Annotated in this window: 51 protein-coding genes, 1 pseudogene and 2 other annotated features (1 of these 54 cut by a window edge); of the genes and pseudogenes, 44 read left to right on the top strand and 8 right to left on the bottom strand. The window is 43.3% G+C overall.

Going from position 1 to position 57,671, the window contains the following annotated elements; genetic code table 11:
• The 10 genes from ACIQYG_RS01875 to yihA all read left to right on the top strand — a co-directional run.
• Positions 1–1,121, top strand: partial view of a 2-isopropylmalate synthase gene (locus ACIQYG_RS01875; protein WP_402835237.1) — the 3' portion only. Its footprint begins 415 nt before the window's first position; the window shows 1,121 of its 1,536 coding nt (coding positions 416–1,536); its start codon lies off the left edge, out of view; its stop codon occupies positions 1,119–1,121.
• Positions 1,122–1,136: 15 nt separating this feature from the next.
• The gene (gene leuB, locus ACIQYG_RS01870; protein WP_402835236.1) at positions 1,137–2,249 is read left to right on the top strand and encodes a 3-isopropylmalate dehydrogenase; all 1,113 of its coding nucleotides are present in this window, start codon (positions 1,137–1,139) and stop codon (positions 2,247–2,249) included.
• A gap of 70 nt (positions 2,250–2,319) precedes the next feature.
• A complete protein-coding gene (leuC, locus tag ACIQYG_RS01865; RefSeq protein WP_402835235.1) occupies positions 2,320–3,729 on the top strand; it encodes a 3-isopropylmalate dehydratase large subunit in 1,410 nt (469 codons plus the stop codon).
• Between the two features lie 28 nt (positions 3,730–3,757).
• Positions 3,758–4,357, top strand: coding sequence for a 3-isopropylmalate dehydratase small subunit (gene leuD / locus ACIQYG_RS01860; RefSeq protein ID WP_098370052.1), 600 nt, complete (start codon positions 3,758–3,760; stop codon positions 4,355–4,357).
• A 165-nt stretch (positions 4,358–4,522) separates the two neighbouring features.
• On the top strand, positions 4,523–5,557 hold the full coding sequence (locus ACIQYG_RS01855; protein ID WP_402835234.1) for a tetratricopeptide repeat protein: 1,035 nt from the start codon (positions 4,523–4,525) through the stop codon (positions 5,555–5,557).
• Positions 5,558–5,740: 183 nt separating this feature from the next.
• A complete protein-coding gene (gene tig, locus ACIQYG_RS01850) occupies positions 5,741–7,033 on the top strand; it encodes a trigger factor (RefSeq protein ID WP_034308928.1) in 1,293 nt (430 codons plus the stop codon).
• A 430-nt stretch (positions 7,034–7,463) separates the two neighbouring features.
• Entirely contained in the window at positions 7,464–8,732 is a 1,269-nt protein-coding gene (gene clpX, locus ACIQYG_RS01845; RefSeq protein WP_402835233.1) for an ATP-dependent protease ATP-binding subunit ClpX, read from the top strand.
• Positions 8,733–8,914: 182 nt separating this feature from the next.
• Positions 8,915–10,585, top strand: a complete 1,671-nt coding sequence (lonB, locus tag ACIQYG_RS01840; protein ID WP_402835232.1) for an ATP-dependent protease LonB — start codon at positions 8,915–8,917, stop codon at positions 10,583–10,585.
• A gap of 254 nt (positions 10,586–10,839) precedes the next feature.
• Positions 10,840–13,161, top strand: coding sequence for an endopeptidase La (gene lon / locus ACIQYG_RS01835; RefSeq protein ID WP_402835231.1), 2,322 nt, complete (start codon positions 10,840–10,842; stop codon positions 13,159–13,161).
• Complete coding sequence (yihA, locus tag ACIQYG_RS01830; protein ID WP_034308918.1) at positions 13,158–13,739, top strand: ribosome biogenesis GTP-binding protein YihA/YsxC; 582 nt, start codon at positions 13,158–13,160, stop codon at positions 13,737–13,739. Before lon ends, yihA begins: the two co-directional genes overlap by 4 nt.
• A 54-nt stretch (positions 13,740–13,793) precedes the next feature.
• Here yihA and ACIQYG_RS01825 read toward each other — a convergent pair whose 3' ends face one another.
• Entirely contained in the window at positions 13,794–14,276 is a 483-nt protein-coding gene (locus ACIQYG_RS01825) for a LiaI-LiaF-like domain-containing protein (protein ID WP_402835230.1), read from the bottom strand.
• 252 nt (positions 14,277–14,528) lie between these two features.
• On the opposite strand from ACIQYG_RS01825, the gene hemA reads away from it, so the two are divergent.
• From hemA to ysxE, 8 genes are all read left to right on the top strand, one after another.
• Positions 14,529–15,875: a glutamyl-tRNA reductase gene (hemA, locus tag ACIQYG_RS01820; protein WP_402835229.1), complete on the top strand. Its 1,347-nt coding sequence runs from the start codon at positions 14,529–14,531 to the stop codon at positions 15,873–15,875.
• 10 nt (positions 15,876–15,885) lie between these two features.
• A complete protein-coding gene (locus tag ACIQYG_RS01815) occupies positions 15,886–16,716 on the top strand; it encodes a cytochrome C assembly family protein (protein ID WP_048688893.1) in 831 nt (276 codons plus the stop codon).
• Between the two features lie 9 nt (positions 16,717–16,725).
• On the top strand, positions 16,726–17,658 hold the full coding sequence (gene hemC / locus ACIQYG_RS01810; protein WP_377391705.1) for a hydroxymethylbilane synthase: 933 nt from the start codon (positions 16,726–16,728) through the stop codon (positions 17,656–17,658).
• On the top strand, positions 17,658–18,455 hold the full coding sequence (locus ACIQYG_RS01805) for a uroporphyrinogen-III synthase (RefSeq protein WP_402835228.1): 798 nt from the start codon (positions 17,658–17,660) through the stop codon (positions 18,453–18,455). The genes hemC and ACIQYG_RS01805 overlap by 1 nt, the downstream gene beginning before the upstream one ends.
• Complete coding sequence (hemB, locus tag ACIQYG_RS01800; RefSeq protein WP_402835227.1) at positions 18,452–19,444, top strand: porphobilinogen synthase; 993 nt, start codon at positions 18,452–18,454, stop codon at positions 19,442–19,444. The genes ACIQYG_RS01805 and hemB overlap by 4 nt, the downstream gene beginning before the upstream one ends.
• A 38-nt stretch (positions 19,445–19,482) precedes the next feature.
• A complete protein-coding gene (gene hemL / locus ACIQYG_RS01795; protein ID WP_402835226.1) occupies positions 19,483–20,772 on the top strand; it encodes a glutamate-1-semialdehyde 2,1-aminomutase in 1,290 nt (429 codons plus the stop codon).
• 443 nt (positions 20,773–21,215) lie between these two features.
• Positions 21,216–22,628, top strand: coding sequence for a LysM peptidoglycan-binding domain-containing protein (locus tag ACIQYG_RS01790; RefSeq protein ID WP_402835225.1), 1,413 nt, complete (start codon positions 21,216–21,218; stop codon positions 22,626–22,628).
• Between the two features lie 95 nt (positions 22,629–22,723).
• Positions 22,724–23,794 carry a spore coat protein YsxE gene (ysxE, locus tag ACIQYG_RS01785; RefSeq protein ID WP_402835224.1) on the top strand — a complete coding sequence of 357 codons (1,071 nt, stop codon included), beginning with the start codon at positions 22,724–22,726 and terminating at the stop codon, positions 23,792–23,794.
• 56 nt (positions 23,795–23,850) lie between these two features.
• On the opposite strand, the gene ACIQYG_RS01780 is transcribed toward ysxE, so the two are convergent.
• The gene (locus tag ACIQYG_RS01780; RefSeq protein ID WP_377391689.1) at positions 23,851–24,042 is read right to left on the bottom strand and encodes a hypothetical protein; all 192 of its coding nucleotides are present in this window, start codon (positions 24,040–24,042) and stop codon (positions 23,851–23,853) included.
• 226 nt (positions 24,043–24,268) lie between these two features.
• Positions 24,269–24,497: a binding site (T-box leader), on the top strand.
• A gap of 43 nt (positions 24,498–24,540) precedes the next feature.
• On the opposite strand from ACIQYG_RS01780, the gene ACIQYG_RS01775 reads away from it, so the two are divergent.
• Positions 24,541–27,192, top strand: coding sequence for a valine--tRNA ligase (locus ACIQYG_RS01775; RefSeq protein ID WP_402835223.1), 2,652 nt, complete (start codon positions 24,541–24,543; stop codon positions 27,190–27,192).
• Positions 27,193–27,244: 52 nt separating this feature from the next.
• Here ACIQYG_RS01775 and ACIQYG_RS01770 read toward each other — a convergent pair whose 3' ends face one another.
• Together ACIQYG_RS01770 and ACIQYG_RS01765 are read right to left on the bottom strand one after the other, a co-directional pair.
• Positions 27,245–28,108, bottom strand: a complete 864-nt coding sequence (locus ACIQYG_RS01770; RefSeq protein WP_402835222.1) for an ATP-grasp domain-containing protein — start codon at positions 28,106–28,108, stop codon at positions 27,245–27,247.
• Entirely contained in the window at positions 28,077–29,018 is a 942-nt protein-coding gene (locus ACIQYG_RS01765; protein ID WP_402835221.1) for an ATP-grasp domain-containing protein, read from the bottom strand. The genes ACIQYG_RS01770 and ACIQYG_RS01765 overlap by 32 nt, the downstream gene beginning before the upstream one ends.
• Positions 29,019–29,116: 98 nt before the next feature.
• Here ACIQYG_RS01765 and ACIQYG_RS01760 point away from each other — a divergent pair, with 98 nt between their 5' ends.
• The 10 genes from ACIQYG_RS01760 (at position 29,117) to minD (ending at position 38,565) form a co-directional block, all read left to right on the top strand.
• Entirely contained in the window at positions 29,117–30,406 is a 1,290-nt protein-coding gene (locus ACIQYG_RS01760) for a bifunctional folylpolyglutamate synthase/dihydrofolate synthase (protein ID WP_402835220.1), read from the top strand.
• Positions 30,407–30,755: 349 nt separating this feature from the next.
• On the top strand, positions 30,756–31,508 hold the full coding sequence (locus ACIQYG_RS01755) for a prepilin peptidase (RefSeq protein ID WP_402835219.1): 753 nt from the start codon (positions 30,756–30,758) through the stop codon (positions 31,506–31,508).
• Positions 31,509–31,815: 307 nt separating this feature from the next.
• Positions 31,816–32,790, top strand: coding sequence for a hypothetical protein (locus ACIQYG_RS01750; RefSeq protein WP_402835218.1), 975 nt, complete (start codon positions 31,816–31,818; stop codon positions 32,788–32,790).
• Positions 32,791–32,981: 191 nt separating this feature from the next.
• Positions 32,982–33,551 (top strand): Maf family protein, encoded by a 570-nt coding sequence (locus ACIQYG_RS01745; RefSeq protein WP_402835217.1) that lies wholly within the window; start codon positions 32,982–32,984, stop codon positions 33,549–33,551.
• A 59-nt stretch (positions 33,552–33,610) separates the two neighbouring features.
• Positions 33,611–34,285 (top strand): RadC family protein, encoded by a 675-nt coding sequence (radC, locus tag ACIQYG_RS01740; protein WP_402835485.1) that lies wholly within the window; start codon positions 33,611–33,613, stop codon positions 34,283–34,285.
• A gap of 148 nt (positions 34,286–34,433) precedes the next feature.
• Entirely contained in the window at positions 34,434–35,453 is a 1,020-nt protein-coding gene (locus tag ACIQYG_RS01735; RefSeq protein WP_402835216.1) for a rod shape-determining protein, read from the top strand.
• Positions 35,454–35,571: 118 nt separating this feature from the next.
• The gene (gene mreC, locus ACIQYG_RS01730; protein ID WP_034308869.1) at positions 35,572–36,444 is read left to right on the top strand and encodes a rod shape-determining protein MreC; all 873 of its coding nucleotides are present in this window, start codon (positions 35,572–35,574) and stop codon (positions 36,442–36,444) included.
• Complete coding sequence (gene mreD, locus ACIQYG_RS01725; RefSeq protein WP_402835215.1) at positions 36,441–36,959, top strand: rod shape-determining protein MreD; 519 nt, start codon at positions 36,441–36,443, stop codon at positions 36,957–36,959. The genes mreC and mreD overlap by 4 nt, the downstream gene beginning before the upstream one ends.
• A gap of 116 nt (positions 36,960–37,075) precedes the next feature.
• Positions 37,076–37,759: a septum site-determining protein MinC gene (minC, locus tag ACIQYG_RS01720; RefSeq protein ID WP_063232834.1), complete on the top strand. Its 684-nt coding sequence runs from the start codon at positions 37,076–37,078 to the stop codon at positions 37,757–37,759.
• A 2-nt stretch (positions 37,760–37,761) separates the two neighbouring features.
• A complete protein-coding gene (minD, locus tag ACIQYG_RS01715) occupies positions 37,762–38,565 on the top strand; it encodes a septum site-determining protein MinD (RefSeq protein ID WP_402835214.1) in 804 nt (267 codons plus the stop codon).
• A gap of 126 nt (positions 38,566–38,691) precedes the next feature.
• Here the strand turns inward: minD and ACIQYG_RS01710 are convergent, their stop codons facing one another.
• Entirely contained in the window at positions 38,692–39,135 is a 444-nt protein-coding gene (locus ACIQYG_RS01710) for a S1 domain-containing RNA-binding protein (protein WP_034308861.1), read from the bottom strand.
• A gap of 256 nt (positions 39,136–39,391) precedes the next feature.
• On the opposite strand from ACIQYG_RS01710, the gene ACIQYG_RS01705 reads away from it, so the two are divergent.
• From ACIQYG_RS01705 to ACIQYG_RS01655, 11 genes are all read left to right on the top strand, one after another.
• Positions 39,392–40,141, top strand: coding sequence for a peptidoglycan DD-metalloendopeptidase family protein (locus ACIQYG_RS01705; protein ID WP_402835213.1), 750 nt, complete (start codon positions 39,392–39,394; stop codon positions 40,139–40,141).
• Positions 40,134–41,000 (top strand): M50 family metallopeptidase, encoded by an 867-nt coding sequence (locus ACIQYG_RS01700; protein ID WP_402835212.1) that lies wholly within the window; start codon positions 40,134–40,136, stop codon positions 40,998–41,000. Before ACIQYG_RS01705 ends, ACIQYG_RS01700 begins: the two co-directional genes overlap by 8 nt.
• A gap of 42 nt (positions 41,001–41,042) precedes the next feature.
• The gene (locus ACIQYG_RS01695) at positions 41,043–42,515 is read left to right on the top strand and encodes an Rne/Rng family ribonuclease (protein WP_402835484.1); all 1,473 of its coding nucleotides are present in this window, start codon (positions 41,043–41,045) and stop codon (positions 42,513–42,515) included.
• Between the two features lie 75 nt (positions 42,516–42,590).
• Positions 42,591–42,674 (top strand) — a sequence feature (ribosomal protein L21 leader region).
• A 13-nt stretch (positions 42,675–42,687) separates the two neighbouring features.
• Positions 42,688–42,996, top strand: coding sequence for a 50S ribosomal protein L21 (rplU, locus tag ACIQYG_RS01690; RefSeq protein WP_034308849.1), 309 nt, complete (start codon positions 42,688–42,690; stop codon positions 42,994–42,996).
• A gap of 13 nt (positions 42,997–43,009) precedes the next feature.
• The gene (locus ACIQYG_RS01685) at positions 43,010–43,342 is read left to right on the top strand and encodes a ribosomal-processing cysteine protease Prp (protein ID WP_402835211.1); all 333 of its coding nucleotides are present in this window, start codon (positions 43,010–43,012) and stop codon (positions 43,340–43,342) included.
• A gap of 12 nt (positions 43,343–43,354) precedes the next feature.
• Positions 43,355–43,645, top strand: coding sequence for a 50S ribosomal protein L27 (gene rpmA / locus ACIQYG_RS01680; RefSeq protein WP_048688955.1), 291 nt, complete (start codon positions 43,355–43,357; stop codon positions 43,643–43,645).
• Between the two features lie 538 nt (positions 43,646–44,183).
• Complete coding sequence (locus ACIQYG_RS01675; RefSeq protein ID WP_402835210.1) at positions 44,184–44,723, top strand: Spo0B domain-containing protein; 540 nt, start codon at positions 44,184–44,186, stop codon at positions 44,721–44,723.
• A gap of 48 nt (positions 44,724–44,771) precedes the next feature.
• Entirely contained in the window at positions 44,772–46,061 is a 1,290-nt protein-coding gene (gene obgE, locus ACIQYG_RS01670) for a GTPase ObgE (protein ID WP_402835209.1), read from the top strand.
• Positions 46,062–46,101: 40 nt separating this feature from the next.
• On the top strand, positions 46,102–46,551 hold the full coding sequence (locus tag ACIQYG_RS01665; protein ID WP_402835208.1) for an ACT domain-containing protein: 450 nt from the start codon (positions 46,102–46,104) through the stop codon (positions 46,549–46,551).
• Positions 46,552–47,148: 597 nt separating this feature from the next.
• Positions 47,149–48,024 carry a prephenate dehydratase gene (gene pheA / locus ACIQYG_RS01660; protein WP_402835207.1) on the top strand — a complete coding sequence of 292 codons (876 nt, stop codon included), beginning with the start codon at positions 47,149–47,151 and terminating at the stop codon, positions 48,022–48,024.
• Positions 48,025–48,293: 269 nt separating this feature from the next.
• Positions 48,294–48,992, top strand: coding sequence for a DUF6944 family repetitive protein (locus tag ACIQYG_RS01655; protein WP_402835206.1), 699 nt, complete (start codon positions 48,294–48,296; stop codon positions 48,990–48,992).
• 54 nt (positions 48,993–49,046) lie between these two features.
• Here the strand turns inward: ACIQYG_RS01655 and ACIQYG_RS01650 are convergent, their stop codons facing one another.
• On the bottom strand, positions 49,047–49,577 hold the full coding sequence (locus ACIQYG_RS01650; RefSeq protein ID WP_101222780.1) for a transcription repressor NadR: 531 nt from the start codon (positions 49,575–49,577) through the stop codon (positions 49,047–49,049).
• Positions 49,578–49,626: 49 nt separating this feature from the next.
• Positions 49,627–50,754 (bottom strand): IscS subfamily cysteine desulfurase, encoded by a 1,128-nt coding sequence (locus ACIQYG_RS01645; protein WP_402835205.1) that lies wholly within the window; start codon positions 50,752–50,754, stop codon positions 49,627–49,629.
• 103 nt (positions 50,755–50,857) lie between these two features.
• Between ACIQYG_RS01645 and nadB the strand changes: the two genes are divergently transcribed.
• From nadB to nadA, 3 genes are read left to right on the top strand one after another with little or no spacing between them, the layout of a single operon-like run.
• Positions 50,858–52,438 carry an L-aspartate oxidase gene (nadB, locus tag ACIQYG_RS01640; RefSeq protein WP_402835204.1) on the top strand — a complete coding sequence of 527 codons (1,581 nt, stop codon included), beginning with the start codon at positions 50,858–50,860 and terminating at the stop codon, positions 52,436–52,438.
• Entirely contained in the window at positions 52,419–53,270 is an 852-nt protein-coding gene (gene nadC / locus ACIQYG_RS01635; protein WP_402835203.1) for a carboxylating nicotinate-nucleotide diphosphorylase, read from the top strand. The genes nadB and nadC overlap by 20 nt, the downstream gene beginning before the upstream one ends.
• Positions 53,267–54,373, top strand: a complete 1,107-nt coding sequence (gene nadA, locus ACIQYG_RS01630) for a quinolinate synthase NadA (protein WP_402835202.1) — start codon at positions 53,267–53,269, stop codon at positions 54,371–54,373. The genes nadC and nadA overlap by 4 nt, the downstream gene beginning before the upstream one ends.
• A 393-nt stretch (positions 54,374–54,766) precedes the next feature.
• Here nadA and ypfJ read toward each other — a convergent pair whose 3' ends face one another.
• Positions 54,767–55,612, bottom strand: a complete 846-nt coding sequence (gene ypfJ / locus ACIQYG_RS01625; protein ID WP_402835201.1) for a KPN_02809 family neutral zinc metallopeptidase — start codon at positions 55,610–55,612, stop codon at positions 54,767–54,769.
• Positions 55,613–55,991: 379 nt separating this feature from the next.
• Between ypfJ and safA the strand changes: the two are divergent.
• Positions 55,992–56,139: pseudogene (gene safA / locus ACIQYG_RS01620) on the top strand (SafA/ExsA family spore coat assembly protein); the annotation flags it as partial.
• Positions 56,140–57,671: the final 1,532 nt, after the last annotated feature.

The raw sequence follows: 57,671 nt of genomic DNA, 5'->3' as shown, positions 1-57,671 counted from the left end.
CAGAAGATGCAAGCCGTACAGAACTTGACTATTTGGCTGAAATCGTTGAAGCGGTCATTCAAGCTGGTGCCAAGGTCATTAACATCCCGGATACTGTAGGGTATGCAGCTCCAATCGAGTACGGAAACATTTTCAGATACCTTCGTGAGCATGTTCCTTCTATTGATAAAGTTAGTTTATCCGCACACTGCCATGACGATCTTGGAATGGCGACGGCCAATTCATTGGCTGCCATCGAAGGCGGGGCTACGCAAGTCGAAGGCACAATCAACGGAATTGGTGAACGTGCCGGAAACGTGGCACTTGAAGAAGTGGCCATGGCACTCTACATCCGCAAAGATTTCTATCAAGCGGAAACGGGTCTCGTATTGAATGAAATTAAAAGGACCAGTGATTTGGTCAGCCGCCTTACGGGAATGCAAGTTCCTGCTAATAAAGCCATTATTGGTGCCAATGCATACGCACATGAATCCGGCATTCACCAGGATGGCGTGTTAAAAGAAAAAACGACATATGAAATCATATCACCTGAACTCGTCGGGGTTTCGTCCAATTCACTCGTTTTAGGAAAGCATTCAGGACGCCATGCTTTCAAAGAAAGATTACAAGAGTTGAATTTTACGGTAACGGATGAGGAAATGAACTCATTATTCGTCCAATTCAAGGAATTGGCCGATAATAAAAAGACCATGACGGATGAAGATATCGTTGCGCTGGTGCTTGAAGAGAAAGCGACGGATATCAGTTTCTATGACATGATTTCCTTACAGATTTCCCATGGTACCCATCAGACGGCGACTGCGACGGTCACACTGAAAAAAGGCGATAATGAAGAGATCCAGGAAGCGGCTACTGGTGCAGGAAGTGTAGAAGCCCTATATAACACGCTTGAAAGATGTTTGGGCAGCGAGATCAACTTGCTGGACTATCGTATTCAATCGGTGGGTGGCGGAATGGATGCCCTCGCTCAGGTTTTTGTGAAAATTGATTATAACGGTGTGGAAACAAGCGGCAGGGGTCTTGATCAGGACGTCTTGGAAGCATCCGCCAAAGCGTATTTGAACGCTGTGAACCGTGTGATCATCATGAAGGAACTGGAAGAAAAAGCAGTATTACAATAGGAAGGGGAGATTTCGATGAAAAGGAATATTGCGGTGCTTCAAGGAGATGGCATCGGGAAAGAAGTAACAAGAGGCGCTGTAGAAATCCTCGAAGCCGTTGCCCAAAGATATGGACACGATTTTGAATTTCAATATGGTGAGATTGGCGGAGGTGCCATCGATAGCACAGGTTCACCCCTGCCGGATGAAACAGTGGAGATTTGTAAAAACAGCGATGCGGTATTATTGGGGGCCGTTGGAGGACCTAAGTGGGATGACCAGCCTGCGCACCTAAGACCGGAACGAGGTTTGTTGAAAATCCGAAAAGATTTGAATCTTTATGCTAACATCCGTCCAATCAGCTATTATTCCAGCTTGTCGGAATCTTCTCCTCTTAAAAAGGAATTCATTGAAGATGTGGATTTCGTGATTGTCAGGGAACTAACTGGCGGCCTTTATTTCGGAAAGCCAAGTGAGCGCGTTGAAAAAGAAGGGAAAGAGGCGGTCGTCGATACACTTTTCTATCAGAAAAGCGAAATGAAGCGCATCATCGAACTTGCTTTTTCATTAGCATCGGATCGCAAGAAAAAAGTAACATCCGTGGATAAAGCGAATGTTCTTGAATCCAGCAGGATGTGGCGTGAGACGGCTGAAGAAATTGCCAAGGACTATCCGGATGTAATCCTTGAACATATGCTTGTCGATAATGCAGCCATGCAATTGATCAAAAACCCGAAACAATTTGATATTATCGTGACGGAGAATATGTTCGGTGATATTTTAAGCGATGAAGCGTCGGTATTGACTGGCTCGCTTGGAATGCTTCCTTCCGCCTCCATATCAACAAATGGGCCTAATCTATATGAACCGATTCATGGCTCTGCCCCGGATATTGCGGGCAAAAACCTGGCAAATCCGATTGGGACGATTTTATCAGCGGCTTCCTTGCTGCGTCTATCCTTTGGTTTGGAAGATGAGGCGAAAGCAGTTGAGCAGGCGGTGGAAACGGTCCTTGAATATGGCTTGAGAACAGGCGATATCGCAAATGGCCAACCAACCATTACGTCTACCTCAGAGATGATTGCAGAAATAAAAGCAAATCTTTTAGACCAGGAAGCCATTTCCAACATCATGGGAGCTTACGCATAAACTTCTTTCACGGCCTAACATTAGGCCGTGTTTTTTAAAAAAATACAAGATTGATCGAGGTGGGATAGTGATGGGAAAGTCGATAATAGAGAAAATATGGGATCGCCATATTGTAAATGAAGAAGAGAATAAACCGGATTTAATTTATATAGACCTTCAATATATTCATGAAGTGACCTCTCCGCAAGCATTTGAAGGATTGAGATTAAAAGGACGCAAAGTCAGGAGACCCGATCGTACTTTCGCGACAATGGATCATAATGTGCCAACGGTTAATCGCTATTTCATCGAGGATGATATTGCAAGGAAACAACTAGAAGCGCTTGAGCAAAACTGTAAGGAGTTCGGTATCCGCCTTGCTGATTTAGACAGCCCGGATCAAGGTATCGTTCACGTTATCGGGCCGGAATTAGGGCTTACACAGCCAGGGATGACGATTGTCTGCGGAGACAGTCATACGTCTACACATGGTGCGTTTGGCTCGATAGCATTTGGAATCGGTACGAGTGAGGTCGAGCATGTTTTGGCCACACAAACCCTATGGCAAACAAAACCCAAAACATTAAAGCTTGAGGTTAATGGCAAGCTTGGTCATGGCGTGATGGCGAAAGATGTCATATTATATGTGATTTCTAAATTCGGCGTCGATTTCGGAACTGGACATATCATTGAGTATTGCGGGGAAGTTTTCCGGGATATGTCAATGGAAGAAAGAATGACGGTTTGCAATATGTCGATCGAAGGCGGGGCAAGAGCCGGTCTGGTAGCTCCTGATGAAACAACGTTCTCTTACTTGAAAGGTCGTAAATATTTGCCGAAAGGAGAAGAGTTCGAGCGATGTGTTCAGGACTGGAAGTCACTTTCCAGCGATGAGGATGCTGTATATGACCAAGAAATCATTCTCGATGGCAGCCTGATTTCACCAATGGTCAGCTGGGGGACGAATCCTGGAATGGCTAGTGGCGTGGACGGAAAAGTACCTACCTTCGCAGAGGAAATCATGGATCCTAAGGAACTGAATCGAGCCATTGAGTATATGGGTCTTGAGGAAGGCATGCCGATCACGGAAATTCCCGTACAACATGTATTCATAGGATCGTGTACCAATTCACGCATTGAGGACTTACGGCAAGCCGCAGAAATGATCGAAGGCCAAACTGTTCAAAAAGGGGTTCGGGCGATGGTCGTACCCGGTTCACAAAGCGTTAAAAGGCAAGCGGAAGATGAAGGGTTGGATGAGATTTTCAAATCTGCGGGCTTTGAATGGCGCGAATCGGGCTGCAGCATGTGCCTGAGCATGAACCCTGACGTGGTTCCGGCCGGCGAGCATTGTGCCTCCACAAGCAATCGGAACTTTGAAGGCAGGCAAGGAGCTGGAGCAAGAACACACCTGGTTAGTCCGGCTATGGCTGCCGCGGCCGCCATTCATGGGAAATTTGTCGATATCAGGAATTTGAAAAGAACTGAACAAGTCCAATAAGAATACGAATTAACCGGAGGTGCAGAGTATGGAACCCATTACTATATATAAAGGAAGAGCGGCGGCACTTGACCGTAAAAACGTGGATACGGACCAAATCATTCCAAAGCAATTTTTAAAAAGGATTGAGCGAAGCGGATTTGGCGAATTTTTATTCTATAACTGGCGTTTTGATGAAAATGGAAAGGAACGTCCTGATTTTGAATTGAATCAGCCCCATAATCAAAACACGTCCATATTAATAGCAGGTGAAAATTTTGGCTGCGGTTCATCACGTGAGCATGCCCCTTGGTCATTGAAAGACTACGGATTCGATATCATCATCGCTCCGTCTTATGCTGATATCTTTAAAAGTAATTGCATGAAAAATGGCATGGTCCCCATCGCTTTGACCCAGACTGAAGTAAACTATTTAATGGAGAGGGTGTCGGCACCTGATTATGAGTTGACGATCGACCTTCCCAATCAGACATTGAAAGATGGTCAAGGGTTTGAAACGAGCTTTGAAATTCATCCATATTGGAAGGAAATGCTCATCAAAGGCTGGGATGAAATTTCGATAACGCTTCAATATGATAAAGAGATTTCAGCCTATGAATCTCAAAAAAAGGCTGTATCGAGTATTTAATAGAAAAAAGTCATTTCCCGTTTTCCTTTCTTATTTGAAAGGATGCGGGATTTTTTTTATCGGAAAAAGAAGGAAAGACGTGCATCCGCCATATAAATTTTTGTGTTTCCAGCTATTACATGCTAAACTGTTTCTCAAAAAGCGAACGGTGAGGCGGAAAATAGGATGGATGATGAAAACAACCAAAAGAAGGCCGGAGAAACAAAGATTATCGCCTTTCCAAATCTCGGTGAAAGGCTGATTGTAAAAGGACTGGATGAGCTTGGTAACAGGAACTTTAAAGCGGCTGCACAGCTCTTCAGCCAAGCTAGGGAGTATGAGCCCGAAAATGATGAAGTTTGCATGGGGCTAGTGGTCTCACTAGTTGAACTTGAGTATTACCAGGAGTCAAAAGAGTTGTGTATAGAGATGCTGAATAAAGGCATCGGCGACTATTTTCAACTGATCAATATTTATTTGATGGTACTGCTGCAATTAGGCGAGCATCAGGAAATGGTCACGACGATCGAACTGCTATTTGAAGAAAGCCAAATTCCCTTTGATAAAGAGGAACATTTCGAAAAGATGCTTCAGTTCAGCAAAAGGGCCCTTGAGGATAAAAAAGAGGAGAAGGAAAGGCAAAATCAACAGCTTTCAGAGGAAATGCAGGAGGATGAACTTTTTGAAGGGAAAACGGATAGTGAGATGCTCATGGTCATTTCAAAACTCACGAATATCAATATTCGACCATTTATCCCTCAAATCGAAGAATTTCTACAAAAAGATGAGGGACATCCTTTCTTTAAAACGATGCTCCTTAACATCCTTATCGACCAGGAGTATAAACAGGAATTGACGGTGAGGAAATTCAATCAATCGAAGTCGGTCACCCCAAAGGAATTGAAAAGTTTGAAGGAGACGGACTTCTATAAGAAGGTAACCGGACTGACCGAAGAGGAAATCAGTCAGGATAATCCGAGCTTATTTGAAATGGTCCATAGTTTGATTGAACGTCATTCTTTTTTATTGTTCCCTTTTGAACCAGGATCTGAAAGCTTGCCTGCATGGGCAGCTGCCTACCATGCCTTGGCGGAAGAATACATGACCGGGGAAGTTTTCGTGAGGGACTTAGCGGGCCTTTACCTTGCTGATGAGGAAAGCGTTGCGGATATTCTTTCCTATATAAAAGAAATTGAAGAAATTTCTTATCCTATTATTTAAGCTATTGCTGTTGTAACAGATTAATCCTGTGGTATAATGTAGTGGTTGTAATGTATAATCGTCTAATTTTGACGATTTCCCCAATATTTTGGGGGTATATTTGAAGGATGACTTGTTAACACTTGCAAAGCATAATCATCCAATGCTTATTATTGAAGTATATAGATTTTTGGAGGGAAACACATGTCTGTAAAATGGGAAAAACAAGAAGGTAATCAAGGCGTACTAACAATTGAAGTTGACGCTGCAAAAGTAAACGAAGGTTTAGACGCAGCTTTCAAAAAAGTAGTGAAACAAGTAAATGTACCTGGCTTCCGTAAAGGTAAAATGCCACGTCAAATGTTCGAAAAGAAATTCGGCGTAGAATCACTTTACCAAGATGCGCTTGATATCATTCTTCCAGATGCTTATGCAAATGCTGTCGAAGAAGCTGGAATTCAGCCTGTAGATCGTCCAGAAATCGACATCGAGAAAATGGAAAAAGGCGAAAACCTGATCTTCACTGCGACTGTAACAGTTAAGCCTGAAGTTAAATTGGGAGATTACAAAGGTGTTGAAGTTGAAAAATTCAATACTGAAGTAACTGACGAAGATGTTGAAAACGAATTGAAAACTTTGCAGGAGCGTCAAGCTGAGCTTGTCGTTAAAGAAGAAGGACAAGTTGCTGAAGGCGATACGGTCGTTCTTGACTTTGAAGGATTCGTTGATGGTGAAGCATTCGAAGGCGGAGCTTCAGAAAACCATTCATTGGAAATCGGTTCAAACTCTTTCATTCCAGGATTCGAAGAGCAACTTGTCGGTCTTGAAACTGGCGCTGAAAAAGATATCGAAGTTACATTCCCTGAAGAATACCACGCTGCTGAACTTGCAGGTAAACCAGCAGTATTCAAAGTGAAAATTCACGAAATCAAAACAAAACAACTTCCTGAGTTGGATGATGAGTTCGCGAAAGATGTCGACGACGAAGTGGAAACTTTGGCTGAACTTAAAGAAAAAACAAAACATAAATTAGAGCATGACAAAAAACATGAAGAAGAAAACTTCATTCAAAACACTGTAATTGGTAAAGCTGTTGAAGGTGCAGAAATAGACGTTCCTGAAGCAATGATTTCAAACGAAGTTGACCGCATGATGAATGAGTTCTCTCAACGCATTCAATCTCAAGGCCTTAATTTGGAACTTTACTACCAATTCTCAGGTCAAGACGAAGAAGCTTTAAAAGCGCAAATGAAAGAAGAAGCTGAAGGGCAAGTTCGTACGAGCCTAACTCTTGAAGCAATCGCAGAAGTTGAAAAACTTGAAGCGACTGACGAAGATGTAGAAGCTGAACTTGCACAAATGGCTACTATGTACAATATGGAAGTTGACGCGATCAAACAAGCTCTTGGAAACTTAGAAGGAATCAAAGGCGATCTTAAAATTAAGAAAGCGATTGACTTCTTGGTAGAAAACAGCAAAACAGTTGACGCAAAATAATTTTTATAAATAAGTAGATTAAAATATTACCTTTAAAAAAACAAGGCGCGAGTAATCGTGCCTTGTTTTATACATATTGAGAATTCGTGTAAATTTTAAATATCGGTTATTTCCTGATTGATTTTTTTGGGATTTCGGTGTAGATTAGTTCTAATACCGCATATACATATTTATACAGCAAATCCTGCTTTTAAAAATCCAAAGTTTTGGGCATGCTGGTAAAGGGCAAATACATATTGATTGATTATTGTACTTATTTAACAACTCGGACCGTGAGCATTTTTGTTACTAAACTTCCAAGAACATGATAAAATGCAAAACATACTAGGGATTTTGGAATGTTTAAGCAGATGTGTGCCTAGTTTTTTCTTTACGATTAGGTACCCGCTATGTAATAGAGTTGGAAGAGTATTTAAAGGGGTGAACGTACATGTTTAAATTTAATGATGAAAAAGGACAGTTAAAATGTTCTTTTTGCGGTAAAACACAAGAACAAGTCCGTAAACTGGTTGCTGGTCCAGGTGTCTATATTTGTGACGAGTGTATAGAACTTTGTACGGAGATCGTCGAAGAAGAGCTTGGAACTGATGAAGAAGTAGAATTCAGAGATGTTCCTAAACCTATGGAAATCCGAGAAATTCTTGACGAATATGTGATTGGACAAGAACAGGCGAAGAAATCTTTGGCTGTCGCTGTTTATAACCATTATAAACGTATCAATTCCAATAGCAAAGTCGACGATGTTGAACTTTCTAAAAGTAACATCGCCCTAATCGGACCGACGGGAAGCGGGAAAACCCTTCTTGCGCAAACATTGGCACGATTACTGAATGTTCCTTTTGCCATTGCTGATGCCACTTCATTGACGGAAGCTGGATATGTTGGGGAAGATGTTGAAAACATCCTTCTAAAATTAATCCAAGCAGCTGATTACGATGTGGAAAAAGCGGAAAAAGGCATCATTTACATTGATGAAATCGATAAAGTTGCCCGTAAATCGGAAAATCCTTCTATTACACGTGACGTGTCTGGTGAAGGTGTGCAACAAGCTTTATTGAAAATCCTTGAAGGAACGGTTGCGAGCGTTCCGCCTCAAGGTGGACGTAAACATCCACATCAGGAATTCATCCAAATCGATACGACCAATATTTTGTTCATCTGCGGCGGTGCCTTTGATGGCATCGAACCGATCATCAAACGCCGTCTTGGTCAAAAAGTCATTGGCTTTGGCTCTGACGTGAAAAAGGATGATGTTGCAGAAAAAGAATTGCTTTCCAAAGTCCTTCCTGAAGACTTGCTTCGTTTCGGATTAATTCCGGAATTCATCGGACGTCTTCCGGTAATTGCGACTCTTGAGCAATTGGATGAAGCTGCTTTGATTGAAATCCTTACACAACCGAAAAATGCCCTTGTTAAACAATATCAAAAACTACTTGAGCTTGACGATGTTGAATTGGAATTCGAACAGGAAGCGCTAAGTGAAATTGCTAAAAAGGCAATTGAACGCAAAACTGGTGCACGTGGTCTGCGATCCATCATCGAAGGCATCATTCTTGAAGTGATGTTCGATCTGCCTTCACGTGATGATGTTGCAAAATGTGTAATCACAGGCAGCACGATTTCGAAAAATGAATCTCCAAAGCTCGTCCTTAAAGACGGTACAACCGTCAAAGGACAGGAAAAGAAAACATCTGCTTGATTTATAAGGAAAAGAAAGACTGCCAGTTCATCTGGCAGTCTTTTTCTTTGTCTTTTTTCTCAAATTGTTGTTACTCAGGATAAAAACGCCAATTTTTCAACACGAATTTCTTGGATAATTTCGCCCTTCCAAAGGAGATACTAACAGAAATGACAAACTAGGAGAGTGCAGGAGGGAATACGATGAATTGGACAGGATTGGCGTTGTTTATCCAGCTGTTTTTTGGGATTATTATTGGATTGTATTTTTTGAACTTATTGAAAGGCCAGCGGACACAAAAAGTTTCCATTGACCGTGATTCACGTAAGGAGATGGACCAATTACGGAAGATGAGATCGATTTCGTTAACAGAGCCATTGGCAGAAAAAGTTAGACCAAGCACATTTAATGAAATAATCGGTCAAGAAGATGGGATTAAATCTTTAAAAGCTGCTTTATGTGGGCCGAATCCCCAGCATGTGATAATTTACGGTCCTCCTGGGGTAGGGAAAACCGCGGCTGCCAGACTTGTTTTGGAAGAGGCGAAGAAAAATGGCAAGTCCCCTTTTAAGAATTCAGCTGTTTTCGTCGAATTGGACGCCACCACAGCCAGGTTCGATGAACGAGGGATTGCCGATCCGCTCATTGGTTCTGTGCACGATCCAATTTACCAAGGTGCCGGGGCAATGGGACAGGCCGGCATTCCGCAGCCAAAGCAGGGTGCAGTCAGCAATGCTCATGGAGGCGTGCTGTTCATAGATGAAATAGGGGAGCTTCATCCCATACAGATGAATAAACTGTTAAAGGTATTGGAGGATCGTAAGGTCTTTCTGGAAAGTGCTTATTATCAAGAGGAAAATCAAAATATTCCCACTCACATCCATGATATTTTTAAAAATGGACTGCCGGCAGACTTTAGGTTGATTGGAGCCACTACAAGAACGCCAAATGAAATAGCGCCTGCGATACGTTCAAGATGCATAGAAGTGTTTTTCCGTGAACTTGACCGGGAAGAAATAATCACCGTGGCTAAGAATGCCTCAGATAAAGTGGGGATCACCATCAGTGAAAAAGGCTTGCAATCGATTTCGGATTATGCCCGAAATGGCAGGGAAGCGGTCAACATGATTCAGACCCTTGCAGGAATATCAATTAATGAAAACAGGACTTTTATCAGGGAAGAAGATATAGATTGGATGGCCCATAGCAGCCAGCTGACCCAAAGAATGGACAGGAAAATAGAATCGAATTCAAAAATAGGCCTTGTTAACGGCCTTGCAGTCTATGGACCAAACTCCGGGGCATTGCTGGAAATCGAGGTTACGGTCATGGCCGCCTCTGATGAAAAAGGTTCGATAAACATTACCGGTATCGTTGAGGAGGAAAGTATTGGCGGCGGGAGTGGCAAATCGGTTCGCCGTAAGAGTATGGCGAAAGGCTCGATTGAAAATGTCATTACGGTTTTACGATCGATGGGAGTGCCTGCCGATCAATTCGATATCCATGTGAACTTTCCGGGCGGAAGTCCAGTGGATGGCCCTTCTGCAGGAATTGCAATGGCTACAGGCATATACTCGGCCATATATAAAATCCCTGTTGACCATACCGTGGCGATGACTGGGGAAATAAGCATTCATGGCGGGGTTAAACCGATCGGCGGTGTCATTCCGAAAATCAAAGCGGCAAAACTTGCCGGGGCTAAGAAAGTAATCATCCCAGCCGAAAACATGCAGCCGCTTCTATCTGAAATCAAGGATATAGAAATCATTCCGGTTTCGAATGTGAAAGAAGTGCTGGATCAGGCACTGAAGAAAGAATTGATGTCGGAACAAATCCTTACAACCTTGGACCTATCAAAAAAAGAAAGTGTATAAAGGAAATGCCCCGGCTAAAAACTGAACCGGGGCATTTTAAGGACCATACTGGCGTTCCCGACAATCCTGACGTAAAAATAAACACGCATTCCGACGTGCTTTTTTATCTAATATTGGAGATAATAATAGCAGTCGAAACGTGTTAAGGTAAACGAATAGACACTTCTATATAAATAGGATAGAATTGTTAAAAGGTTGAGAACATGGGTAAATAGTTTACAACGACGATACTAATTAGATGGAGGTGTCAGGAAATGACTGATAAAGAAATCATCGTCCCCCTCCTGCCGCTTAGAGGACTGCTTGTATATCCAACGATGGTACTTCATTTAGATGTAGGCCGAGATAAATCGGTACAAGCCCTTGAGAAAGCAATGGTGGAAGACCATCTTATATTTTTGACGACACAACAAGATGTTTCGTTGGACGAACCAGGTGAAGAAGATTTATTTACAATGGGAACTTTAACAAAGGTAAAACAGATGTTGAAGCTTCCGAATGGTACAATCCGGGTGTTGGTGGAAGGGTTGAACCGCGCAGAAGTCATTGAATTTTACGATTATGAGACACATTATGGTGCCAAGATTAAAATATATGAAGACAGTGATGAAAAGGATGCTGAACATCAAGCATTAATGCGCACTCTACTGGATTATTTTGAACAATACATAAAAATGTCCAAGAAAATAACCGGTGAAACGTTTTCGTCCACTTCGGATATTGAAGAGCCTGGGCGATTAGCGGATATAATCGCTTCCCATTTGCCTTTGAAATTGAAGGAGAAGCAAGAAGTGCTTGAGACCATTGATATGAAAAAGCGTCTAAGCCGTGTAATCGAGATCATCAATAACGAGAAAGAAGTTCTTTTTCTCGAGAAAAAGATCGGCCAGCGTGTTAAGCGATCGATGGAACGGACTCAAAAGGAATATTATTTACGAGAACAAATGAAAGCGATCCAAAAGGAATTGGGCGATAAAGAAGGAAAAACAGGGGAAATTGAGGTCCTAAACGAAAAGATAGAAGAAGCGGATATGCCTGAGCATATCAAAGAAACGGCATTAAAGGAATTGGACCGTTATGAAAAAGTTCCTTCGAGTTCAGCCGAGAGTTCTGTCATCCGCAATTATATCGAATGGGTGATCTCTCTTCCTTGGACCAAAGCGACCAAAGATGACTTGAATATTCATAAAGCCGAAAAAATCCTGAACCGAGACCACCATGGTTTGGAAAAGGTGAAGGAGCGAGTGCTAGAGTATTTGGCCGTACAGCAATTGACCAAATCATTGAAGGGACCGATCCTTTGCTTGGTGGGACCGCCAGGGGTCGGGAAAACCAGCTTGGCTAAATCGATCGCTTCATCCCTGAATAGGAATTTCGTCCGTATTTCTTTAGGTGGGGTGCGCGATGAATCAGAAATCCGCGGACATCGCCGCACATATGTAGGGGCGATGCCGGGACGGATCATTCAAGGCATGAAAAAAGCTGGAACGATCAATCCGGTCTTTTTACTGGACGAAGTGGATAAAATGTCCAATGACTTTAGGGGAGACCCATCTGCAGCGATGCTGGAGGTGCTCGATCCAGAGCAAAATCATAATTTCAGTGATCATTATATTGAAGAAACCTACAATCTTTCTAAAGTCATGTTCGTCGCAACGGCGAATAATTTGGGGTCGATTCCCGGCCCGCTTCGAGATCGTATGGAAATCATTTCGATTGCAGGTTATACTGAGATAGAGAAACTTCATATAGCCAAGGATCACTTGCTGCCTAGACAGCTTGAAAACCATGGCTTATTGAAGACACAACTGCAAATCCGTGAGGAAGCTCTTACAAAAATCATCCGTTACTATACTCGGGAAGCGGGTGTTCGGAGTCTGGATCGACAGCTTGCAGGCATCTGTCGGAAGACTGCAAAAATCATCGTGTCCGGAGATAAAAAGCGGGTCGTCATTTCTGAAAAGAATGTCGAGGAGTTTTTAGGGAAAACCATGTTCCATTATGGACAGGCGGAAGTCGAGAACCAAGTCGGTGTAGCTAATGGTTTAGCATACACGTCGGTAGGTGGCGATACACTGCAAATCGAGGTTTCCTTATCACCAGGTAAAGGCAAGCTGATCCTGACAGGAAAGCTTGGCGATGTAATGAAAGAGTCAGCCCAGGCCGCTTTCAGTTTTGTCCGTTCAAAAACCGAGAAGCTTCAGATTGATGCGAACTTCCATGAAAAATATGATATTCATATTCATGTCCCCGAAGGCGCGGTCCCAAAAGATGGCCCTTCTGCAGGGATCACGATTGCAACAGCGTTAATATCGGCCCTTACAAATAGGCCGATCAGAAAAGAGGTAGGCATGACAGGCGAAATTACATTACGCGGACGGGTTCTTCCGATCGGCGGGCTTAAAGAAAAATCTTTAGCGGCCCATCGCGCAGGACTTACGAAAATCATCATCCCGCAAAATAACGAAAAGGATATTGATGATATCCCGGAAAGTGTCCGTAAAGCATTAACTTTTGTTCCAGTTTCACACGTCGATGAAGTCCTTGAGCATGCATTGGTAGGTGTGAACGAATGAAAGTAACGAGTTCAGATATTGTCATCAGTGCCGTGAAGCCTGAACAATATCCCAATACTCCAATACCGGAATTTGCCTTGGCAGGCCGTTCCAACGTTGGGAAATCCAGTTTCATCAACAAAATGATCAATCGAAAAAACTTGGCGCGAACATCCTCTAAACCGGGTAAGACGCAGACCTTGAATTTTTATATCATAAATGAAGCACTCCATTTTGTGGATGTACCGGGTTATGGTTATGCAAAAGTTTCCAAGACGGAGCGTGATGCTTGGGGGAAGATGATCGAAACGTACTTCACTTCCCGTGACCAGCTCCGCGCTGCGCTTCTGATCGTCGATTTGCGTCATCCGCCGACAAAGGATGATATCGCAATGTATGAATTCCTGAAGCATTATGACTTGCCCCGGATTGTCATTGCCACCAAAGCGGATAAAATTCCAAAAGGCAAATGGCAGAAACACTTGAAAATCACGCGCCAAACGTTAAATATGGAAAAAGAAGATGAATTGCTTCTATTCTCTGGTGAAACAGGCGAAGGTAAGGAACAAGCATGGGGCGTCCTTAAGAAATATATGTAAAAGAAAAGGGTATTCCGCATCTGGAATACCCTTTTATTATGGAATCGGTAATTTTCACTTTTTTCGAACCAGAAAATAAATGCCGATCGCCATCAAGGCAAATGGCCAAAACCTTTCGATGTTCGCGGTGCTTGTTTCAACAATCCCGAAAGACGTTGTGATTTTATCATAGAATAAGAATGTGATCGAGACGATGAATATTACCATCCCGTGAAACATTCCAGAATTTGTTTTACGTGCCCGGAGAATAAATCCCAGTGAGATGATTAAAATAAAGATACCTATATTATCCGGCCAAATCTCCAGGTTCTCGGCGATGTGGAAGTGAGAACCGAATCCCAGTAAGATGACGCCTGGCAGGATGGACTCATGGTCATTACCGCTATATGCCTGAATCAGGAAGGCGGCACCAACTATACATAATAAAGTGGGCCAGCTGAAAAAGCCTGGAAAGATTTCGATTTGGGAATGTTCAAGAAAAAAATAGAGCCCGAAACCGATTAAAACGATTCCTGGGAAAATACGATGCGTTTTCATTTTATCCTCCTATGCAGTTCGATTACTTGAAGTTTTTTGCCATTTTTGATATGGTACTTTTGTACACAATGTCGAAATATGTATGTAACTTACAAATCCCGCTTAGACACCTTTTGTAGCATTCAGGCGTTTTGGCTGTCTTTTCATGGTAGCATACGTTTTCATAAACTGTTCATATTATTTGCGTGAATCCATTTTAGTACATGGTATAATAAATTTACATGAAAAATTTTGGGGGTGCAAAACAAAAGGATGCATATTCTAGCGGTTGGTATAAATTACAAAACTGCCCCTGTAGAAATTCGGGAAAAACTATCGTTTAACGAAGCCGAACTTGCCGAGGCAATGAAAGCTCTTAAAAATAAAAAAAGCATCTTGGAAAATATTATTATTTCAACATGTAACAGAACGGAAATATATGCGGTCGGTGACCAGCTCCATACAAGCAGGTATTATATTAAGGAATTCCTTTCGGAATGGTTTAATATCGATAAAGAAGAATTTTCTAAATATCTGTTCATTTATGAAGGCGATGGGGCTGCCGAGCATTTATTTTCTGTTACTTGCGGCTTGAATTCCATGATACTGGGAGAAACTCAGATTTTGGGACAAGTACGTTCAAGCTATTTGTTAGGGCAGAAGGAAGATACGATCGGCACCGTTTTTAACCATCTCTTCAAGCAAGCCCTTACATTAGCTAAAAAAGCTCATTCGGAAACCGAAATCAATACCAATGCCGTTTCCGTCAGCTATGCGGCAGTCGAGCTTGCAAAAAAAATCTTTGGTGGCCTGAACGGCAAGAATGTCTTAATTCTTGGGGCCGGTAAGATGGGTGAGCTGGCCATTCAAAATCTGCATAGCAATGGCGCCGACAGCATTACAGTCATTAATCGCACCTTCCAGAAAGCGGTCGACCTGGCCGAGAGATTCAATGGTACGGCGAAACAGCTTCAAGAGCTGCAATGCGCTTTAGTGGATGCTGATATCCTGATTACTTCAACTGGATCAAAAGATCTTCTTGTAACAAAAGAAATGATGTCATTCGTCAATAAGCTCCGTAAAGGCCGTCCTATTTTCATGGTCGATATCGCAGTGCCGCGTGACCTCGATCCAACATTGGGTGAGCTGGAAAATGTCTTCTTGTATGACATTGACGATCTTGAAGGGATCGTGCAAGCCAATATCGAAGAACGTAAAAAAGCTGCCGAGAAAATAGAATTGATGATCGAATCAGAAATTGTGGACTTCAACCAATGGATTAATTTGCTTGGTGTGGTTCCCGTCATTTCTTCTTTACGGGAAAAATCCCTATCAATACAGAAGGAAACGATGGAAAGCATCGAAAGAAAGCTTCCGCATTTAAGCGAACGTGACAAAAAAGTCCTGAACAAGCATACGAAAAGCATCATCAACCAACTGTTGAAAGATCCGATTCTTTATGCAAAAGAGCTGGCAGATGAGCCGAATGCAAAAGAGCAATTGAATAATTTCGTGAAAATCTTCCATTTAGAGGAATTGATTGAAGACCAGCTGGTTGCGGATGAAAAAGAACGGAACAGCTCCAAGTCATCCCTATTGAATCCAGTTCCTGTCCAGTAATGAGGTAGATATGGAATTACTAATGACAAGATTGCATGAAGCCACTGTTTTGTTGTATGCCATCAGTATGCTTTTATATTTTATTGATTTCCTTAATAATAACCAGAAGGCGAACAGGGTCGCCTTCTGGTTGCTTTCTATTGTTTGGGTACTGCAAACAATTTTTTTGTTTCTGTATGTGTTGAAAACGGGAAGGTTCCCGGTATTGACGATTTTTGAAGGCTTATATTTTTATGCATGGGTCCTCATATCGCTATCTTTAATCATTAACCGCTTGCTAAGAGTCGATTTTACGGTCTTTTTTACGAATGTATTAGGTTTCATGGTTATGGCCATCCATACCTTTGCACCTGTTCAGATAGAATCTCAAGTGCTTGCACAGCGCCTGGTTTCAGAGCTATTGCTCATACATATCACTTTTGCCATCCTATCATATGGGGCATTCACGCTTTCTTTCGTTTTTTCACTTTTATACTTAATTCAATATGATTTATTGAAACGGAAGAAGTGGGGAAAACGCCTGCTTCGACTCGGCGATTTAACAAAGCTTGAGCATATGTCTTATGTCCTCGCAGTTATAGGTGTTCCATTATTAGTGGTCTCCCTTATCCTGGGGATTCAATGGGCTTATATAAAAGTCCCGGGGGTATCCTGGCTGGACATGAAGATCATCGGCTCATTTATTTTGCTTATTGCTTACAGTGTGTTTTTATACTTGAAAATTCGGAAACAAATGTATGGAAGGACGCTAGCCTTTCTGAATATTGGATCTTTCATGATTGTGTTAATTAACTTTTTCCTTTTCGGAAGCCTTTCAACCTTCCACTTTTGGAATACATAGGAGGAAACTATGAGAAAAATAATTGTCGGTTCTAGACGTAGTAAATTAGCGATCACCCAAACGAACTGGGTTATCGCTCAACTTAAAGAACTTGGGGTCCCATACGAGTTCGAGGTGAAGGAAATTGTCACTAAGGGTGACCAAATCCTTGATGTAACACTTTCCAAGGTAGGCGGAAAGGGCTTATTCGTTAAAGAAATCGAACAAGCGATGTTGGATAAAGAAATTGATATGGCAGTACATAGTATGAAGGATATGCCGGCAGTGCTGCCTCCAGGCTTGACGATAGGCTGCATACCACCGAGGGAGGACCATCGGGATGCCTTGATTTCAAAGAACCATGAAACCCTTTCCGAACTGAAGCCCGGTTCCATCATAGGTACAAGCAGCCTGCGACGTGGCGCGCAAATTTTGGCTAGAAGGCCGGACCTTGAAATTAAATGGATTCGCGGTAATATCGATACACGTCTGAATAAGCTGAAAACGGAAGATTATGATGCTATCATTTTAGCAGCAGCCGGACTATCAAGAATGGGATGGGAGCAGGACATCGTAACGGAATTTTTAGATGAAGACATTTGCATTCCGGCAGTTGGACAAGGAGCACTTTCCATTGAATGCCGCGAAGACGACAAAGAACTGCTGGCGGAACTTGCGAAATTGACCTGTGAAAAAACGAAAAGAACGGTTGAAGCGGAACGTGCCTTTTTGGATAAAATGGAAGGCGGATGCCAGGTGCCGATTGCCGGATTTGCGGTGGCAAAAGATAATGGATCCGTTTCCTTGACGGCTTTGGTCGCTGCTCCGGATGGAAAGGTGATATATAAAGAAATGGTTGAGGGTGCTGATCCCGAGGCGGTTGGGCATGCTGCTGCCAAACAAATTAGCGAAATGGGCGGTAAAGAATTGATCGATCGCGTAAAAGAAGAGCTTGATCAGTAATGAATCCAGTTCAACCTCTTAAGGATTATCAGGTATTAATCACCAGAGGGAAAGGACAGGCAGATGGTTTAAAAGAATCGATCGAAAAAAATGGCGGAACGCCGCTTCTTGTGCCATTGCTTGAGTTCACTCTTCCTGATCATATGGAAGATGTCCAACAGCGGTTTGAAGAGTTGCTTACATATGACTGGATCATTCTGACCAGTCAAAATGGGGTGGATTTCTTCTTTAAGCTTCTTGGAAACCAGCCTTCGAAGCTTCCGAAAATAGCCGTAATCGGCTCCAAAACAGAAGCGGCCCTGAAACGACATGGATTTAAGGCGGATTTCGTTCCAGCTCAATTTGTTGCCGAAGGGTTCGTGGCGGAGTTCAGTACCCTGCTTGATCCGGGGGCCCGCGTGTTGCTGGCAAAAGGAAATCTCGCAAGGGCGGTTATTGCGGAAGCGATCAAGAAAGCCGGTGCATCCTGTGATGAAGTGATTATTTATCATACAGTGCTTCCTCGAAGCAGTGAAAAAAAACTGGTGCAGCTTATAAGGAACCATGAAATCGACATCATGACCTTTACGAGTTCATCGACGGTCAATCATTTTTTACAGATCATGAAACGCCATGAACTGGATACATACATAGACCGGATCATCATTGCTTGCATCGGGCCGATTGCCGCTAAAACGGCTGAAAAACATGGGCTATCCGTAGATGTCTGTCCAGATGTTTATACGACGGATGCCATGGTTGCGGAGTTAATACGCTTCATCTTGAAAAGAAGTAAAAAGGGAGGAACTTTCAAATGAAAAACATTCCATTCAATCGCCACCGTCGCTTGCGTGCAAGTGCTGGCATGAGGGCTTTAGTCCGTGAAACACAATTGCATAAAGAGGATTTGATTTATCCGATCTTCGTCATCGACGGGGAAAATGTGAAAAATGAAATCAACTCCATGCCAGGTATCTATCAGCTATCCATGGATAATCTGGGGGCCGAAATGGATGAAGTCGTGAGTCTGGGCATTCAATCAGTCATTTTATTCGGTGTCCCTTTTGATCATGATAAAGACGAACAGGGAACAGGGGCATTCCATCACAACGGGCTTGTGCAAGAGGCAACCCGCTTTATTAAAAAACAATATCCTGAAGTTATTGTCATAGCGGATACCTGCCTGTGTGAGTATACAAGCCATGGCCATTGCGGGGTCGTTGAAGGGGAAAAAATCCTCAATGACGCTTCTCTTGACCTTCTTGCCAAAACGGCAATCAGCCAGGCAGAGGCCGGCGCAGATATCATTGCGCCTTCCAATATGATGGACGGTTTCGTTGCGGCCATCCGTGCAGGTCTGGATGAAGCGGGTTATGAAGATATTCCGATCATGTCCTATGCGGTGAAATATGCTTCGGCTTTTTACGGCCCATTCCGTGATGCTGCGAATGGTGCGCCGCAATTTGGCGACAGGAAAACTTACCAGATGGATCCCGCCAATCGCCTTGAAGCGTTTCGTGAAGCTGAATCCGATGTTGCTGAAGGTGCGGACTTCCTAATCGTGAAACCAGCCCTTTCCTACATGGACATCATCAGGGACGTTAAGAATAACTTTAATCTTCCTATTGTTTCCTATAATGTCAGCGGTGAATATTCAATGGTCAAGGCTGCTGCCCAAAATGGCTGGATTGATGAAAAAGCGATAGTGATGGAAATGCTGACAGGCTTGAAACGCGCAGGTTCCGACTTGATCATTACGTATTTTTCAAAAGAGGTAGCACGCTGGATAAACGAAGATAATCAATGATATAAAATATAACCTGTAATTGAAAAGGGGATTGAATCATGCGGTCATATGAAAAATCGAAAAAAGCGTTTGCCGAAGCAAAAAATTTGATGCCAGGCGGCGTGAACAGCCCGGTACGTGCCTTCAAATCTGTGGACATGGATCCCATTTTCATGGAGCGTGGAAAAGGCTCAAAAATGTATGATATCGATGGAAATGAATATATCGACTATGTTCTTTCATGGGGACCGCTCATCCTGGGTCACACGAATGACCGTGTCGTGGAATCATTGAAAAAAGTAGCGGAGTCAGGTACAAGCTTTGGAACCTCTACGCTGATTGAGAATGAACTGGCCAAGCTGGTCATTGAACGGGTGCCTTCGATTGAAATGATCCGGATGGTATCTTCAGGAACCGAAGCGACGATGAGTGCGCTAAGGCTGGCACGAGGCATTACAGGCCGTGATAAAATCCTGAAATTCGAAGGTTCCTATCATGGCCATGGCGATTCATTGCTGATCAAAGCGGGTTCCGGTGTTGCAACATTAGGTTTACCGGATAGCCCTGGAGTACCGGAAGGCATTGCAAAAAATACGATTACCGTAGCATATAATGATCTTGCTGCAACCAAATATGCGTTTGAACAATTTGGCGAAGATATCGCCTGTATCATCGTAGAACCTGTTGCAGGGAACATGGGCGTGGTTCCGCCACAACCTGGCTTCCTCGAAGGCTTACGTGAAGTGACGACGCAATACGGGGCTCTATTGATCTTTGACGAAGTTATGACAGGGTTCCGTGTCGGCTATAATTGTGCACAAGGCTATTTTGGAATCGTACCTGACCTGACCTGCCTTGGGAAAGTAATTGGCGGCGGTTTGCCAGTAGGAGCATTCGGAGGCAAGCGCGAATTCATGGAACAAATTGCCCCGAGCGGGACAATCTATCAGGCAGGAACATTGTCAGGTAACCCTCTTGCCATGACGGCCGGCCTTGAAACGCTGAGCCAATTGACTCCAGAATCTTATGATGAGTTCACCCGAAAAGGGGATATGCTCGAAAAAGGAATTGGAGCAGCAGCGGAAAAGTACGGAGTTCCCCATACATTCAACCGTGCCGGTTCCATGATTGGACTTTTCTTTACTAATGAAGATGTCGTAAACTATGATACAGCAAAAACATCCGATTTAGAGTTCTTTGCTTCCTACTATAGGGAAATGGCGAATCAAGGCATCTACTTGCCGCCGTCACAGTTTGAAGGGTTATTCCTTTCCACTGCACATAGTGATGAAGATATCGAAAAAACCATTGCAGCTGCAGAACAGGCTTTTGCCAAATTAAAAAAATGATTCAAGGCTTCATGAGCTACCGCGAAATTCGATATTGATAAATTTGAACTGGCTACCATTTTTCCGAAAACTTTTGGAGAAAGGTAGCCAGTTTTTTTGAATTCAATCAGTACGTGGAAGAACCGAATCAAACGCGTTGACGGCCGAATTGATTGGTAGAAGAATGAATTAATTAGGGGTAGATCGATATAATTGGTAGAAAGCAGAATTAATAGGCTGAAGTGGATTTAATAGGACGGCAGGCCGATTAAATGGCTTCATGTCGAAGCCGGTTGATGCAATCCAGCTTAATTTTAGACTGAAAATTGAATCTCCTTCTTTTAAAAAGTTCAGGGAATGTCTAAGGAGTGTTGCAAACTAAATTAAGGAATAAACAGCTTCCTTCCTTCATAGATTGATATTGGTATAGGTACCGTTTCATGAAGCTGAAAGGAGGAGTTGTCTTGTCGCAAGAAAATGAATCGTATTTACGATTTTCTTTAGAGGAATCCGTTTGGTTCCAGAAGGGACAGGAAGTGGCTGAGCTATATTCGATTTCCCTTGATCCAAATGTGTCGATTCAAGAAAGTGATCAATATGTTTTTATACGAGGCTCGTTGGATTTAAGCGGTGAATACAAAGACTCGCAAAATGGTGAAGAAGAGGAGTTTTCTCAGACCTTTTTGCCAAAAGCGGTTCAAAAGGTCGAGAGGCATCTCAATGGACTTAATGAGTTCACACACCGTTTTCCGGTTGATATAACGATTCCGAATAATCGGATTGCCTCTTTGGATGAGGTCGATGTCTCGATTCAAAGCTTTGATTATGCCATGCCAGAGCATAACTGCTTGAAATTGCAGGCGGACCTTTTGATAACCGGAATCTATAATGATTCATATGTGGAAGAAAGGTTCGATACTGAACAGGAAGTTGGGGAAACGGAGGATCAGGAAGAAACGGATGGGGAAAATGAGTCATATATTCCTTATGCAGCTGCAGTGCCGCCAATCCCGGATTTTCAGCCTGTTTTCCGTGATGAGGAGGAAGAAGAGTTATACGCGCCTTTTTCTGCAGAGGCAAAACGGGTTTCTGAAGCAAACGAAGAAGAAGAAGAAGAACCTATTTATTTAAGCGATCAGCATAATGCTCCCGTTTTTGAAATTCCCGTTTCACCATATCCTGAAGAGGAGGAATGGGAAACGGAAGTGCATAGACAGGAAGAAGCTGAAGCTGTAGAGGAAGATGTAATTGGTGATCCGCCTGACTCCACGGAAAAGGTCCCTTTCATGGGAGAGGCGAAATTGGAGGAAGAACCAAGCAGGCAGGATTCCACGGAGAAGACGGAGATTCCTAGAGTGACATTTATAGAAGAAGAAGTAGTAGAAGAGCCAGGTCAAGCAACCAAACATCAAAGTAGCCCAGTTTCAAATTTAGAAACCGAGGATGTCATCCGGCAGGAAGAAGATGCCGTTACAGCGGGTCCTATCCTTAATGAGAATGTGAAGGTGGAGCAGGAAGAGGAATCCAATTCGTCCATAAGCGATCTATTCAAAAAGAGGGAAAGACCTGCGCCTCCAGCTAAGGAGGGTAAGAATTTCAAAGGCAGGAAACAAGCAGCGGAACGTGATGAAAAAGAAACGGCCGATCATGATGAAAAGCAGCTTTCCATCATGGATTTATTCGGACGGAAACAAGAAGAAGAACTGGTAAGGATGAAGGTTTGCATTGTTCAGCAAGGGGAAACGCTTGATGACTTGGCTCAACGATATGATGTTACGGTTCAATCGATACTTTTCAGCAATGAATTGGAGTCGAATCAGAACGTCCATGAAGGGCAAGTCATTTATATACCGAAGGCGGTTGCGTATAAGAATTGATCAGGACAGAGAGCAGGGCGTATGCTCTGCTCCTGTTTTTTAAATGCTAGAGGAATCGGATTGTTTAGTTTTTTTAGAGAAAGTGAGTGAGTCTCGTGAGGGAAAACGAGAATCAGCAGCCTGCCAATCGGGATCGGGACACGGAGACCGTATTGAAGGAATATGCCATGTATGTACAATATATTGAGGACTTCGGACGTGTAAAAAAAGTATACAGTGATCGCGGTACATTTGCCTTGAAATCCATGTTACCGCAGAACGGCATTGATTTTATCAAAAATGTTCAAAAACTGTACCATCGCGGCTATAATCGAATCGTCCCCATTTATCAAACGATGGATCAGCGTTACGCCGTTCTTCATAATGGACGTTTGTATTATCTGATGCCCTGGCTCAATGATGAAAGGGACGGGGAGCGCGATGAAAAGCATAAGCAAATGTTCAGGGAGCTTGCTCGGATGCATACACTTTCCGTTAAGGAAATACAAGTGGATATTGAGGAACGGGAAGCCCATTATGAGCGGACGCTTGATGCCTGGAATAACGAAAAGGACTTTATGGATGAGTATATTGTCAGCTGTGAAAAGAAGTGGTATATGTCTCCATTCGAACTGACGGTTTGTTCTTTCTACACTGATATTTCACAGGCGCTGAAGTACTCGATCAAGAAGTTTGAAACCTGGTATGAAAAAACGAAGGATAGTGAAAAGGTTCGAACCGTGGTAACGCACGGAAAGGTTTCTTTGAAGCATTTCGTTTATGATGAGCGGGGATATGGCTATTTCATCAATTTTGAGAATTCGAATACGGCTCCGCCGCATTTCGATTTACTGCCATTTCTCGTTAAATCGGCCAGGACCTATCCTGTCCAATGCGATGACTGTGTTGACTGGCTATATAACTATTTTCGTTATTTTCCGTTGAAAGAAGAAGAATTGCTGCTCATGCAAAGTTATCTGGCATTCCCTGGATCAGCTTTGGAATTAGTGAAGGGTTATTCCGATGGCAGGGGCCATCGTTCAGAGCTTGATAATGTTACTCAACTGCAGCGGCAATTTTGGACTTTGAAAAATATTGAATATATGGTGATGAGAATCGAAGAAATCGAACAGAAGAAGAAGGCTGCTGCCGAGGCTGCCAAAGAAGAACAATCACCCCCAAGCTAAATATACATGATTGGATGATCTCCAGTCATGTATATTTTTTTGCTTTAAGGGAATAATTAAATCCAGTCGAAATACAAAGACATGGCCAGGAAAATAAAGGCGATCAGCAGGAGCATATCGAAGAATGTCGGGAAAATCAGCGTACGTAATCCTTGGAATACGATAAAGGGGACGATGAACTGCTGGCAGACACCGCGGAATTTTTTCACCCAAGGCGGTAAAGTATAGGGAGTATATCTTCGCTTCATATTATTACCTTCCTTTTTAGGACTTCTTATATTCTATGGGTGGGCAGTGAAAAAGGTGAAACAGCCGTCACATTCACTGTTCCTGGTGGATAAAATAAAGAAAATGAACTTGAATGCATCAAATGGGATGATTCCTGAGAAAGTAAGCGAAAAGATGATTGACTGGAGCCCCATGTTTTTTGTACTATATACTATATGCATTCAATGTTTTTACATATGAATATAAATCAATGCAAAGACCGGAAATAGTAAGATGAAATGCACTTTTCAGAGAGGAAACCAAATTGGTGCGAGGTTTCCAGGCAGCAGCATCCGAAGTCGTCCGAGAGCAGTCTTCGTGAACCACTTAGTAGCGAAGGCCGGTGAAGAGCCGTTATCCGATTTGAGAGCCGAAAGAGATTTTTTTCTTTTTCGGAAAAAAGGTGGCACCGCGAACAACTTCCTTCGTCCTTTTGTGATGATGGAAGTTTTTTTTATGCCCAAAAAGGAGGAAATGATATGGAAGAGAACCAAATTTCTATGCCGACTAAATATGATCCGCAGACGATAGAGAAAGGCCGCTACAAATGGTGGCTTGATGGAAAGTTTTTCGAAACGACGGGTGACGATAAAAAAGAACCATATACGATTGTCATCCCGCCGCCTAACGTTACAGGTAAGCTGCATCTTGGCCACGCTTGGGATACGACACTTCAAGATATATTGACACGCATGAAAAGGATGCAAGGCTATGATGTTTTATGGTTGCCAGGCATGGACCATGCCGGTATCGCCACTCAAGCGAAAGTAGAACAGAAACTTCGTGCTGAAGGCGTAAGCCGTTATGACCTTGGTCGTGAAAAATTCGTGGAAGAGACATGGAAATGGAAAGAGGAATATGCAAGCCATATCCGTGAACAATGGTCAAAGCTTGGTCTTGGACTTGATTATACACGTGAACGCTTCACTCTAGATGAAGGGCTTTCAAAAGCAGTGCGTGAAGTGTTCGTTTCGCTTTATAACAAAGGCTTGATTTATCGCGGCGAATACATCATCAACTGGGATCCATCAACGAAAACGGCGTTATCCGATATCGAGGTCATTTACAAAGATGTGCAGGGCGCATTTTACCATATGAAATATCCGTTGGTTGACGGATCGGGTGAAATTGAAATTGCCACCACCCGTCCAGAAACGATGCTTGGCGATACTGCTGTTGCCGTACACCCTGAAGATGACCGTTATAAACACTTAATCGGCAAAAAGGTCCGCTTGCCAATTACAGGCAGGGAAATCCCGATTGTCGGTGATGATTATGTCGATATGGAATTCGGTTCAGGCGCGGTCAAAATTACTCCGGCTCATGACCCGAATGACTTCGAAATCGGGAACCGTCATGATTTGGAGCGCATCCTTGTCATGCATGAAGATGGCTCGATGAATGAAAAGGCCGGTAAATATGAAGGCATGGACCGTTTTGAATGCCGTAAACAAATCGTCAAGGACCTTCAGGAAGAAGGAGTACTCTTCAAAATCGAAGATCACCTTCATTCAGTAGGCCATTCAGAAAGAAGCGGTGCTGTTGTTGAACCATATCTTTCGACTCAATGGTTCGTTAAGATGCAGCCGCTGGCTGATGCATCCGTTGAGCTTCAAAAAGGAACCGATGAGGAAAAAGTTCATTTCGTACCGGACCGTTTCGAAAAAACGTACCTGCATTGGATGGAAAATATCCGCGACTGGTGCATTTCCCGTCAGCTTTGGTGGGGTCACCGCATTCCAGCCTGGTACCATAAAGAAACAGGTGAAGTGTACGTAGGTCATGAAGAGCCTGCGGACGCTGAAAACTGGGAACAAGATACAGATGTCCTTGATACATGGTTCAGCTCGGCATTATGGCCGTTCTCGACTATGGGCTGGCCTGACAAGGACAGTGTCGATTTCCAACGTTACTATCCAACCGGGGCACTTGTGACAGGCTATGATATCATTTTCTTCTGGGTATCGCGGATGATTTTCCAAGCTCTTGAGTTCACAGGTGAACGACCATTTGAAGATGTGCTGATCCACGGCCTGGTTCGAGACGAACAGGGGCGCAAGATGAGTAAATCGCTTGGCAATGGCGTCGATCCGATGGATGTCATCGATCAATACGGTGCCGATTCCCTGCGTTACTTCTTATCTACGGGCAGTTCGCCAGGCCAGGACCTTCGTTATAGTACGGAAAAAGTCGAAGCAGTTTGGAATTTCTCCAATAAGATTTGGAACGCATCCCGTTTTGCTTTGATGAACATGAATGGCATGACTTATGACGAAATCGATTTAAGCGGTGAGAAGTCTGTAGCCGATAAATGGATCTTGACGCGTCTGAATGAAACGATTTCCAACGTAACCAGACTTGCGGACCGTTATGAGTTTGGTGAAGTGGGCCGTGTGCTTTACAACTTCATTTGGGATGACTTCTGTGACTGGTATATTGAAATGGCGAAGCTTCCGCTATATGGAGAAGACGAAGCGGCTAAGAAAACGACGCGCTCGATCTTGGCTTATGTACTGGATAACACAATGAGATTGTTACACCCGTTCATGCCATTCATTACCGAAGAAATCTGGCAGAACCTACCGCATCAAGGTGAGTCCATCACTGTTGCCGCTTGGCCGGGAGTGAATGAAGAGTTGACAGATACAGCTGCAGCCGAGGAAATGAAGCTGCTTGTTGAAATCATCCGCTCCGTCCGTAATATCCGTGCTGAGGTGAATACACCGCTAAGCAAAAAAATCAATTTGATTTTAAAAGCGAAAGATGAGGCAATCTTAGCGACATTACAGAAAAACAGCAGCTATATCGAGCGTTTCTGTAATCCGGAACAATTGACGATCGGAATCGAAGTCGAAGAACCTGCTCAAGCCATGACAGCTGTCGTAACTGGCGTAGAACTAATCCTTCCGCTTACAGGACTGATCAATATTGACGAAGAAGTGAAACGTCTTGAAAAAGAACTCGACAAACTTAATAAAGAAGTTGAGCGTGTACAGAAAAAATTAGGCAACGAGGGCTTCGTTAAAAAGGCGCCGGCAAGCGTCATCGAAGAAGAACGTGCCAAGGAAAAAGACTATAGCGAAAAACGCGACTCTGTAATCCACAGGATCAATGAACTGAAACAACTGTAAAATAAAAGGATGAACCAGCTTGAAGCCGGTTCATCCTTTTTCTGTTTAAACGCTATTCAAGAAAAATATTCCGTTTGGAGGATATTCTTTCTTTTATGAATATAAGGTACTCCCATACGATATTCATATCACTTAGTGCACTTAATGTACGGCTCCCGACGACATCCTCTATTTCGTTCAGCATGAGGCTGCCATCTTCGGCAAATATGAAATCGATGCCGACCAGTCCGAAATCAAACGGCATCATTACTCTTTCAACAAGGGCTAATTCAGATGCAGTCAGCTCATATAGAGAAGCCGATCCGCCCAGCGTATAATTTGCCTTGAAACTGGAAGCGGATTCCCTGAGTACAGCAGCCTTCACTTTATTACCAACCACAAAAACGCGGATATCCCTACCGAATAAGCCAGGTTTTTGGACTATCCAATTTCCATCATTCAGTTCGGCTAGATCATCGGCATGCTCGATTAGATATACTTGTTTCCCGCCGCGGCCGCGTGTTTCTTTAGCAATGAAAGGGAGCTCCATGTCATCGGCACTCGGCCTTCCGTTACAATATACGGTATCGGCCATTGGTATCCCCAGCGAGGACAAATATTGATGCGTCTTTGCTTTGTCATTCGCGATTTCCGATACGAAGGAGGAGTTAAAGCAAGCAATCCCCAGTTGCTCAAGTTGCTTTGTAAAAAAAGGATCGATGGTCCGGACGATAGCAAAGTCTGGCAATGAAATTGGCTGTGTCTCATGTTCTACATACAACTTGCTGAAACGATGACCGATCCTAAGGTCTTCCCGAAAGTGAAAGTGTAAATCAAGATCAAGCTTACTGGCTTCGTTAAGCATCCAATCTATGTATCCTTTATTTTTCAAGGCATCCTCACGGTTATAAATCAACCAGCCTGCTTGTCTTTTCATCAGATGCACTTCCTTTTCCTAATTCTTTCAAGATATAATCGAACATGCTATCAGCGATGTTGATGCCTGTACATTCATAAATGTTCAGTAAATGCGAATTGGAATTCACTTCGCACAAAAGCGGACCTTCTTCACCGAACAACAAATCGACGCCAGCGAAGTCCGCACCCAGAATTTGCGCACATCGAATGGCAAGTTGTGCTTCTTCACTGGTGGGTATATATGGTGCAGCCTGCCCCCCGGCAGTCATATTAGCTCGGAAGTCCTGCTCGGAATGACGTTGCATCGCTGCTATGACTTGATTGCCCACGACATTCACGCGAATATCCCGACCTTTACTGTGCTCGATGAATTCCTGGAGTATAAATGGTTTGTGGCCAAGATTACGAACCGTCTTTAGTAACTCATCCTTTGTATGGATTAAATATACTTGTTCCCCAAAAGAACCGTATGCTTCCTTTACGATAAGAGGATATCCAAGTTCATTGCCGATTTGGATAAAAGCATCCATATTGACCCTTTCAATCCCTTCGTACGTAAAAGGGGGAAATATGGTCTTCGGCATCGGTATGCCGTGCCCTGTTAATGCTTGATGTGTTTTTGCTTTGCTGTCGCAAATATCGATTGCTGTACTGCTGTTATATACGGGGATGCCGAGCAATTCCAAATGGCGTGCCAAATGAATGTCTTTATCCATGAACAGAACAAAATCTGGCAGCTTATCAAAGGTTCCTTTAAGCAGTGGCACTCCTTTTTCGATTATGGGAATGAGATCTGAATTGCGGATAAGGGTTGCCATGATATCTTTCCTTTCAGCCGCCTCTTTAATGAACAAAGCTAAACTGGAAAACTTATCATGCTGTAAATAGCCGTTGACGACAATCCAACAGTGAAAATCTGAAGGTTTCATGGTAAAACACTACCTTTCATCTAGGTTAATCGTTCATATATTGATAAAATAATCTTAACGCATAAGAGCGGTATAAAGAAAGAGGAGGCTCCACGATAATGGTTACAACCATGAAAGAAATCAATCATTTTTTTGAACGGCGCCAAGTTCAATTGGGCATGAATTTTGGCCTGTCACGGATGGAAACATTGTTAACTGAATTAGGTGACCCGCACAAGGCGCTAAAGTTTATTCACATTGCAGGGTCCAACGGGAAAGGATCGACACTGCAATATATTAAAGAAATCCTGCTTGCCCAAGGGATTCGGGTCGCTTCCTTCACTTCTCCTTATTTAATACGGATGAATGAACAGCTGAAGATAAATGAGGATGAAATCAGTGATCAGGATTTTATCGCTGTCTTCCAGAAGCTTTGGCCGATCATCCATGAGATGGACAGTAAGGGGAATGGTCCCACTCAGTTCGAAATTTTGACTGCAATGGCATTCTCTTATTTTAGCAAAAAGGAAGTCGATTTGGTTTTGATGGAAGCGGGTTTGGGAGGCAGGCTTGATACAACGAATGTAATCCAGCCGTTTCTTTCGATCATTACCTCGATTTCTTTGGAACATACGAACATCCTGGGTAACACACTTGGGGAAATTGCTTTTGAGAAGGCGGGCATCATTAAAAGCGGGGCGCCGGTCATCAGCGGAGTCACAGCCGGGGAACCAGCAAAAGTAATTGAAGAAAAAGCGTCATCTTTAGGCGTACCTTATTACCAACTAGGTAAAGACTTTCATGTTGGCAATTTGAAGCAAAGTGAACGGGGGCAAAGTTTCTCATTTTCGCTTGCCGACAGGACCATCGAAAATGTGGAAATGCGGATGCTAGGCCGTCATCAAATGGAGAATGCGGCACTGGCTATTGCAGCTGTCACAGTAGGAATGGAAAATATCGATGAAAAAAGCATCCTTAAAGGAATAGGGGAAGCGAAATGGGATGGACGCTTTGAAAAAATATCGGATGAGCCATTGGTGATCATTGATGGTGCACATAATCCTGCCGGCATCGACGTACTGAAGGAAACGCTAAAAGTGCATTACCCCGACTATAAGTACCGATTCGTATTCAGCTCATTTAAAGATAAAAACTATTCCGAGATGCTTCATGGACTGGAAACGGGGGCGATGGAAATCATCATTACCGAATTCGGCCATGAACGGGCGGCGGATGCAAGAACGCTTTATGAAAAATGCAGTCATCCAAATAAAAGCATAAACAAGGATTGGCAGGCGGCAATAACGGAAGGTAGAAGGAAAACAGGGGATAAAGAGATTCTTGTCATTACGGGGTCCCTTCATTTCCTTTCACTTGTAAGGGAGTTCCTAATCAGAGAAGATGCCTAATGGGATCCGGTGGACCAATTGTAATTCCTTCTACTACGCAGAGAGAACTAGTGGATGATCAACTTAATGAGTAGCCTGAGGGGACCTTTTTTCAAGGTCCTCTTGTTATCAGATTCTCTTGAAAAGAAAAAACTTCAATAGAGTGATTGATAACAAATCACCAAGTATATTTGTTAAAATATGTTTATATATTGAATTCAATATGATTGAAGAATAGTAGGATCTACTTAATAAAATGACGGGAGGAATGAATGATCATGAAGAACCCAATTGTTAATTACATGGCGGAAGGGACTTTTATATCAGGGTTTCAAAGAAAGGCAATCGAATCCTCATGCGCTTTGGATAAATGATGGCTATCCATATCTATCTCTTCGTATTGGGCTTAATTTTAGGCTCATTCTTTAATGTTGTCGGTTTAAGTGTTCCAGCTGGTCATTCATTTGCAAATCGGCGCTCCTCCTGCCCCTCTTGCGGGCGTACATTGACATTCTTCGAGTTGATACCGGTTATTTCTTATATGTTGCAAGTCGGTAAATGCCGGGGCTGTAAAGCAAGGATTTCCCCCCTTTATCCGGCAGTGGAAATGCTGACCGGTGTTTTGTTTGCCTCTGCTCCAATATTCCTTGGCTGGTCGAGCGAACTCATGGTTGGCTGGACATTGATTTCATTATTTATGATCATTTTCGTCACTGATGTCGCCTATATGCTCATACCCGATAAAATACTGCTTTTCTTTATGGTGATTTTTATCGTTTTAAGAGTCTCATTTCCACTGACGCCCTGGTGGGATACAATTGTCGGGGCAGCTGTTGGCTTTAGCCTGCTGTTATCAATCGCTGTCGTGAGTAAGGGGGGCATGGGTGGTGGTGATATCAAGCTGTTTGCAGTGATTGGCTTCGTATTGGGAATGAAGATGGTGCTGCTATCGTTGCTTTTTGCGTGCTTTTATGGGGCGTTGCTTGGCATCATCGGGTTGCAGACCGGAATCCTAAAAAAGAAAACCCTTATTCCTTTCGGACCGTATATCGTTTTTGGGACATTGACTGCTTATTTTTGGGGCGATTCCCTTTTATATTGGTATGTAACATTTTTAAGATGAGCTTAAAGGGCCATCCTGATCCAAGAGGAATTTGTCAAAAATCACCTGGACAATAGCGCAGTAGGGAACTATCCCCATTTGGCTTCAAGAGTATATGAAATGATGGAGGGATATATGTAATTGGTGAGAGGTGGAATTGAATGGTTCATGAAGCGAAAGTACCAGTACCTGGAATTCCTTTTTTGTTACCCATATATGAATAGGGAAATTTGACGAAACCTATTAATGACAAGACGACAAAAGTCTTGTTATTTTTTTTTACCTCTATGTTAGGATGAAAAAAATGATCTGGAGGGGAGGAAAAAAATTGGGCAAGCCGGGACAAAGCAAGGGTGTAACGATTAAAATAAATGGGGAAGAAAAAGTATTTGCCGATAAAAAGATTGAAAGTCAAGAGGCGGCGAGCGAGGAGCAGGAACAGGAACACACAGATGAGAGTTTCGAATGGATACTCCCTGAGGATTCAAATGAAAACAAGATCGTATTGGTTCCCTCACCGCCAAAGAAGAAAATGCCGAAGCTCATCGGTTTTGGTACCGGTTCACTGAAAAGCTCGGATAAAAGACCAATCAAGACATTCATGATCGCTGTCATTTGTGCTGTTTTTTTTGGGTCGATTCTTGGCTTGATCGCCGTTAAAACGATTACAAAGGAAAAAGCCGAAGTATCTTCGGTCGAGACCCCGATTCCAACCGAAGCCACTGTTGAAGATAAAAAAGCGGCAGTGACTGAACCGGGAAATCAGCTGAAGACATTCCTTGTACAGGGAGGAGTATTCAGCAGCGAGGATGCGGCAAGGCAAATACAAAAGAAAATCATTGAAAAGCAGGTTCCTGCTGAAATTTTCAAAATGGAAGACAGCTATTATCTATTCTTGGGATCGGCAGAGAGTCTAGCTGGAAGTAAAGAGCTGGCCTTGTTCTTAAAGTCATATGATTTAGATGTATATTGGAAGGAAATCAATTTTGAAGCGGCAGGGACAAGCCAAGAAGATGAGGAAACCCTCGACAAGATGAAGACCGTATATGCTTCGTTGGCAGAAACATCCGCAACAAAGCTTCGTGGAAAGGCAGGGACGGTAAACGAAGAAACCCTGAAAAAAAACATGGATGAACTGAAGGCGGGGAAATTATCGCCGGGGTTTTCAAAGTTGAACGATGACCTGACTGCTGCGGCAAAGTCGATTGATGAATATGAGACTTCCAAAAATGAAGAAAAGCTATTCCAGGCTCAAGAAAGTCTTCTGAATTTTTTATTGAATTACCAAAACATATCGAGTTAAGTAAAGAAAAAAGGGGGGCTGCCTAATGGGACAAGCTCCCCAATATGAAACCATCTGTGACACCTTTTTTATTTTCCGGGAAATACTTACAGGCATTTGTCGATTCCTAGTAAACAATAATTGTGGATTGCACCATTATTTGATAGGATAGATATGTATCTCCCTATGTAAAGAAAGGTGACTTTTATATTATGCAGCCATTGATTTTAGCTTCTTCATCACCACGTCGTAAAGAACTTCTGCAATTTCTTCAAATCCCCTTTGAAAGCATGAATTCCAATGTTGATGAAAGTATTGATGAAAACATGTGTCCTGATGCAGCGGTGAAAGAACTGGCATCCCGTAAAGCGGAAGCCATCGCAGCAAAGTTTCAGGAAAGCTGGGTAATCGGCTCGGATACCGTTGTTGTCCTTGATGGTGAGATTTTGGGTAAGCCGGCAAGCCGGGCGGATGGAAAAAGAATGCTGGAAATGTTATCAGGACGGACACATGAAGTATACACAGGTGTCGCCATCCTATTCGGCATGCATCGCAGAGTATTCGCAGAAAAAACGGAAGTGACATTTTGGGAGCTGCCAGAAGCTGAAATCGAACGTTATCTGGATAGCGGGGAACCTTTTGACAAAGCTGGCGGCTATGGGATCCAAGGATACGGATCTCTTCTTGTCGAACAAATCAAAGGGGACTATTTCTCAGTCGTCGGGCTTCCGGTCTCAAGACTGGCCCGGGAACTTAAAGCGATGCAGGAAGAGTTAGGATAGCCTGATTTCCACTGGCATCTTCCCTTTTTTAAGGAAGGGTTGATCTATTGAGCGAAAAAATGTTAATACGGGATTACCCGAAAGAAGAGAGGCCGCGCGAAAGGTTTCTGCAGGACGGGCCGAGAAGCCTCTCCAATCAGGAATTGCTTGCTTTGCTTTTGAGGACGGGTTCAAGGGAAGAATCTGTCCTGCAACTATCCGGCAGGCTCATCAATTCCTTCAAGGGCCTGCGCCTGCTAAAAGAAGCTTCTGTGGAAGAACTGATCGTGATTAAAGGGATTGGTGAAGCAAAAGCGATACAAATCCTGGCCTCTGTCGAACTTGGCAGGAGAATTAACAATTTGAATGATCAAGACCGTTATGTGATTCGTTCCCCTGAAGATGGAGCTAATTATTGCATGGAGGAAATGCGGTTTCTATCACAGGAACATTTCGTCTGCCTCTATTTAAATACGAAAAATCAAGTGCTTCAAAAAACTACGGTATTCATCGGCAGCCTCAATGCCTCGATCGTGCATCCACGCGAGGTCTTTAAAGAGGCTTTCAAAAGGTCAGCTGCCTCTATCATTTGTCTTCATAACCACCCCTCCGGAGACCCCTCTCCCAGCAGAGAAGATATTGAAGTGACGAAAAGGTTAGTCGAATGTGGTAAAATAATCGGGATTGAAATATTGGACCATATCATCATCGGGGAGCATAAATATGTTAGCTTGAAGGAAAAAGGTTATTTATGACACTATCAAAATTTTTGACGATACGATATAATATTGTTTATGATTTTTAAAAGAGGAAACTTTTTCAAAACTCTTATTGTCAAAAAACGACAAATTATTATTTGAACTTATAAAAAGGCATTTTTGTTTACGAAAGGGAGATACCATAATGTTTGGAATTGGAGCTAGAGATATAGGGATTGATTTAGGAACGGCGAATACGCTTGTCTATGTGAAGGGAAAAGGCATCGCAGTACGTGAACCATCGGTTGTAGCTGTGCAAACAGATACAAAGCAAATCGTTGCAGTCGGAAACGATGCGAAAAACATGATCGGCCGTACACCTGGTAACGTGGTTGCCCTACGCCCGATGAAGGATGGAGTAATTGCCGATTATGAAACGACGGCTACCATGATGAAGTACTATATGAAGGAAGCTCAAAAGAAGGGCGTATTCGGCAACAAGCCATATGTCATGATTTGTGTGCCTTCTGGAATTACGGCAGTTGAGCAGCGTGCAGTCATCGATGCAGCTAGACAAGCTGGGGCCCGTGACGCATATCCTATCGAAGAACCGTTTGCAGCAGCGATCGGTGCGGACCTTCCTGTTTGGGAGCCTACAGGAAGCATGGTCGTTGATATCGGCGGAGGAACGACGGAAGTGGCCATCATTTCACTTGGCGGAATCGTTACAAGCCAATCGATCCGTATTGCCGGTGACGAAATGGATGATGCCATTATCGTTTACATCCGTAAGAACTACAATTTGATGATCGGTGAGCGTACTGCTGAAGCGATCAAAATGGAAATTGGTTCTGCTGGAGACACGGATGGCGTAGAAAACATGGAAATTCGCGGCCGTGACCTATTGACTGGATTACCGAAAACGATTGAAATTACAGCTGAGGAAATATCCAAAGCATTAAGCGACACCGTTTCTGCAATTGTGGATTCCGTGAAAAACACTTTAGAGAAAACACCACCTGAATTAGCCGCTGACATCATGGACAGAGGCATTGTACTGACAGGCGGGGGTGCTTTGCTGCGCAATTTGGATAAAGTCATCAGTGAAGAAACGCAAATGCCGGTGATCATCGCTGAAAATCCGCTGGATTGTGTTGCGGTCGGAACGGGAAAAGCGCTGGACCACATTCATTTATTCAAGACTAAATCAAGAGATTCGCGATAAGCATTACTTCTCAAATAGGGCCGGCTCAACAAAAGGTGCAATTTTGAGCCGGTTTTTCTTATGTTTTGCTGTTTAATTAAATCCATAGAGTAAATTTTTAGATAGAGGTGTAAACACCATGCCACAGTTTTTTAATAAAAAGCTCCTTCTCTTGCTCGTTAGTATTATCGTTCTCGTGGCATTGATCGGTTTTTCATTAAGGGAGAGAGAAGAGTTGACCTGGCCGGAGCAATTCCTGAAAGATACGACAGGCTGGGTCGGAAATGTGTTTAATAAGCCAGTATCGGGTATAACAGGTTTTGTAGGGGGCTTAAAAGACCTTCAACATACATACGATGAAAACAAAAAATTGAAAGCCCGCTTGGATGAATATGTATTATTGAAAACCCAAGTCCAAGATTTAAAGGAAGAAAATGAAGAACTTCGCGATAACCTCAAAAAAGAAGATGACCTGCGGAAGTATTCGCCCACTCAGGCGACGGTCATTGGGCGTAATCCCGACCGCTGGCATGAAATGCTGACGATCAATAAAGGGAAGCGTAATGGGGTAGAAAAAAACATGGCTGTCATAACGTCCAATGGGTTAGTCGGTAAGGTGAAATCAGCGACGGATTTCACGGCCTCGGTTCAACTTTTAAGTTCGATCGACAAAGCCAACCGTGTCTCGGCCATCGTTCAAGGTGATGATAAAGCATATGGCTTGATTGAAGGGTTTGATGATAAGAAGAACCTTTTGCTGATGAAACGGATTCCATATGATAAAAAGATCAAGAAAAATTCATTGGTCATCACATCCGGTTATGGAGGAATCTTTCCGAAAGGTCTGCTGATCGGGAAAGTTGTCGATGTCAAAGTGGATCAATATGGATTGAACCAGACTGCATATATTGAACCTTCGACGGATTTTTATGATATTAATAATGTCATGGTCGTTCAGCGTGAAGTGGACGGTGTACCGAAAGAAAGTGAAGGGGAGGATGAAGCTGAGTGAGATATTTCATCCTTTCTTTTATAGCCTTGGTTTTTTTTGTTTTTGAAAGCATCTTCGCCCAGATGTTCGCTGGAGATGCATTCGGGACCGACAAAATCCTCGTGCCCCATTTCATGATGATATTCGTTTTTTTCCTGACCATGTACGGGTCCAGGAAAATGGGTATGCTTTATGGGGCGATTCTTGGGTTGACTTATGATGTCGTATATACGGAAATCCTTGGAATTTACATGTTCCTGCTGCCTTTTCTTGCCTATCTGATATCGAAAAGCATGAAGATCCTGCAAAATAATATTTTGGTTGCCTGCCTTACTGCGCTTTTATTCACGGCAGTTTTAGAGGTTGTCATCTTTCAGATGAATATCATCCTGTCATTTGCAGATATGGGATTTGGTGAATTTGCGGAACGGAGATTGATCCCGACATTATTATTGAATCTCGCATTCATTATTATCAGCTGCTATCCTTTAAAGAGAATGATTGAAATGCTTGATTTGCAAGGAGAAACGGAATAACGTCCCTGTGTCTTAAGAAGCAGGTGGGAAATGTATTTTCTCTTTTCCGTGTACGTAGAAAAAGGAAATTTGTTTTCCTGTGTCGAATTATATTTCATTGAGGTGAAACAAACGTCATGAATAAAAGAATTCAGCAAAATGTCATGATTAAGGGAACAAAAGACGGGTTTATGCTTCATCTCGATGATTCTTGCTCATTTTCCGAATTATTGAAAGAGTTAGAAGTGAAGCTTTCGGCAAACTATCAGTTTCAAGAAAATGACCCGTCCATTTCCGTAAAAGTACATACAGGGAACCGCTATCTTGATGAACAACAAGAAGAAAAGATTAAAGAGGTCATCCATAAAAAGAAGAAGCTTTTCGTAGATGAGATGATTTCGAATGTCCTGACGAAGGATGAAGCGAAACGATGGAAAGATGAAAACCAAGTGACGACCGTGACCAAGGTGATAAGGTCGGGACAGGTTTTTGAAGTTCCAGGTGACTTGCTGTTAATTGGGGATGTCAATCCCGACGGAACGGTTCGTGCGGGTGGCAACATATATATCATGGGACAGCTAAAGGGAATAGCCCATGCCGGATATAAAGGGAATAATGAGGCCATCATAGCTGCCTCTGTCATGAAACCTGCCCAGCTGCGCATTGCCGGACAAGTGAATTTATCTCCTGACCAATATACAAAATGGGGACATGACTTGGAATGTGCCTTCATGGATGAAGAAGAAAATATCATTATAGAAAAACTGCAAGTTTTAAAGAAATATAGACCTAATTTAAATAGATTAGAAGGGGGTCTCTAATCGTGGGAGAGGCAATAGTTATAACATCCGGTAAGGGTGGTGTCGGGAAAACGACCACCTCCGCCAATTTAGGAACATCTTTAGCTCTTCTAGGCAAAAAGGTTTGCTTGATTGATACGGATATTGGTCTTCGGAATTTGGATGTGATCATGGGATTGGAGAATCGCATCATCTATGATTTGGTCGATGTTGTCGAAGGGCGCTGTAAAATACACCAGGCGCTCATTAAAGATAAACATTTCGAGGATTTACTTTATCTGCTTCCAGCTCCGCAAAATAGTGATAAAACAGTAGTGAATGAAGAGCAGATGAGGAAACTCATAAGCGATTTGAAGCCTGACTATGATTATGTCATCATTGATTGCCCTGCAGGCATTGAACAGGGCTTCAGGAATGCCATAGCTGGGGCAGACAAGGCGATCATCGTTACGACTGCAGAGAGACCGGCTGTAAGGGATGCTGACCGTATTATTGGCCTGCTTGAAAAAGAAGAGCATATTGAACCGCCTCAATTGATCATCAACCGGATACGCGGCCATTTGCTTCATGAGGATGAAGAAATGGATATCGATGGAGTTACCGATTTTCTTAAGATTGATTTGATCGGAGTCATTCCTGATGATGACCAGGTTATTGTGGCAGCGAATAAAAAGGAACCCATTGCCTATAATCCGGACAATAGAGTCTCGCTTGCCTATCGGAACATTGCCAGAAGGATCCTTGGTGAATCTGTGCCCTTGACTCCAATTGGCAGCGAACCAAAGGGCTTCATGTCCAAATTGAAAAAATTCTTTAGCGTGCGGTAAATCTATATACCATATCAAGAAGCGGGAGCATTCGATGCCTCGCTTTTTTTTTATGCTGTGCGATGTAAATAAAAAAGGCAAGCCGTATGCCGGCTTGCCTGTTCTATAATGCTAAAATGCAGCGGGTTATCCGCGTCTTCCGCCTCTGCCGCCGCGTTTTGATTCAGTGCTGCGTTTAAGAGTCGATAAATTTTCTTCACTAGTCTTTAAAAAGCGAACCATTTTATCTTCGAAATTTTCCTTTGGTTGGAAATTACCTTTTGAACGAAAATCTTTAGAACGGCTATCCCCTTGGCGTGGTGGGCGTTTGGTATAAGAAGAGGTTTGCCCTTCGGGTCTATCTATAGCCTTTTTGATGGACAAGGCAGTTTTTCCGTCTTTCTCACTAATCACTTTTACTTCAATTTGGTCGCCTACTTTAAGATGGTCATTTACGTCTTTTACATAGCTATCTGCTACCTCACTGATATGCACAAGACCTGTTGAGCCTCCTGGTAATTCTACGAATGCTCCAAAATTAGTGATACCTGTTACTTTACCTTGTACTTTGCTGCCTATTTCGATTGACATAAAAAAATGTTCCCCCTCAATAATGTTAAAACCACTTTATTATAACAAATTCAGGGGAACAATATCAATCTCAATTATTCGAGTTTCTGAATCGATACCCGGATTTCCTTGGAAATTCATAAGTTTCCGGATGATTTTCATTGGGAAAAATTTTTTCAGGATGTGCAGAAAGAAAATCTTTTCTCCGTCATAGTCTGGACAAGTTGCTCATACGTTGTAATATAGCGCTTTGACATGAGCAGGGGGGGAATCTGGAATGGATGATCGCAGGAAAGATATCCGAAATCGTATCGCCAAGAGACGCAAGTTTAATGATAAGCCGGCAGGAAGCAGCAGTTGGACGGAGATCAACAATGAGGAACCATATGGGATTGATTCATATAACGGGTATTCCGAGAAAGATCATCCGCTCTTCAAGAAAGAATATTTTTTCTTTAAAATCCTTGCCAGTGTATGCCTGTTCCTGATTGTCGCGGTGATGTTCAAACACCCTTCTGTGCGGCTCGACCCTGCCAGAAGTTTTGTCACGGAGAACATGAACAGGGAATTTCAGTTCGCTTCAATCTCCAACTGGTATGAAAGTGCGTTTGGTAAACCAATCGCTTTTTTACCGAATGATGCCGATACGGAAACTGTTGATTCGAATGAAGAATATGCAATGCCAGCCTCTGCAAGGATTACCCAAACCTTCGAGACGAACGGTGAGGGAATCATATTGGAAACGAGCAAAGGCTCAAAGGTCGAGGCGGTCAATGAAGGGGTAGTCATTTTTGCCGGTGAAAAGGAGGGGATCGGAAAGACTGTCGTCATTCAGCATGCCAATAAAAGTGAATCTTGGTATGGGCAGCTGGAGGGAATTGATGTGAAATTGTATGAGTTCGTTAAAAAGGGCAATGAAGTCGGACAGGTTACACTAAGTGAAGATGGATCCAAGGGCAGATTTTATTTAGCGATAAAAGAAAATGATGCTTTCGTCGATCCTAAAAAGGTGATTTCATTTGAGTGAATATGGGAAATTACTGTTTAAAATCAGGGTGCACCCGACATTGTGGTTTGTCATTGGCATCGCCATCCTCACTGCCCATTTCGTTGAAATGATGATGCTGCTGCTCATCGTCTTCATTCATGAAATGGGGCATGCTGTCTGTGCCCAGCACTTCAAATGGCGGATAAAGTCAATCCAGCTGCTTCCTTTTGGCGGGGCTGTCGAGACTGAGGAGTACGGAAATAAGAGTTTGAAGGAGGATTTGGCGGTGGTGCTTGCCGGTCCGCTTCAACATGTTTGGCTCATTGGTGCAGCTTTTTTGCTCTATTTCTTTACTATTATCCCCTATGAGCTGTATCAGCCCTTTTTGTATATGAATCTTATGCTGCTGGTTTTTAATCTGCTGCCAATTTGGCCCTTGGACGGGGGACGGCTGTTATTCATCGGTGTATCCCTATACTGCACATTTTTGGAAGCGCAGAAGCATACACTTCACTTTTCTGCAGTATTCGCTGTCCTGGCTTTTTTGACCTGGATCATTCTGGATCCGCTCAATTTGAACATCTGGCTCATCACCTTTTTCATATGTCTCTCACTCGTCATGGAATGGCGGCAGAGGTATTATGCGTTCATCCGCTTTCTTTTACAGCGCCATTACGGGCATACGAATGATTTGGCGAAACTTAAGCCGATATCGGTGGATTCACAAGAACCGATTTATAAAGTGCTGGAACTGTTTCAACGCGGTTGTAAACACCCCGTCATCATCATGAAAAACGGGAAAGAGAGCGGCTCGTTGGATGAAACGGAAATTCTTCACGCCTATTTTTCAGAGAAAATGACAAACGGGAAAATCGGCGACCTATTATATTCTTATTAAATATGTTATCCTTTCTTCAAATTGAGGAGAGGATTTTTTTTGATGAAAAAAATGATCGCGAACCTAGCTTCACGCGAAAAAAGAGTGGCCGTACTTGAGAATGGTGTTTTACGTAAACTTGAAATCATGCCGCCTCAAAAGCGCAGTACGGTCGGTAATATTTATCTTGGGAAAGTGACGAAGGTGTTACCGGGAATGGATGCCGTCTTCATTGATTATGGTGCAGAGAAGAATGGTTTTTTACACCGTGACGAGATTCCCTCTTTCCAGCTTACAAAAAAAAGTGATGGGAATGCATCCATCAGTCAATTTGTCCGTCAGGGAGAAAAGCTGCTTGTTCAGGTGACTCGGGATGAAACGGGCACAAAAGGGGCTAAATTGACTGGGTTGATCGAGTTTTCAACAGATTCCCTCGTATACATACATGGAATAGATTATGTTGGTGTTTCAAAGAAATTCAAAAACGATGATCTTCAGAAGCAGTGGCGGGAAACGGCTTTGCAACATAAAAATCCTGATGAGGGATTGATTGTCCGCACTTCGATGGAGAACGAAAGTGAATCGGTATTCCTTGACAGGTTAACTGGATTGCGGGAGCTTCATAAAGGGCTTGAAGTCAAGGCTTCGTCCCTCAAGGCCCCGTCCCTTCTCTATGAGAGGGACGCATACCTTGAAATGATCATTTCCGAAATGTCGGGAACGGCGACCGGGGAACTTGCCATCGATGATTTCGAAGCTTATCGGGAGTTGAAAAAGTGGATACAGGAAAACCGTAAGGAGTGGGAAATATCCCATATACCTGGTCCGAAGAATATTTTTTCCGAATGGAATGTGGAAGCGCAAGTTGAGAAAATAGCCAAGAAAATCGTTTGGCTTGAGAATGGCGGATATTTAATTTTTGAAGAAACGGAAGCTTTCACCGTAATCGATGTCAATTCAGGTAAGTTCACCGGCAAGGTGGCGAAGGAAGCAACCTTGTTTGCGGTTAATCAGGCTGCGGCGAAAGAGGTAGCACGTCAACTGAGATTGAGGAATATCAGCGGAATCATCTTGATAGATTTCATCAATATGGATAGCTCACGGCATGAGCAGGAAATCATTGAAATCGTTAAAAAGGAAGCGGTGAGGGATGAGAAGCGGATCCAGGTCATCGGCTTTACGGAACTGGGCATTTTACAAATGACGAGAAAGCGAACCTCCCCATCTTTAAGTGAAATGACGACGGTGCCTTGCCCTGTGTGCAGTGGAAGCGGTAAAATCGAGAGCCCGGAAACGGTGGCCTTCCGGTTGGAACGTGAACTGCTGGAACACAGGAAGACGGATGATGAAGCGGTCTGGGTGGAGGTCAGTAAAGCGGTGGCGGAAGTGCTGCTTGGTGAAAAGGAAACATATCGGCCGACATTGGAGGAATTGATCGCTAAAAAGATATTCCTGTCTTTAATCCCAGGTTCGACGAATGCCTATTCCATCAAGCGATTCGGAAGCATTCAGGAAATCGGGCGGGCTTTTCAGTGAAGAGAGGGAATTCTTATAAATATATTGACAGCCTTTCCTGTTTCATGTTAGGATTTTAATGTTATGTTTGTAGCACCCGTGCTACAACCGCTCAACATCAGGTCCTAAGCTTTTGCCTTTCCGGTAAAACGCCTGTGATTGGCGAGTCTGAGACATTTAAGGAGGTGCAAGTATGTACGCAATTATCGAAACTGGCGGTAAACAAATTAAAGTAGCAGCTGGCGAAGCGGTTTACATTGAAAAATTAAACGCAGAAGCAGGCGAAACTGTTACATTTGACAAAGTTTTATTCGTAGGTGGCGAAGACGTGAAGGTCGGTGCTCCACTAGTTGAAGGCGCTACTGTAACAGGTACTGTCGAAAAACAAGGTAAGCAAAAGAAAATCACTGTTTTCAAATACAAAGCGAAGAAAAACAATCGTAAAAAACAAGGTCATCGTCAACCATACACTAAAGTTGTTATCGAAGCAATCAACGCGTAAGGGCTGATTCTAGATGATCAAAGTTGTATTTGATGCTCCGCAGGAACGGATTGCTTCGTTCACCTTAAGCGGACATGCTAATTTTGCTAAAAAAGGTTCTGATATCGTTTGTGCAGGTGTATCGGCTGTTTCCTTCGGGGCAGTCAATGCAATCTTGTCCTTAACGGACGTAGAGCCTGAGATTGAGCAAGGGAGAGAAGGCGGCTATCTTCGCTGCGTCATTCCGGGGAATCTTTCGCCGGAATCGGAAGAGAAGGTTCAGCTGCTTTTAAACGGAATGCTCATATCGCTGCAAACCATCGAACGTGATTATGGTAAATACATGAAAATTATCCTCAACCAATAGGAGGTGGAACAAATGTTAAGATTAGATCTTCAGTTCTTCGCTTCGAAAAAAGGAGTAGGTTCTACAAAGAACGGACGTGACTCAATCTCCAAGCGTCTTGGCGCTAAACGTGCAGATGGTCAATTCGTATCTGGTGGTTCTATCCTTTACCGTCAACGCGGAACAAAAATCTATCCTGGTGAGAACGTAGGCCGTGGTGGAGACGATACTCTATACGCTAAAGTAGACGGTGTTGTTAAATTCGAACGTTTCGGACGTGACCGTAAAAAAGTAAGCGTATATCCAGTTGCACAAGAAGCATAATTGGCATCTTTGAACAGAGGCTGACTCAAAAGGGTCTGATTCCTTCTACAAGACACTATATACCGCGTCATTTTTAATAATGGTATGCTATATAGTGATGAAGGGGTCCGGCCCTTTATTTATACTATAGGAACGAACCAGCATTTTGCAGGAGACTTTAGTCATTAGTATAGGGAAAACAACCTCTGACTTACAAAAGGCTCGCCAATAGGCGGGCTTTCTTATACTTTCAGGGGGGAAATCCGAGATTACTCATCCATCCGATTTGGTTAAACCAAATAGACACTCCAATTCAACTATAATATCTCCAATTGGTGCATAAATAAGGCCCATTCTCTTTTTTAGTTCAAATGGCTCTACCATCGTCCAAAGAACTCAGGGTGTGCGGCTGTATTTTTTGGACGGGGGCTTTCATGTGAAGGCATGTGAATCGAGCTTCATTTCCTGTTTGTTGTTTTTTTGATATACTGTACAAATGGAAGTATTCAACATGATAGAGCTGAAAAAAGTTTCTTTATCATAATTGAAGGTGTTAATAATGGATAAAAATTGGACGACTATTGAAACTCTGCGTCAAACCAGGCATGACTGGCTGAATAAAATTCAAATCATCAAAGGGAATCTGGAGTTGAACAGAATTGATCGTGTCAAGGGCATCATTGATGAAATCATTGTTGAAACCCAGAATGAAGCACGACTCTCCAGTTTGAATTTACCTAAGTTCACCGAGATGTTGTTGACGTCGAATTGGAATAATGGATCATTTTATTGCGAATATGAAATCATTGATGTTTTTGAAGGCTCAACCGAGATGGACGGGCTGATGTATCGCTGGACTAACGATTTCTTCAAAATTCTGGATAAAAACCTGGATCCGTTTTTTGAAAATATACTGGCTGTTTCTATGTGTAAAAAAGAAGTGAGCGATATGCACTGTACATTTCATATGCAAGGCAGGTTCATTGATCAATCCCTAGTGATCGAGTTTTTGGAAAGTTCATTAACGGCCGAGCAATCAATTGAAATTCTTGAATGTAATGAGGATGAAATATTTTTTAAGATGGATATTAACTTTTAGAGAAGTATACAGCAAGAATTGACTTGCAGAAAACAAGGAAGTGATAGCATGTTTGTCGATCAAACGAAAGTCTATGTAAAAGGCGGAGACGGTGGTAACGGGATAGTTGCTTATCGTCGTGAGAAATTCATACCTAAAGGCGGGCCTGCTGGCGGAGATGGCGGTAATGGGGCCAATGTCGTGTTTGAAGTGGAAGAGGGCTTGCGTACATTAATGGATTTCCGTTATCAACGTCACTTTAAGGCACCTCGCGGAGAGCATGGCATGTCCAAAAACATGCATGGTGCTGCTGCAAAGGATATGGTCATCAAGGTTCCACCTGGCACCGTTGTCATTGATGATAAAACAAAGGAAGTCATTGCTGATTTAGTTGAGCACGGGCAACGCGCCATTATCGCCAAAGGTGGCCGCGGAGGCCGGGGAAATTCCCGTTTTGCCACGCCTGCCAATCCTGCACCTGAAATCGCGGAGAATGGCGAACCAGGCCAAGAACGCGATATCATCATGGAATTGAAACTGTTGGCTGATGTCGGTTTGGTTGGTTTCCCAAGTGTAGGGAAATCCACTTTGCTATCCGTCGTATCCGCAGCAAGACCTAAAATTGCCGAATATCATTTTACGACGATCGTACCGAACCTCGGAATGGTGGAAACGGAAGATCACCGAAGCTTCGTCATGGCCGATTTACCTGGTCTGATCGAAGGTGCTTCAGAAGGAGTGGGACTTGGACATCAATTCCTGCGCCATATTGAAAGAACGAGGGTAATCATTCATGTAATCGATATGTCTGGTCTCGAAGGTCGGGACCCTTATGAAGACTACCAAACAATCAATAAAGAATTGGAAGAGTATAACCTGCGCTTGACTGAACGTCCGCAAATCATTGTTGCAAGTAAAATGGATATGCCGGACTCAGCAGATAACTTAGCTGCATTCAAAGAAAAGCTGGAAGAAGACTATCCGGTCTTCCCGATTTCTGCCGTGACGCGTGAAGGGATCCGTGAGCTTCTTTATGCAATTGCTGATAAAATCGAAGAAACGCCTGAGTTCCCTCTTGATCATGAAGAAGAGAATACTGGAATCCATCGGGTTCTATATAAACATACATCACAGTCTGATGAATTTAACATTGAACGCGAATCCGATGGCAGCTTTGCCGTATCAGGATTCAAGATCGAGCGTCTATTCAAAATGACTGACTTCACCCGTGAAGAGTCCGTACGTCGTTTCGCGAGACAGCTTCGTTCATTCGGAGTCGACGAAGGCCTTCGCCAAAAAGGTGCGACAAATGGCGATATCGTCCGTATCCTTGAATATGAATTTGAATTTGTTGATTGATTGTAAACCATGATGGCAGGCATAAGGAGGCGTGCGGAGTTTGAATAAGGCCGATCAGAAATTTTTCCTCGTTCGAGAGGATGTCCTTCCCGAAGCGATGAAAAAAACACTGGAAGCAAAAGAAATGATTGAACGAGGAAAAGCAGAATCAGTTTGGGAAGCGGTACAGCGAGTGGACCTAAGCAGGAGTGCTTTTTACAAATACCGTGACACGGTTTTTCCGTTTCATACAGTTGTTAAGGAAAAGCTGATTACACTGTTCTTCTATCTCGAAGATCGTTCTGGTACTCTATCGGAGCTCTTACGGCTCGTCGCCTCATCCGGTTGCAACATCATGACCATCCACCAAACGATTCCTTTACAGGGACGTGCAAATGTCACCCTATCCCTGAATACGGGTGGGATGACGATGGATATTGATGATTTGCTTACTAAACTGCGTAAAATGGAGTTCGTCGAAAAAGTCGAAATCATTGGTAACGGCGCATGAAAACAGCCTGTACATTTCACATGTACAGGCTGTCAGTCTATAGACAAAAGGTTTCGAATTGGTCTAATTGATCCTGAGAGTGGCTGCAATGTGAAAGGTGAACGAACAAAACAGTTTGCCTGTTCGTTTCTTCTGGCGCAGACCGTAATGGATTGGTGTTGGGGACGATAGTGGCACCGCGAAATAATCCGGAAGCTATCATTAAGATACGATAGAAAATCTGTTCAAACAGAGGTCACTTTGCCGAACATTGAGAAGTCAGGCACTTATCATGGAAACCGTAACCTAAAGACCAACGGGTCCTAGTAATCATTTCAAGTTGATCTCGCTGAATAGATAAAGTTGATTGGAACGTAAGGTACGAGACTCCTGCGGGAAAAGTGCGTCCAAGGGAGCCCGCGGAATGCGAGTGCCTGGAGCGGAAATCAACGGTCAAAGTTTAAAAACCTAAAACAGCCTGAAGACAAACTCATTTATTATCGGGTTTGTCTTCAGGCTGTTTTCATTTGTAAGAGGAAATTACCGATTAACTATTGTAAAAAATCAGAAAATGGCATAACATAAACAATAGATTTTCCGTGAAAAGGAGTTTATAATATGACATCAAAAATTGCATTTCTTGGACCAAAAGCAACGTTCACGGATTTAGCTGTATCGCGACTATTTCCTAATGATATAAAAATACCGATGAACACGATTCCGGATTGCCTCGATGCCGTTCGGGACGGGGAAGTGAATCACGCGCTCGTGCCGATCGAGAATGCTTTGGAGGGTTCGGTAAATATAACGATGGATTACTTAGTCCATGAAGTCACATTGCCGATGAAAGGCGAAGTCACGATTCCAATCCAACAGCATTATATGGTGCATCCGGATCATGCATATCCTGGTTTCAAACCTGACATGGTTTATTCGCATTCCCATGCCATCGCTCAATGCCGCAAATTTCTACATAATGAGCTAAGGGGCATTCCGTATGAGTATGTCACATCCACAGCAGCCGCTGCGAAGATGGTGATGGAGAATCCCGATATCAATATTGCTGCAATTGCAAATGATATGGCTGCAGAGGTGTACGGTTTGACGATTGCAAAACATAATATTCACGATTACGAGCATAATCATACCAAGTTTATCGTCGTATCCAACAGTGAAGTCGACTATGAAGGGCATTTGACCGTTGAAGGGGATAAGAAAACGACCTTGATGATTCAGCTGCCTGCCGACCACTCAGGGCAGCTGCACCAAGTGCTTTCCGCGTTTTCCTGGAGGAAACTTAACCTTTCCAAGATTGAATCAAGACCCATGAAAACAGGATTAGGCAATTACTTTTTCATCATCGACATAGAAATGTCCCTTGACGATGTCCTCATCCCAGGAGCAATCTCTGAGCTCGAGGCCTTAGGATGTACGGTTTCGATCATGGGAAGCTATTCATGCTTTAAAGTACAAACTGGTGTACCGCAACGATAATCATTTGAGAAATTTTATCAAAAATGATAAGGTACAACATCGGCTGAGTTTTATCCAATGAATACGAAGGTGCCCCGGAAGTTTTCCCGGGGCATTTTTTTTTGTGAGTTTTCGTTAAGGTTTGTATTTCCATTAAGTACAAGTTCCTAAAATGGTTGGCTGTCATTTTATGAAATATAGAAATAGGCAGAATGATTTTGGATGAAAACTGATTCAGTGGATGCAGCTTTTTAATCAAAAATGCAGAGAGAGGGTGGTGGTCAGCAGAGATGGATAGTCAATTCAAAGAAACTTTCGGTTCTTGGACTCAAGTGATAGGAACCGTTATTTCAGCTGTTGCTGGTACACCATCCAATGTCTTGGACGAAGAATTTCGTAAGAACTTGGATTTGATTGGAAATGAACTTCAAGCAACAGGAAATGCCTTATTGGCGGACGCGGAAGAAACCTGGTCTCTGGATAAATTCGGCAATATAATACAGGCGATCGGGAATTCGACTGTTATCTTAGGCTTAGTCATTGATTTTGATGAAATAACGAAACAGGAATTAATCATCAAAGGCAATCTGATTCAAGCATTGGGAGGTGGAACCGCTTTGGCGGGGGCATACGAAAATCCGGATGAACCGGAGCAGGCCTTCAATGCTACGGGGAATTTGTTGCAGGCGATTGGGAATTCGATGCAAGCGATAGGTGGAATTGCCGAACTTAAAAATAGCCTTCTAGAAAAAGACCAAGAAAAGGATCAAGAACAAGAAGAACAAGATAAGGAGCGGGAACTGCAAAAATATCAATATCCTTATTTGGAAGAGAAGCAATCTGATGCTGAGCTAATCCAAATGATGGGAGGCTGGATACAGGCGGTCGGTTCCGTCATTAGTCTTATTGGGCAGTTGAGAAGTAACGAAGATGAAGACTCCGGGGATGGCAGCTCGAATGAAAGCAATTCCAATGATGAGTCAGCATGAGGGCCAATAAAAAAAATCCTCAAAAGAGTTGGCTTTTGAGGATTTTTCGTTCATTCAATCGACTAAAATGCCGGCATCCCTCAAAGCACACTCCGCTTCGTCGAGCAGTTCTTCGGATGATGCGCTCAGTGTATGGAGATGAATGCCGCTCGTTAGTTCCGATAAAAACGATGCATTCGTTGCCGTCACCCTTGAAAGGAATTGCTGGACCTCTTTACGGCTGCTGACCATGATGGAAGCGGTCAGGTCACCGTATACGGGGTGCTCGATTTTGACATCTTTCACCGTGATGCCGATATCCACTAGTAAATATAGTTCTTCTTGGGTCCGGGAAGGATCGTGTTGGCAAGCAATGATCCTTTCCGGCTTTTGCGTGCTCCCCGTTTGTAAGTAAAGATAGCCTTGGCTTGTGGCAATGATAGGTTCATTCCGCGCTTTCAGAAGGGTTATGTCACCAACGATAACCTGCCGGCTTACATTCGTTATCTGCGAAAGCTCGCTGCCTGTTACAGGCTCTGCGCTTGTTTGCAATAAATGTAAGAGTTTCGTCCGTCTTTCTTCCCCAAGTAATTTCTTTCTTTCCATAAACATTCACCTCTTTAATTACAAACATTCTAACATAGATTGGAGGGTTTTATCGAATGGCAACTATTCCTTCGATGCAGTCCGCCAACTTGTGAATGTCGTCGGCCGTCGTGTTTTTGCCAAAGGAAAAGCGGACGAATTGATGGGCTTCATCTTCGCTTTTTCCAATGGCCATCATCGTTTTTGAAGGATCCTGTTTGCCGATTTGACAAGCGCTTCCCGTCGAAACGGCGAATCCTTTCTGGTTCAATTCCAGCATGATGTACTGTCCTTGCAATCCAGCGAAAGTCAGAGCCAGAATGTGAGGCAATTGCTCGTTTTTTGCTTCGATGATTTGAAAATTGATTTTCCTTTCCGTCAGCCGTTGAATCAATTGCATCCTAAGTGCGGAAATCCGTTTTCGTTCATCTTCCATGATATCGCCCAATTTCTTAGCAGCGGTTACGAAGGAAGCTATTCCAGGGACGTCCACTGTTCCTGGTCGGAAACCATATTCATGAGTGATATTGGGTACAGAAGCCTTCAACTGATGGATGGCCGGGAAAATGACGGCCCCAGTCCCTTTTGGACCATAAACTTTATGACTGGAAACGGATAGTCCATCACATGAGGCGGCTATCTTGCCAAGCGGTAATTTAGCAAATGATTGAACACAATCCACATGAAAAAAAGCCTGTTTTTTTCGAACGATTTCACTTATTTGCTCAATCGGTTGAATGACCCCGATTTCCGAATTCACATGTTGCACAATGACTAAGCATGTTTTCTCCGACATGCTTTCCTGCAGATGTTCAATATCAACACGGCCATCTTCCAAATGCCGTAAATAGGTAACCTCGAAGCCATCTTGTTCAAGCTTCGCCACGCAATTGGCAAGAGATGCATGTTCAGTTTTGCTTACAATCAAGTGGTTCTGCCAGGATGGTTTCGAAGCGATGAATGTATCTATCGCAAGCATGTTGCTTTCTGATCCGCCGCTCGTAAAGATGATTCCTTCCTTTTTTATGTTCAGCATTTCTGCGAGTTGCTGCCGTGACATATCCAATAAACGTGCCGCTTCAGAGCCAATATCATGCAAACTGCTCGCATTCCCGAAAAACTTCCGGGAGGCTTGACTGAATACGTCGAGAGCCTCCTCATCAATCGGGGTTGTAGCGGCATAATCCAAATAAATCAAGAAATCACTTCCATCCTTTAATCTTAAAAAACTCTTGATAATAGTTTAATAATATGTAAATATAGTTGTCAAGACACCTGTCATAAACAGGAGGAATGAAATAATGGTAAAAGCGGAAATCATCGTGATAGGCAGCGGGATTGCTGCCTTGAAAACGGCATTGGAAGCAAGTGAACATAAGCATGTGATACTCATCACAAAATCAAATATCCGTCATGGTAATTCATATTTAGCTCAGGGCGGGATTGCTGCTGCAATATCTGATCGTGACAGAGTATCTCTACATAAAAAAGATACGCTGACGGCCGGTCAGAGATATAACAAAGTGAAGGCAGTGGAAAAACTCGTCGAAGAGGCACCTTCGGTTATAGCTGAACTTATAGAATCGGGTATGCGATTTGACCATGATCATGACGGAACTCTATTGCTTGGCATGGAGGGCGCCCACAGTGAACGAAGAATCCTCCATAGTCACGGGGATGCTACCGGAAAGTACATCATGGAACATCTTATAGGGTGCTTGAAAAAATCATCGATTACTGTGATGGAGAATGTTACTGCAGTGGAGTTGATCATCGGGAAAGATGATTCTTGCATAGGTGTCAAAACACTTGATAAGGCAGGGGAACTCGTAACCTATCATGCTGAACAGACGGTTTTGGCAACAGGCGGCTGTGGTTCCCTATACCATTTCACTTCAAATTCACAAACGGTTTCAGGTGATGGAATCGCACTTGCATTCAAGGCCGGTGCAAAAGTTCGTGACATGGAATTCATACAGTTCCATCCGACCCTGCTTTTTGTAAATGGCAAAGCTCAAGGTCTGGTATCAGAAGCGGTTCGCGGGGATGGTGCGAGATTAGTGACGGAAATGGGAAAGCCAATCATGGAGGATGTCCATAGCTTGAAGGATCTAGCTCCAAGGCATATTGTGGCACAGACGATTTTTTCTTATATACAGCGCGGTGAAAAGGTATTTTTGGATATTTCGATGATTAAGGATTTTAAAAATCGTTTTCCGACAGTGACCTCATTATGTGAAAAAAGCGGACTGGACCTTCAATTGGGGAAAATCCCGGTTGCACCTGGAAACCATTTTCTAATGGGAGGGATTGAAGTGGATGAATCGGGGCAGACCTCAGTACCTTCTTTGTATGCAGTTGGTGAAGTGGCATGCACGGGTGTACATGGTGCAAACCGTTTGGCAAGCAACTCCCTTCTCGAAGGACTGGTTTTTGGAAATACGCTAGGACGTTTCCTTGCTAAATTGCCGGCAAGGTCAATACCGGAAGAAAAAGACCAGTCCAAGAGTTCCAGCCAAATTTCCTTTTTACCTGATTTCACGACATTGCAGGAAAAATTAATGAAAGAAGCGGGAATCGTTCGAAATGAAGCGGGTTTAACTCGACTGAAGGATTATCTTGAGACTTTTAATATCGAAAAATTGCTGCAAATGGAAGTAACGGCATTATCGAAACAAGAGATAACGAAAATCAATGCCATAATCGTGGCGTGGCTGATTGCCGAATCCGCATTGACCAGGACGGAAAGCAGGGGCGGTCATTTCCGCAGTGACTATCCAAGTGAAGATGACACCCAATGGCTTGAAAATTCGGTTATCCTTGCTTGCACGGATGTGAAAAACCGACAAGGGAGACGACTATATGAATATATTGAAGCTTAAGCAGATGCTGCAACAATTTTTAATGGAAGATATAGGTGAATGCGATGTAACGAGTGATACGATTTTTGATCAAGGTGAACAAGGAACTTTGACATTCATCGCAAAAGAAGGCGGGGTCTTTAGTGGAGGGGACGTCATCAAGACGGGATTTGCATTGTTGGATGAGCAAATCGAAGTTTTCGTTTTTGTTCAAGAAGGCGAAGTTTTTGAAGAAGGACAGCAGCTTGCAAAAATGACCGGTGATATGGCCTCTCTTTTAAAAGGGGAACGTGTTGTTTTGAATTTAGTGCAGCGTATGTCCGGCATTGCCACACAGGCTCATAAAGCTGCCATGATTTTAGCGGGGACGAAGACGAGAGCTTGTGATACGAGGAAAACTACACCAGGACTGCGGATGCTTGAAAAATATGCCGTCCGTTCCGGCGGGGCATACAATCACCGAAATGGTCTGTATGATGCAGTCATGATAAAGGACAACCATATTTCTTTCGCTGGGTCGATAACGAAAGCGGTTCAAACGGTAAAATCCAAACTGGGACATACCACTAAAGTGGAAGTGGAAACGGAATCACCACAACAGGTGCTTGAAGCAGTGGAAGCCGGTGCAGATATCATCATGTTCGATAACCGGAGCCCCGAAGAAATCAAGCAACTGATTAAATTGGTTCCCGCCCACATCATAACTGAAGCTTCTGGAGGGATCCATTTAGACAATCTAGCCTCATATCGGGAAACAGGAGTGGATTATATTTCGTTGGGCAGCTTGACGCACAGTGTCAGGGCACTTGATATTAGCGCAAAGGTCAAAGAACGTGAGGGGATATTGAAATGAACATATTGGAGATGGCTAAAACAGCAGGAAATACTTTGCCTGAAAAGTATAAAACGATGACAAAGGAAGAGATGGAGAGTCGGGTCCATGACATCAAGAAACGACTGGGGAACCGTCTTTATATCCCCGGCCATCATTATCAACGGGAGGAAGTCATTCAATTTTCGGATTCAACGGGGGATTCACTTCAATTGGCTCAGCTTTCCGCGCAAAATCGCGAAGCGGATTATATCGTGTTTTGCGGCGTGCATTTCATGGCTGAAACAGCAGATATTTTGACGGAAGAAGGGCAGACGGTTATCCTTCCTGACATGCGTGCAGGCTGCTCCATGGCGGATATGGCGGATATTGAACAAACGGAACGGGCGTGGTCAAAGCTTCAGGATTTATTTGGTGATACGATCCTTCCGCTGACTTATGTTAATTCCACTGCGGCCATCAAAGCTTTTGTAGGAAAAAATGGCGGGGCGACGGTGACTTCTTCCAATGCACAAGGGATGGTCTCGTGGGCCCTCTCGCAAAAAGAAAGAATCCTTTTTCTTCCCGATCAGCATCTTGGGAGGAACACAGCCTTTGACCTTGGAATCCCATTGAATGAAATGGCTGTTTGGGATCCGCATAAGGATGAATTGATCTATGAAGGGGAACTGGAAGATCTGAAGGTACTTCTTTGGAAAGGACATTGTTCAGTCCATGAAAATTTCACTACGGCGAATATTGAAACGCTTAGAGCGGAGCAGCCTGAAATGAATATCATCGTTCATCCCGAATGCCGCCGTGAGGTAGTCGCCCTGTCAGATTATGCGGGTTCGACATCGTACATCATAAATATGATCGAAAGAGCAGAACCAGGTAGTTCCTGGGCAATCGGCACGGAAATGAACCTTGTCAAGCGACTTATCGCCAATAATCCTGACAAGAACATCATCTCGCTAAATCCGAATATGTGTCCATGCCTTACAATGAACCGGATTGATCTGCCTCATCTGCTGTGGGCGCTTGAATCCATTGAGGAAGGTATAATCATCAATCCGATAAAAGTGGAGAAGAGCATTGCGGATAATGCCATCCTGGCTTTAAACAGAATGCTGGAACGCGTTTGAGTTAGTGCTTTCCAAAAAAAGATTTTGGATCATAAGAAAAAAGGGGTAAGACACCCAGTTAGTCGACCTAATGGGGTTTGAAATGGTCTTATCCCGAATCCCTTTTCACGATTTATCACGGGGATTATTTCCTTGATTTTAAAAACCAGACGTAGTTATCCTCATGTATTTTTTCTGTTTTATATAGCTAAAATCAGCGGGAACGTTGTTTATTTAGGGTTTTGGGGAGCTTGTCCCCCTTTTACTGAAGACAAATTCGAAGAAAAGCGAGTTTACTTGCAGTTTTTCATGTCAAAGATTGCAGTTGATAGGAACGGAAGGTACGAGACTCCTGCGGAAATGCGAGTGCCCTACGTTCCAATCAACGTTCAAATTTTACTGTTTTAAGAACCTTTATAGGCTATTCGTTTTAAATGTATTGCCTTCATTTATATCACCGGATTTAAATCCTTTATTGAACCACCGTTTTCTCTGTTCGGATGTACCGTGCGTGAAGCTGTCTGGAACCACGTAACCCTGTGCCTTTTTTTGGATACGGTCATCTCCCACACCACTTGCTGCATTCAAGGCTTCCTCAAGATCGCCTTCTTCAAGCAAATTCTCTCCTTGGGCATGATGCGCCCAAACTTCAGCCAAATAATCGGCCTGTAATTCAAGACGGACAGAATACCTATTATATTCAGTTTCGCCGACCTTTGACCGATCTGGCATTTCCTTTTCCGTTGTCCCTAAAAGTGTTTGAACATGATGTCCTACTTCGTGGGCAATGACATAAGCCATGGCGAAATCCCCGGGTGCCTGGAATTCTTGCTTCAACTCTTGATAAAAGCTGAGATCAATATATAGTTTCATGTCACCAGGACAATAAAATGGCCCTACCGAAGAAGCTGCCATCCCGCATGCCGATTCGACACTACCTGAATAAAGGACAAGCTTAGGTTCCTTATATTCCAGTCCGTTTTTACGGAATTCTTCTGTCCAGACCTGCTCCGTTTCTGCAAGGACGACAGATACGAACTGCGCAAGTTCCTTTTCTTCATCAGTTTCGACATAAGAGCTGCCATTGTTCGATTCAGTAGAATTCAAGCTGCCTAGCAAATCACTTGGATTACCGCCAAGGAGCGTCACGATCAAGACAATTGCCAATCCGACCCCTCCGCCGATTCCGGCCATGCTTTTTCCGGTCATGCCTCTTTTGTCCTCGACGTTCGAGCTGGCCTGTCTACCTTTCCATTTCATTATGATTCCCCCCAGGAATGTAAGATAAGTACCTGAATAAAGCCTTAGGCATTTACTTTCTTATACCCGGATTTCCTTCAGTTTAGACAGAAGCTTGAAAGAAGCGTTTCAGACCATGATGGCTTCCTAACTAAAAAACCATTGCTTCCTTTTCTTGGAATGAATGCATGGGGCCAATATCTAATAATGGAATTGAATTTCCTTTTTGAAGAAGTCATATCATTTATTTCTTCTCCAAAAAAGTAGCTTCCATGTCCCTAAATCATTGATCCAATCATAAAAGTCATTTTTCACGCATAAGTTTTCATGATAAAAATAATAGCATTTCACCCACTGCTTCATAGAATATATGGACATATGCACAGGAGGGGTTAACAGCGTGAAAATTCATATAGTCCAAAAAGGCGATACACTTTGGAAACTCGCCAAAAAATACGGCGTAAGTTTTGAAGAACTTAAAAAAGTTAACGCGCAATTGAGCAACCCGGACATGATGATGCCCGGAATGAAAATTAAAATACCAGGGACATCCGGAGCTGTAATAAAAGAAACGGGTAAACCGAACGTGAATATTCAGCAGGGAATGAAAGAATCCCAAATTCAACCATATCAGGCTCAGCCAGCACCTATGAAAGAGCAGCAAATTATGCAAAAACCGGCAGTAAAAGAACAGCCGAAATTTCAACAGCCGGTAAAAGAACAGCCAAAATTTCAACAGCCGGTAAAAGAACAGCCAAAATTTCAACAGCCGGTAAAAGAACAGCCAAAATTTCAACAACCAGTAAAAGAACAGCCAAAATTTCAACAGCCTGTAAAAGAGCAGCCAATCGTTCAACAACCAAAAAAAGAGCAGCAGATCGTTCAGCCAAAGCCTATCATTAAAGAAAAGCAAAAAGTCGTTCCAAAAGAAATGCCGGTGCCGATGCCGGTAATTCCGGAAATCGATGTCAATAATTATTATATGGTCAACATGACCAATATGAGTGTGCAAAAGCCTCCTGCACCACCACCATTACCAAAGAAAAAAGAAGAGCCTGCAGTCACTAAAAAGAAGAAGAAAAAGCCAGCTGTACAGCCAGCTCATGATGAGCCGGAGGATGATTGTATTCCAGTAACGCCTATCCTGCCTGGAAGCGGTTATTGCATTCAACCGCCACCGTGGGCGCATATGCACATGCAAGGCATGCAAGCCCCTTACCAAGGCGTTCAAGGGTATCAGGCAGCTCCGGAAATGCATGATTATCAAATGATGGAAGAGAGCTCTGATATTTGGGAAGAATCTCCTGACATGCAAATGATGGATCAAGGATTTGTCCAAGGGGCGAGCATGTATGCACCAAGCCAGCAATATTATCCATATCAAGCCTCCGCACCGGTTCCGCACCATTATTATGGAGGGATGAATCAACAACCTCAAGCAGGTTCATATATGCAACAAGATTATGAGTCACCAGGCGAATCGCCTTCATACAATCAAAACTTCCCTCAGCATTTTTCCCAGACTGCCGGTGAGGAAGAGGAAGATTGCGGTTGTAATAAGGGGCTACTTGGAACTTATGGGCCGGAAGTGAAGGGGCAGTATCAGGGCAACCAAGGGATGGATGCCAATGCACTTCACCATCCGGATTATCACCAATATCAATCCGTTCAATCACAGCAACAGGTCCCAGGGATGTCACCTAAAGAGTCCCAGATGGGAATGGAGATGCAATATCAATTTGATGATGAGTCAGTAGAATCGCCTCAACAAGATGAAGGATTCATGATGATGGGCGGCCAAAACGGAGGCCAGCCAGGTATGATGATGGGCGGCCAAAACGGAGGCCAGCCAGGTATGATGATGGGCGGTCAAAACGGAGGCCAGCCAGGTATGATGATGGGCGGCCAAAACGGAGGCCAACCAGGTATGATGATGGGCGGTCAAAACGGAGGTCAGCCAGGTATGATGATGGGCGGTCAAAATGGAGGCCAGCCAGGTATGATGATGGGCGGCCAAAACGGAGGCCAGCCAGGTATGATGATGGGCGGTCAAAACGGAGGCCAGCCAGGTATGATGATG

This window comes from Peribacillus sp. NPDC096622 (assembly GCF_044762665.1).
Lineage (GTDB): Bacteria > Bacillota > Bacilli > Bacillales > DSM-1321 > Peribacillus > Peribacillus frigoritolerans_B.
This window is presented reverse-complemented; position numbering and strand designations above follow the sequence as displayed.

What these genes read in the sequence shown, in the direction of transcription:
- ACIQYG_RS01675 (WP_402835210.1), top strand. Translation starts at nt 44,184, where the DNA reads ATGGATAAAAATTGGACGACTATTGAAACTCTGCGTCAAACCAGGCAT.
- obgE (WP_402835209.1), top strand. Translation starts at nt 44,772, where the DNA reads ATGTTTGTCGATCAAACGAAAGTCTATGTAAAAGGCGGAGACGGTGGT.
- ACIQYG_RS01760 (WP_402835220.1), top strand. Translation starts at nt 29,117, where the DNA reads ATGGTTACAACCATGAAAGAAATCAATCATTTTTTTGAACGGCGCCAA.
- ACIQYG_RS01695 (WP_402835484.1), top strand. Translation starts at nt 41,043, where the DNA reads ATGAAAAAAATGATCGCGAACCTAGCTTCACGCGAAAAAAGAGTGGCC.
- ACIQYG_RS01825 (WP_402835230.1), bottom strand. Translation starts at nt 14,276, where the DNA reads ATGAAAACGCATCGTATTTTCCCAGGAATCGTTTTAATCGGTTTCGGG.
- ACIQYG_RS01765 (WP_402835221.1), bottom strand. Translation starts at nt 29,018, where the DNA reads ATGAAACCTTCAGATTTTCACTGTTGGATTGTCGTCAACGGCTATTTA.
- leuB (WP_402835236.1), top strand. Translation starts at nt 1,137, where the DNA reads ATGAAAAGGAATATTGCGGTGCTTCAAGGAGATGGCATCGGGAAAGAA.
- ACIQYG_RS01780 (WP_377391689.1), bottom strand. Translation starts at nt 24,042, where the DNA reads ATGAAGCGAAGATATACTCCCTATACTTTACCGCCTTGGGTGAAAAAA.
- ACIQYG_RS01685 (WP_402835211.1), top strand. Translation starts at nt 43,010, where the DNA reads ATGATCAAAGTTGTATTTGATGCTCCGCAGGAACGGATTGCTTCGTTC.
- ACIQYG_RS01775 (WP_402835223.1), top strand. Translation starts at nt 24,541, where the DNA reads ATGGAAGAGAACCAAATTTCTATGCCGACTAAATATGATCCGCAGACG.
- lon (WP_402835231.1), top strand. Translation starts at nt 10,840, where the DNA reads ATGACTGATAAAGAAATCATCGTCCCCCTCCTGCCGCTTAGAGGACTG.
- ACIQYG_RS01650 (WP_101222780.1), bottom strand. Translation starts at nt 49,577, where the DNA reads ATGGAAAGAAAGAAATTACTTGGGGAAGAAAGACGGACGAAACTCTTA.
- radC (WP_402835485.1), top strand. Translation starts at nt 33,611, where the DNA reads ATGTTAATACGGGATTACCCGAAAGAAGAGAGGCCGCGCGAAAGGTTT.
- ACIQYG_RS01655 (WP_402835206.1), top strand. Translation starts at nt 48,294, where the DNA reads ATGGATAGTCAATTCAAAGAAACTTTCGGTTCTTGGACTCAAGTGATA.
- hemA (WP_402835229.1), top strand. Translation starts at nt 14,529, where the DNA reads ATGCATATTCTAGCGGTTGGTATAAATTACAAAACTGCCCCTGTAGAA.
- minC (WP_063232834.1), top strand. Translation starts at nt 37,076, where the DNA reads ATGAATAAAAGAATTCAGCAAAATGTCATGATTAAGGGAACAAAAGAC.
- yihA (WP_034308918.1), top strand. Translation starts at nt 13,158, where the DNA reads ATGAAAGTAACGAGTTCAGATATTGTCATCAGTGCCGTGAAGCCTGAA.
- hemB (WP_402835227.1), top strand. Translation starts at nt 18,452, where the DNA reads ATGAAAAACATTCCATTCAATCGCCACCGTCGCTTGCGTGCAAGTGCT.
- nadC (WP_402835203.1), top strand. Translation starts at nt 52,419, where the DNA reads ATGAATATATTGAAGCTTAAGCAGATGCTGCAACAATTTTTAATGGAA.
- ACIQYG_RS01735 (WP_402835216.1), top strand. Translation starts at nt 34,434, where the DNA reads ATGTTTGGAATTGGAGCTAGAGATATAGGGATTGATTTAGGAACGGCG.
- nadA (WP_402835202.1), top strand. Translation starts at nt 53,267, where the DNA reads ATGAACATATTGGAGATGGCTAAAACAGCAGGAAATACTTTGCCTGAA.
- nadB (WP_402835204.1), top strand. Translation starts at nt 50,858, where the DNA reads ATGGTAAAAGCGGAAATCATCGTGATAGGCAGCGGGATTGCTGCCTTG.
- ACIQYG_RS01815 (WP_048688893.1), top strand. Translation starts at nt 15,886, where the DNA reads ATGGAATTACTAATGACAAGATTGCATGAAGCCACTGTTTTGTTGTAT.
- leuC (WP_402835235.1), top strand. Translation starts at nt 2,320, where the DNA reads ATGGGAAAGTCGATAATAGAGAAAATATGGGATCGCCATATTGTAAAT.
- pheA (WP_402835207.1), top strand. Translation starts at nt 47,149, where the DNA reads ATGACATCAAAAATTGCATTTCTTGGACCAAAAGCAACGTTCACGGAT.
- clpX (WP_402835233.1), top strand. Translation starts at nt 7,464, where the DNA reads ATGTTTAAATTTAATGATGAAAAAGGACAGTTAAAATGTTCTTTTTGC.
- mreC (WP_034308869.1), top strand. Translation starts at nt 35,572, where the DNA reads ATGCCACAGTTTTTTAATAAAAAGCTCCTTCTCTTGCTCGTTAGTATT.
- ACIQYG_RS01805 (WP_402835228.1), top strand. Translation starts at nt 17,658, where the DNA reads ATGAATCCAGTTCAACCTCTTAAGGATTATCAGGTATTAATCACCAGA.
- ACIQYG_RS01710 (WP_034308861.1), bottom strand. Translation starts at nt 39,135, where the DNA reads ATGTCAATCGAAATAGGCAGCAAAGTACAAGGTAAAGTAACAGGTATC.
- ACIQYG_RS01770 (WP_402835222.1), bottom strand. Translation starts at nt 28,108, where the DNA reads ATGAAAAGACAAGCAGGCTGGTTGATTTATAACCGTGAGGATGCCTTG.
- hemC (WP_377391705.1), top strand. Translation starts at nt 16,726, where the DNA reads ATGAGAAAAATAATTGTCGGTTCTAGACGTAGTAAATTAGCGATCACC.
- lonB (WP_402835232.1), top strand. Translation starts at nt 8,915, where the DNA reads ATGAATTGGACAGGATTGGCGTTGTTTATCCAGCTGTTTTTTGGGATT.
- ACIQYG_RS01745 (WP_402835217.1), top strand. Translation starts at nt 32,982, where the DNA reads ATGCAGCCATTGATTTTAGCTTCTTCATCACCACGTCGTAAAGAACTT.
- ACIQYG_RS01705 (WP_402835213.1), top strand. Translation starts at nt 39,392, where the DNA reads ATGGATGATCGCAGGAAAGATATCCGAAATCGTATCGCCAAGAGACGC.
- leuD (WP_098370052.1), top strand. Translation starts at nt 3,758, where the DNA reads ATGGAACCCATTACTATATATAAAGGAAGAGCGGCGGCACTTGACCGT.
- rplU (WP_034308849.1), top strand. Translation starts at nt 42,688, where the DNA reads ATGTACGCAATTATCGAAACTGGCGGTAAACAAATTAAAGTAGCAGCT.
- ACIQYG_RS01755 (WP_402835219.1), top strand. Translation starts at nt 30,756, where the DNA reads ATGATGGCTATCCATATCTATCTCTTCGTATTGGGCTTAATTTTAGGC.
- hemL (WP_402835226.1), top strand. Translation starts at nt 19,483, where the DNA reads ATGCGGTCATATGAAAAATCGAAAAAAGCGTTTGCCGAAGCAAAAAAT.
- tig (WP_034308928.1), top strand. Translation starts at nt 5,741, where the DNA reads ATGTCTGTAAAATGGGAAAAACAAGAAGGTAATCAAGGCGTACTAACA.
- ACIQYG_RS01855 (WP_402835234.1), top strand. Translation starts at nt 4,523, where the DNA reads ATGGATGATGAAAACAACCAAAAGAAGGCCGGAGAAACAAAGATTATC.
- rpmA (WP_048688955.1), top strand. Translation starts at nt 43,355, where the DNA reads ATGTTAAGATTAGATCTTCAGTTCTTCGCTTCGAAAAAAGGAGTAGGT.
- ypfJ (WP_402835201.1), bottom strand. Translation starts at nt 55,612, where the DNA reads ATGAAATGGAAAGGTAGACAGGCCAGCTCGAACGTCGAGGACAAAAGA.